This is a genomic window from Prevotella sp. BV3P1 (assembly GCF_000479005.1).
Classification (GTDB): domain Bacteria; phylum Bacteroidota; class Bacteroidia; order Bacteroidales; family Bacteroidaceae; genus Prevotella.
The window spans coordinates 1-57,671 of the sequence record NZ_AWXC01000041.1 but is presented as its reverse complement, the minus strand read 5'-3'; the positions used below and the strand labels follow the sequence as shown (position 1 = coordinate 57,671).

General features: G+C 48.7%; 38 protein-coding genes (1 of these 38 running past the window's edge). 18 read left to right on the top strand and 20 right to left on the bottom strand.

Translation table 11 applies throughout. The features are described 5' to 3' along the window. The 6 genes in view from HMPREF1254_RS07310 to HMPREF1254_RS07285 are tightly spaced (at most 49 nt apart) and all read right to left on the bottom strand, a layout consistent with a single transcriptional unit that may run on beyond the window. On the bottom strand, positions 1-626 hold the start of the coding sequence (locus HMPREF1254_RS07310) for an ABC transporter permease (RefSeq protein WP_023058036.1). It extends 1,777 nt beyond the left edge of the window; 626 of the gene's 2,403 nt are visible here — the first part of the coding sequence; the start codon lies at positions 624-626; the stop codon falls past the left edge of the window. 11 nt (positions 627-637) lie between these two features. Next, positions 638-1,369: a head GIN domain-containing protein gene (locus HMPREF1254_RS07305; RefSeq protein WP_023058111.1), complete on the bottom strand. Its 732-nt coding sequence runs from the start codon at positions 1,367-1,369 to the stop codon at positions 638-640. Between the two features lie 2 nt (positions 1,370-1,371). Then, the gene (locus HMPREF1254_RS07300; protein ID WP_023058033.1) at positions 1,372-3,759 is read right to left on the bottom strand and encodes an ABC transporter permease; all 2,388 of its coding nucleotides are present in this window, start codon (positions 3,757-3,759) and stop codon (positions 1,372-1,374) included. Between the two features lie 49 nt (positions 3,760-3,808). Then, positions 3,809-6,154 (bottom strand): ABC transporter permease, encoded by a 2,346-nt coding sequence (locus HMPREF1254_RS07295; RefSeq protein WP_023058093.1) that lies wholly within the window; start codon positions 6,152-6,154, stop codon positions 3,809-3,811. Between the two features lie 13 nt (positions 6,155-6,167). Then, entirely contained in the window at positions 6,168-7,421 is a 1,254-nt protein-coding gene (locus HMPREF1254_RS07290) for an efflux RND transporter periplasmic adaptor subunit (protein WP_023058029.1), read from the bottom strand. Continuing rightward, positions 7,406-8,731, bottom strand: coding sequence for a TolC family protein (locus HMPREF1254_RS07285; RefSeq protein ID WP_023058059.1), 1,326 nt, complete (start codon positions 8,729-8,731; stop codon positions 7,406-7,408). The genes HMPREF1254_RS07290 and HMPREF1254_RS07285 overlap by 16 nt, the downstream gene beginning before the upstream one ends. Positions 8,732-9,026: 295 nt before the next feature. On the opposite strand from HMPREF1254_RS07285, the gene HMPREF1254_RS07280 reads away from it, so the two are divergent. After that, entirely contained in the window at positions 9,027-10,355 is a 1,329-nt protein-coding gene (locus tag HMPREF1254_RS07280) for a sigma-54-dependent transcriptional regulator (protein WP_023058073.1), read from the top strand. A 3-nt stretch (positions 10,356-10,358) separates the two neighbouring features. Continuing rightward, a complete protein-coding gene (locus HMPREF1254_RS07275) occupies positions 10,359-11,498 on the top strand; it encodes a sensor histidine kinase (RefSeq protein ID WP_023058010.1) in 1,140 nt (379 codons plus the stop codon). Positions 11,499-12,180: 682 nt separating this feature from the next. On the opposite strand, the gene HMPREF1254_RS07270 is transcribed toward HMPREF1254_RS07275, so the two are convergent. After that, positions 12,181-15,147: a PEP/pyruvate-binding domain-containing protein gene (locus tag HMPREF1254_RS07270; protein WP_023058044.1), complete on the bottom strand. Its 2,967-nt coding sequence runs from the start codon at positions 15,145-15,147 to the stop codon at positions 12,181-12,183. Positions 15,148-15,460: 313 nt separating this feature from the next. Between HMPREF1254_RS07270 and gdhA the strand changes: the two genes are divergently transcribed. From gdhA to HMPREF1254_RS07255, 3 genes are all read left to right on the top strand, one after another. Next, positions 15,461-16,798 carry an NADP-specific glutamate dehydrogenase gene (gdhA, locus tag HMPREF1254_RS07265; protein ID WP_023058058.1) on the top strand — a complete coding sequence of 446 codons (1,338 nt, stop codon included), beginning with the start codon at positions 15,461-15,463 and terminating at the stop codon, positions 16,796-16,798. Between the two features lie 17 nt (positions 16,799-16,815). Continuing rightward, on the top strand, positions 16,816-17,400 hold the full coding sequence (locus HMPREF1254_RS07260) for a septal ring lytic transglycosylase RlpA family protein (protein WP_023058115.1): 585 nt from the start codon (positions 16,816-16,818) through the stop codon (positions 17,398-17,400). 79 nt (positions 17,401-17,479) lie between these two features. Continuing rightward, positions 17,480-18,337: an enoyl-ACP reductase FabI gene (locus HMPREF1254_RS07255; protein ID WP_023058027.1), complete on the top strand. Its 858-nt coding sequence runs from the start codon at positions 17,480-17,482 to the stop codon at positions 18,335-18,337. Between the two features lie 103 nt (positions 18,338-18,440). Here HMPREF1254_RS07255 and HMPREF1254_RS07250 read toward each other — a convergent pair whose 3' ends face one another. The 6 genes from HMPREF1254_RS07250 to ruvA form a co-directional block, all read right to left on the bottom strand. Then, the gene (locus HMPREF1254_RS07250) at positions 18,441-19,682 is read right to left on the bottom strand and encodes a serpin family protein (RefSeq protein ID WP_023058076.1); all 1,242 of its coding nucleotides are present in this window, start codon (positions 19,680-19,682) and stop codon (positions 18,441-18,443) included. An 82-nt stretch (positions 19,683-19,764) separates the two neighbouring features. After that, positions 19,765-20,976, bottom strand: a complete 1,212-nt coding sequence (locus tag HMPREF1254_RS07245) for a mechanosensitive ion channel family protein (protein WP_023058066.1) — start codon at positions 20,974-20,976, stop codon at positions 19,765-19,767. Positions 20,977-21,021: 45 nt separating this feature from the next. Beyond that, positions 21,022-22,284, bottom strand: a complete 1,263-nt coding sequence (dacB, locus tag HMPREF1254_RS07240) for a D-alanyl-D-alanine carboxypeptidase/D-alanyl-D-alanine endopeptidase (protein WP_023058002.1) — start codon at positions 22,282-22,284, stop codon at positions 21,022-21,024. Further along, the gene (locus HMPREF1254_RS07235) at positions 22,281-22,724 is read right to left on the bottom strand and encodes a PH domain-containing protein (protein ID WP_036874153.1); all 444 of its coding nucleotides are present in this window, start codon (positions 22,722-22,724) and stop codon (positions 22,281-22,283) included. Before HMPREF1254_RS07235 ends, dacB begins: the two co-directional genes overlap by 4 nt. A gap of 227 nt (positions 22,725-22,951) precedes the next feature. Next, positions 22,952-30,532: a T9SS outer membrane translocon Sov/SprA gene (gene sprA / locus HMPREF1254_RS07230; RefSeq protein WP_023058062.1), complete on the bottom strand. Its 7,581-nt coding sequence runs from the start codon at positions 30,530-30,532 to the stop codon at positions 22,952-22,954. 89 nt (positions 30,533-30,621) lie between these two features. Continuing rightward, positions 30,622-31,236, bottom strand: coding sequence for a Holliday junction branch migration protein RuvA (gene ruvA, locus HMPREF1254_RS07225; RefSeq protein ID WP_023058048.1), 615 nt, complete (start codon positions 31,234-31,236; stop codon positions 30,622-30,624). A gap of 436 nt (positions 31,237-31,672) precedes the next feature. Here ruvA and HMPREF1254_RS07220 point away from each other — a divergent pair, with 436 nt between their 5' ends. Continuing rightward, a complete protein-coding gene (locus HMPREF1254_RS07220; RefSeq protein ID WP_036878265.1) occupies positions 31,673-32,572 on the top strand; it encodes a diaminopimelate dehydrogenase in 900 nt (299 codons plus the stop codon). Positions 32,573-32,624: 52 nt separating this feature from the next. On the opposite strand, the gene HMPREF1254_RS07215 is transcribed toward HMPREF1254_RS07220, so the two are convergent. Next, positions 32,625-35,075: a S9 family peptidase gene (locus HMPREF1254_RS07215; RefSeq protein ID WP_023058065.1), complete on the bottom strand. Its 2,451-nt coding sequence runs from the start codon at positions 35,073-35,075 to the stop codon at positions 32,625-32,627. A gap of 57 nt (positions 35,076-35,132) precedes the next feature. After that, entirely contained in the window at positions 35,133-36,539 is a 1,407-nt protein-coding gene (locus HMPREF1254_RS07210; protein WP_023057993.1) for an aminopeptidase C, read from the bottom strand. Positions 36,540-37,293: 754 nt separating this feature from the next. Here HMPREF1254_RS07210 and dxs point away from each other — a divergent pair. From dxs to HMPREF1254_RS07185, 4 genes are read left to right on the top strand one after another with little or no spacing between them, the layout of a single operon-like run. Continuing rightward, entirely contained in the window at positions 37,294-39,201 is a 1,908-nt protein-coding gene (gene dxs, locus HMPREF1254_RS07200; protein ID WP_023058004.1) for a 1-deoxy-D-xylulose-5-phosphate synthase, read from the top strand. A gap of 42 nt (positions 39,202-39,243) precedes the next feature. Further along, positions 39,244-40,587, top strand: coding sequence for a Trk system potassium transporter TrkA (gene trkA / locus HMPREF1254_RS07195; RefSeq protein WP_023058069.1), 1,344 nt, complete (start codon positions 39,244-39,246; stop codon positions 40,585-40,587). Between the two features lie 20 nt (positions 40,588-40,607). Further along, positions 40,608-42,065 carry a TrkH family potassium uptake protein gene (locus tag HMPREF1254_RS07190; protein WP_023057994.1) on the top strand — a complete coding sequence of 486 codons (1,458 nt, stop codon included), beginning with the start codon at positions 40,608-40,610 and terminating at the stop codon, positions 42,063-42,065. Between the two features lie 40 nt (positions 42,066-42,105). Then, on the top strand, positions 42,106-43,068 hold the full coding sequence (locus HMPREF1254_RS07185; protein ID WP_023058082.1) for a type I phosphomannose isomerase catalytic subunit: 963 nt from the start codon (positions 42,106-42,108) through the stop codon (positions 43,066-43,068). 237 nt (positions 43,069-43,305) lie between these two features. On the opposite strand, the gene HMPREF1254_RS07180 is transcribed toward HMPREF1254_RS07185, so the two are convergent. From HMPREF1254_RS07180 to HMPREF1254_RS07170, 3 genes are read right to left on the bottom strand one after another with little or no spacing between them, the layout of a single operon-like run. Next, entirely contained in the window at positions 43,306-43,536 is a 231-nt protein-coding gene (locus tag HMPREF1254_RS07180) for a hypothetical protein (protein WP_023058046.1), read from the bottom strand. Between the two features lie 35 nt (positions 43,537-43,571). Beyond that, on the bottom strand, positions 43,572-44,606 hold the full coding sequence (locus HMPREF1254_RS07175) for a DUF4435 domain-containing protein (RefSeq protein ID WP_023058020.1): 1,035 nt from the start codon (positions 44,604-44,606) through the stop codon (positions 43,572-43,574). Positions 44,607-44,639: 33 nt separating this feature from the next. Beyond that, positions 44,640-45,461 carry an AAA family ATPase gene (locus tag HMPREF1254_RS07170; protein ID WP_023058092.1) on the bottom strand — a complete coding sequence of 274 codons (822 nt, stop codon included), beginning with the start codon at positions 45,459-45,461 and terminating at the stop codon, positions 44,640-44,642. 423 nt (positions 45,462-45,884) lie between these two features. Between HMPREF1254_RS07170 and cysK the strand changes: the two genes are divergently transcribed. The 4 genes from cysK (at position 45,885) to HMPREF1254_RS07145 (ending at position 49,818) form a co-directional block, all read left to right on the top strand. Continuing rightward, positions 45,885-46,832: a cysteine synthase A gene (gene cysK / locus HMPREF1254_RS07160; RefSeq protein WP_023058086.1), complete on the top strand. Its 948-nt coding sequence runs from the start codon at positions 45,885-45,887 to the stop codon at positions 46,830-46,832. A gap of 300 nt (positions 46,833-47,132) precedes the next feature. After that, the gene (locus tag HMPREF1254_RS07155; RefSeq protein ID WP_023058101.1) at positions 47,133-47,828 is read left to right on the top strand and encodes a response regulator; all 696 of its coding nucleotides are present in this window, start codon (positions 47,133-47,135) and stop codon (positions 47,826-47,828) included. Then, entirely contained in the window at positions 47,825-49,240 is a 1,416-nt protein-coding gene (locus HMPREF1254_RS07150; protein ID WP_023058088.1) for a sensor histidine kinase, read from the top strand. The genes HMPREF1254_RS07155 and HMPREF1254_RS07150 overlap by 4 nt, the downstream gene beginning before the upstream one ends. Beyond that, positions 49,237-49,818 carry a GNAT family N-acetyltransferase gene (locus HMPREF1254_RS07145; protein ID WP_023057998.1) on the top strand — a complete coding sequence of 194 codons (582 nt, stop codon included), beginning with the start codon at positions 49,237-49,239 and terminating at the stop codon, positions 49,816-49,818. Before HMPREF1254_RS07150 ends, HMPREF1254_RS07145 begins: the two co-directional genes overlap by 4 nt. Positions 49,819-50,198: 380 nt before the next feature. On the opposite strand, the gene nhaD is transcribed toward HMPREF1254_RS07145, so the two are convergent. After that, positions 50,199-51,548, bottom strand: a complete 1,350-nt coding sequence (gene nhaD, locus HMPREF1254_RS07140; RefSeq protein ID WP_023058068.1) for a sodium:proton antiporter NhaD — start codon at positions 51,546-51,548, stop codon at positions 50,199-50,201. Between the two features lie 469 nt (positions 51,549-52,017). On the opposite strand from nhaD, the gene HMPREF1254_RS07135 reads away from it, so the two are divergent. From HMPREF1254_RS07135 to HMPREF1254_RS07120, 4 genes are all read left to right on the top strand, one after another. After that, positions 52,018-52,617 (top strand): DUF6621 family protein, encoded by a 600-nt coding sequence (locus tag HMPREF1254_RS07135; protein ID WP_036878287.1) that lies wholly within the window; start codon positions 52,018-52,020, stop codon positions 52,615-52,617. Between the two features lie 88 nt (positions 52,618-52,705). Next, entirely contained in the window at positions 52,706-53,923 is a 1,218-nt protein-coding gene (locus tag HMPREF1254_RS07130; RefSeq protein WP_023058079.1) for a saccharopine dehydrogenase family protein, read from the top strand. A gap of 369 nt (positions 53,924-54,292) precedes the next feature. Next, positions 54,293-55,318, top strand: coding sequence for a recombinase RecA (gene recA / locus HMPREF1254_RS07125; protein WP_023057996.1), 1,026 nt, complete (start codon positions 54,293-54,295; stop codon positions 55,316-55,318). A gap of 175 nt (positions 55,319-55,493) precedes the next feature. After that, positions 55,494-56,012, top strand: a complete 519-nt coding sequence (locus HMPREF1254_RS07120) for an outer membrane beta-barrel protein (protein WP_023058100.1) — start codon at positions 55,494-55,496, stop codon at positions 56,010-56,012. 168 nt (positions 56,013-56,180) lie between these two features. On the opposite strand, the gene HMPREF1254_RS12015 is transcribed toward HMPREF1254_RS07120, so the two are convergent. Beyond that, positions 56,181-57,659: a hypothetical protein gene (locus HMPREF1254_RS12015; protein ID WP_023058013.1), complete on the bottom strand. Its 1,479-nt coding sequence runs from the start codon at positions 57,657-57,659 to the stop codon at positions 56,181-56,183. Between the last annotated feature and the right edge of the window lie 12 nt (positions 57,660-57,671).

Here is a 57,671-nt window from a genome sequence, read left to right as displayed (position 1 = left end):
TTCTGCGTATTCATTGATCCGATCACATCATAGGTGTGGAATGTTGAATTGTGAGGATAATCCTCATAGACACCTACGATGGTCAACTTCAGGCCCGGCATTTCCTTCGACTCGATGTGCCGACCCACAACGTTGCCGCCCAAGCGCTCTGCCGTCGAACGATTCACCACACAACAGAACGGTTCCGTGAGTGCCCGGTCGGCATCACCCTCGAGAATGCGGGCCGGAAACATGCGGAAGAAGCAGCTGTCGGCAAAGTAGACATCGGCACGGACACGTGTTTTGTCATCAGTTTCCACCTCTCCATCGGTCACGATTGGATTGGTGCGTGTAGCCAGCTCCACCTGCGGAATGGTTCGTTTCATCATCGGTACCACGCCGCCCGACGTATTCGAACCCTCCGTGAACTCCTGTGCTTTCATCTTGAAGCCTTCGGTCACACGGCAAATACGGTCGTAATCGGGATAACACTGGTCGAAAGTCTGTTCGTAATAAATCTCGGCAATGATGACCGCACTGACACTCAGTCCCAGTGCCAAACAGAGAATCTTGGCCACATTGTGCTGCCTGGGGCGAAAGAGATTGCGCCAAGCCATGCGGCAAGACTGTTGGATAAGATGCAACATAGTATAGATGATTAATGTAATATGTGAATATCCGAAGACCCTGATTTGTCCAATTGTCGCTGGACGGGGTTGCCCTTGATGCGGATGTCGCTTGAGCCAGAGGCTTTGGCACTGACGGAACGGGTGACGAAGCAATAGACATCCGACGAGCCAGAGCATGTGGCCGACACCTCTTTCGCCTTGAGATCGTAGGCTCTCACATCAGAAGAACCAGAACAGGTATATACGGCTTTCGACACTTTCCCTGCCAGACGAGCATCAGAAGAACCCTGCAAGCGAACTTCCAAGCTGTTGGCCGCCAGCCGATTGACCTTGATATCACTCGAACCGCGTGCCTCCAACCGCACTGCCGAGGCATTGAGCGACCGAATCAGCACATCACACGCACCGGAAGCCGTGACCGACTGCAAGTTGGGTGCCTGTACATAAACCGTGAGGTGATTATTGCCTGAATGAAAGCCAGGGTCAGACTTTTGCTTGATGGTCAGCACTTGATTGCGCACTTCCATCTGCAACTTCGGCAATATGTCGGGCGAACCTACCGCCTTTACACGGTAGCTTTGATTGTTACTCTGCACAAACTCTACATTGATGGCTCCGGAGACTTCGATTGCCGAGAAATCTCTCAGCGTGTAAGCTCTGCTTTCGTCATTGGCAGCCTCGTATGAGTTGGCTTGTACAACGATACATGATGACAGCAAAACAAGGACAGCTGTCATGCAAAAAAAGATTTTCTTTTTCATATTTATTCTTGTTTAATGTTCTTGACGGGGTTCTCGTTGCTGGCCATGTAGCTTTGGATAGCCACAGCGCAGAACGAGATAAGCATCACGAGGATGCCGGCAACGATAATCCAAGGCCACCACACGATACGATAACTGTATTGGCTAATCCATTCGCTGATAGTATACCAGATGACGGGCACGCTGATAATGAAAGCGACGCCCACGTATTGGAGGAAGGTGCGGATGAGGTCACGGCGGATTCGGTTGCTCGTGGAGCCGAACACTTTGCGAATGGCAATCTCCTTGCTGCGCTGCTGAATGAAGTAAGTAGACATGGCGACAAGTCCCAACAGCGAGATGACGATGGCGATGAAAGCGAAGAGGGCGATGATCTTTGAAAGTCTCAACTCCGACTCAAACACCGATTCAATGCTCTTGTCAACGAACGGATGTGCCTGGTTTAGCTCCTCATGGAACACCTCTTTATATATGCGCTGTATCTCCTTGTAGGTTTTAGCGGGATTTCCCTCAAACTGAATCGTAACGTTCCATGGGTTCTCCACCTTGTCCTTGATGCAGAGCAACAGCGGATATACTTTGGTCTCCGTGATGTTGCGCAGGCGGAAATCATTGAGAATGCCGCCAAACGCCGCATCATCCGGGAAGAGAAAGAATTTTGTTTGTTTGTAGAAATCACTCATGTGACTGTCCGTGGGCTTCATCTTCAAATCACCTACTGCCTGGTCGTTGAGATAAATGACGGGGCGATGTCCCACGTGATTGTCATGTTTTAGCGACAGTCCATACACCTTCAGATAGTTGGGATCGCCGATGAGCATTTGGAAAGAATAGACCTTGTCCTTTCCCGTCACTGTATTGTTGTTGCCGCCGTCCTGCGGGGTACCATCAGAACAGGACACTAATTTCACTCCCGAAACCTGTTTCACCTTGTTGAGGAATACCGGGAAGTCCGTGCTGCTGAAAGCATCTCCTTGATAGAGGCAAATCAGGTTCTTCGTGTTGAAACCCAATGGCGCGTTCACAAGGTGCAGCATTTGCAACGACATGATGGTGGCACAGGCGAGCATCACGATGGTGATGATGTTCTGAACCACGATGAACACCCTGCCCAGCACCATCTTCGTGCGGTGCCTGAAGGTTCCCCTCACCACCTCGATGGGCTTTGCTTTCGACAAGACGTAGGCGGGGAAGATGCCCGAGATGAAGCCAACGAGCAGCGTGAAGGCAAGCAACAGACCGATGACGGCAGGCGTTGCGAGCACACGCATGTCCATGGTGGTGCTGAGCAAGCGACCAGTCATTGGGGCGAAAGCCAACGCAAGCGACACTGCTAACAGCAGGGAGATGAAACAGAGCGTTGAGCTTTCTATCATCAGCCGAAGGATGATGTGCTTGCGTTTTGCACCAAAGAGACGCCGTGCCGCCATCTCTCGCGCACGATAGCCCGATTGTGCCAACGTGAGGTTGATATAGTTCATGATGGCAAAGAGCAGCACCACCAAGCCTACAATGAAAAGCAGGTTGACCAGTCGGCTGTTTCCGGTGCGCAAGTTGTCGTTGTAGCTCTCGTAACCAGAGAAATATATTTTGTTCAGCGGCACCAAGAACGGTCTGCAATAGAAGGGCGCCTTGTCGAAATAAGGCCAGAACGAGTGAATGAATTTGCCGAACTCTTTCTCTCGCCCCATCATCTTTGCGCCCTTTCTCACTTGCAGGAAGATGCTTGCACCCGAAAAATTCACTGCCTTGGGGAAATACTCGTCCATGTTTGCCGTGTTGTGATACCATTCCCAGGAGAAGTCGATAATCATTTCCACGTTCTTGTTGATAATCGTATTGTCGAAATCCTCCACCACGCCGGTGACATGATACCGAATGCCGTCGTTCCATGTAATCTCGCGACCGAGCACCTCCTCCGTGCCAAACCATTTGTTGGCAAACCGCTTGGTGACAACCACGTTGTTCCGGTCGTTCAGACAGGTCTGCCTGTCGCCCTGCAGCAGCTTGAAATCGAACATGGAGAAGAAGGTGGAATCGGTCTCCAACACCGTTGCCTTGTAGTACTCATCTCCCTTTTGCAGCCGCATGTCCGAGACGACAAAGCCACAGGTGTTTTCTATTTCCGGATAATTCTTGCGGAAACGACTCAGTATGGCATGGTGGAACCCAAGTTCCTTTTCATGGTCTTCATAGAAGTCGATCCCCATCGCATAGATGCGGTCGCCCTTGCTGTGCTGGCGATCGACACTCTTCTCCTGCCAGGTATAGACGCCGATGAGCAGCACGAACATGAGCGAGATGCTCAGTCCGAACACATTGATGGCGGTGTACACCTTGTTCCGCGACAGGAAGGTGAAATAAGATTTGAGATTGAATAGCTGTTTCATAATTGCGTCTTTTTTTGATAATAGACCTGATACCTCATTCGGCGTTACTCTACTCTTGTTTGATATTCTTTACCGGGTTCTCATTACTTGCCATATAGCTCTGAACGGCCACTGCGCAGAACGAGATAAGCAGCACGAGGATGCCAGCAACGATAATCCAAGGCCACCACACGATGCGGTAACTGTACCGGCTGATCCATTCGCCTGCGAAATACCAGATGACAGGCACGCTGATAATGAAAGCGACGGCCACATATTGGAGGAAGGTGCGGATAAGGTCTCGGCGAATCCGGTTGCTCGTGGAGCCAAACACCTTGCGGATGGCAATCTCCTTGCTGCGCTGCTGAATGAAGTAGGTGGACATGGCGACAAGTCCCAACAGCGAGATAAGAACGGCAAGGAACGAGAAGATGGTGAGGATGCGCACGATGCGGGTCTGCTCCTTATACACCTCGGCTATCTTCTGACTGAGGTAGGGCGACTCCTGCGCCAAGTCCTCATGATAAACTTTCTTGTAAGTTTCCTGCACCAGTCGGTAGGCTTCTTGCTCGTCGCCTTCCACCTTGATGAGTACATTACTCACAAAGTTGTCGTGCGTGATTTGGTCGAACAGGTAAACCACTGTCACCAGATCGTCAGCTTTGTCCATATCAATGGTGTAAAGGTGGAAATCATTCAGAATGCCGTTGATTTGCTCCCGCTCGTAAGTCTCATTATAGCGGAATGCCCTTTCTTCAGGTTTCAACTGCATTACCGAGTGGAAGTTGGGCGACACAAAGAGCTTGGCGGAATCGCCCTGCGCAAATTGTTTCTTCACCTCGATGCCCAGCAATGGCAGGTAATCCTTGTCCGCAAAAAAGCGCTGGCAGCGCACCTCCTTCTTGCCGATGTAAACCATCTGGTTGAATCCGCCCAAGAGAGGCGAGCACAAGCAGACGGAAACCTTCTTGACTGGTGTCAGTTGTTGCAAGTTTTTCTTAAACAGATTGGCTTTGCGGGCATCCTGCGGAACACCGATTTCCATCACGCCTCGGGTGTCATAGCCCAACGGGGCATTGATGAGGTGCCGAATCTGTCGACTGCCAATGAGCGCTATGGCAATGAAAATGATGGTGATGGCGTTTTGCACCACGATGAACACCTTGCTGAATAGCATCTTGGTCTGGCGGCGGAAGGTGCCGCGAACCACGTCGATGGGTTTCACGCGCGACTGGATAACCGCCGGCAGAACACCCGCCAATATACCTACTGCCAGCACAATGCCTACCAATGACAACAGGTTGATGGGGCTGAACAGCTCGGCGATGGTGATGTGGGTATCCAACAACTGACAGGTATAAGGAATGGAAGCCCATGCCAACAACACGGAAAGAACTACCGAGCAGCAGCAAAGGCACACACTTTCGATGACCAACCGCCAGAGAATGTCGCTCTTCCGGCTGCCCAACAGTCTTCTTGTCGCCATTTCCTTGGAGCGGTTGCCCGACAGGGCGACCGTCAGGTTAATGTAGTTCATCACCGAAAACACCAAGATGATGAGGCCGATAATGAAAATGAGATAAACCAAGCCGCTCTTTCCGCGCTGGCATACGTTGGAAGAGTATTCGGAAAAATAGCTCTCGCTGAATGGTATCAGGCGGAACTTGCAGTCAATCTTGAAATTTTCTTTGTATATCTTTGTCAGGATTCGGTTAACATTATTTTCCAATGCGCCGATATCTGTGCCTGGTCTCAAGCTCAACACCACATCCGGACTGCCGAAATTACCGTCAATCTTAAAGAGCCAAGGTATACGCTCGCGCAGTAGTTCGTACCGCCCAATAATGTCACAGTTGGGGAAAGAGGTCCCGCTCATGTTCTCAAAGATGCCCCTTACATACACTTTCTGGTTCTTCACCGTCAGCACCTTGCCCATCGCATCGCCGTTACGGAACAGCGTCTGCGCCAACTTCCGGGAAATAACCACGTCGGTCAGTTCGTTCAAAGCCGTTGCGACATCTCCTTCCACAAGCGGTTGATTGAACATGGAGTAGAACGTGGAGTCGGTGTACATCATGGTCACTTTCACATTGTCCTCGTCGGCGGTCGTTACATGCTGCTCGTCATCGGCATAAAACGCACATCCTTTCTCAATCTGCGGCAGTTGCTTCTGCAGAAGCTTGACAATCTCGCGCGACGTGCCGCTGATCTGACTAGATTCAAAATCACAGCCCAACAGATAGAGCCTATCCACGTTCGTGATGTTTTTGTCGATGCTCGTTTCGTGCTGATAGTACAGACCAATGAGGATAACGAACGAAAAGCTGATACTCAGTCCGAACACATTAATGGCGGTATACACCTTGTTCCTCGACAGGAAGGTGAAATAGGATTTGAGATTGAACAGTTGTTTCATATTTCATTTCTTGTTATTCCAAAACCAAAATTTCGTTGTCTTTGTAGCTTTCGTACCCGCTCACGATGACTCGCTCGCCGGGCTGAAGACCTTCAAGCACCTCGTAATACTGCGGATTCTGCCGTCCGATGCGGATGTTGCGACGGTAGGCTTTCTTGCCATCCTTGTCGAGTACGAAGATCCATTGCCCGCCCGTCACGCTGTAAAACGTTCCCTTGGGGATGAGCACCGCCCGCTTCGACTCGCCCAACTGCAGGTCGACATAATAGGTCTGACCCGTTCGGATGTTGGCCGGACGCTTGCCACTGAACACGAAATCTATTTTGAATCTGCCGTCTTTCACCTCGGGGTACACCTTGCGCACGGTGAGCGAATAGTGCTTGCCGTTCTGCTCGAAAGTCGCCGTAAGCCCTTGGTGCACCCGGTCGATGTAATGTTCGTCGACCTGCGCCTCTACTTTATAGTCGCTGAGGTCGTTGATGACACCAATCTTCTGTCCCGGAGAGATGCTCTGTCCTAATTCGATGTTGAGCTGTCCCACCTCGCCGTCGATTTGCGAGCGCACGTTGAGATGCTCCTTGCGCTGGCGTACCAGCTCCACGTTGCGCCTCATCGACGAGAGATTGTCGTTCATCTGATCCATCTGTGCGCGACGAAGCTGCGCATCTTTCTTGAGTCGTTGCGCAATCAGCTCGTTCTTTTTCACGGCCAGCTCATAGTCTTCCTTTGCCTTAAGATATTCCTCGCGGCTGTTGAGCTGTTCCTGCTGCAATGCGGTCTGATGGCTGTAGGTTCGCTTCTTGGCCTGTACGTCCATTGACAGCTGTGCCGCCTCGTTCTGATTATTGAGCCTGTCCTGTTCCATCGTAATCTGCGTGTTGCGGAGCATGTTCTGCTTCTCCGCCAGTTCGCTCTCGGCATTGAGGATTTCAAGGTCGAGATTGCTGTTGTTCAGCCTCACGATGACATCGCCCTTCCTGACATGGGAGCCTTCCTCCGCTACTCTCTCCATGACGACACCGCCTTCTTCTGGCGAGATCTGCACCACCTGGATGGGCACCACATTGCCGTCTACGCTCACATAGTCGTCAAACTGCGCTTGCTTCACATCGCCAATACTCAGCCCCCGACTGTCGACTTTCAGTGTCGATGAGAAATTTCCCAGAGCCAACCACAGCAGAGCCGCCACCACAATAACGCCTCCCCCTATCCAAGTCCAATACTTTCGGGGTATCCAAAACTTCTTTTGTTTTATTTCAATGTCCATGTTCGTATTCCTTTATAATAGTTGACTAATCGTTGTTTCATCTCAAGCATCAACCGCATTTGCAGTAGTTTGATGCGACTGTCGAGCAAGGTTTGCGCCGCTGTATGCAAGTCGAAAGTTGAAAGCATGCCCTCCTCATACTTGCGCGACGCCAGATGCCAGGCTATGGAGTCGGCCGCTGTCTTCCGTTCCATCTTCATGAGCTCGCGCGAATAGCCGTCACGATCGAGCACCGCCTGCGCAATGTCATCGTGCAGTTTGCGGCGCGCGTCTTCCAAGTCGAGCTTACTTGCCTCCCACTCGGCTTTCGCCCTGCGTGCGGCACGCCAGCGCGAAGGCATGAAAATGGGGATGGACAGGGAAAGGTAGACATATTCGCCCATGTTGTTGTTGAACTGTTTGCCGAAGTTGTCGGTCTTGCCGCTGCCCTGGGAAAGATTGCGGTAATAGTTGGTGTTGATTCCTCCGCCCAACGCCAGGACGGGCAGCAGCTGTCCGCGTTGTATAAGATAATGGTAGCGGGCGTTCTTGACATTGAACGCCGCCGTCTTCACTTCCGGTGATTCAGCTTGGAAAGCGGCATAAAGGTTCTCGGCATCGTCGGCAGCAGACAGGCTCGCGGTCAACAAAGTGTCGAGGGCAAGCGTATCGCCTACGGGGAAATTCATCTCCGATTTCAAGGCCATCAACGCCAATCTGGCTGCGTTCTGTTGGTGCAGCAAGTTGTAATCGTCCTCCGCCACCTGGCTTTCCATCTGCGCCACGTCGGGTCGCGACTTCTCCCCAAGGTCGAACATCGCGCGGGTCTTGCGAAGCAACGCCTCACTGTCGGCCAATTTGCGGCGTGCCAAGCCAATGCTCTGCCGACTGTACACCGCCTCCACGAATTTCGCCATCACGGCTATGGCCTTGTCATCGGCTGTCTTTTGCAGGGCCGTCATACTCTTGGCACGAGCCAGTCGAGCTTGCTGAAAGGCATTCCAGGTACGGCCACCGTCAAACAATGGCACCTCTGCCCCAATGCTGTAATAATTGTTGAAGGTGGTGATGGTGTTGTAGGTGTTCGTCTCTGGGTTGATGTTACGGCCCCAGGCATACTGCGCCGTGGTCTGTGCCGACACCGTGGGCAGAAGGTCAAGTCTCGCCGTGCGCTCGTCAACCTTGCTCTGTCGCACCTCCAATCGCTGTTTGCGCACTCCGTTGTTGTGCTCCACCGCATACTGAATGCAGCGGTTCATGGTCCATGTTTCTTGCGCCAATAGCGGAAGAGCGGCCAAATCTAATAATATTATCGTAATTGCTGTTCTCATACGCTTAAACAATTGCCAATGCCGTGCCAGAAACATAACATCCTATCTATCTGTACGTTGCGTAAAAAGCGTGATTACAAGCCTGTCCAACAATTAGACACTGCTGCCCAATTATTTGACAGTGAGACCCACAGTTCCCACGATGTCCTCTCATGCAGCACACCTTTTTTTATGATATGATTTTTAGACAACGGCTTGATACTAAAGAGAAAAAAGAATATCTTTGCAAAAACAACAACCTTTCCGCCATTTTCGTGAAAGGATGTGCAACTGGTAGACAGACATTAGACAATAGATGAAACAAGGTAGCATACTGATAGTTGACGACAACCGAAACATCCTTACCACGGTGAAGATGCTGATAGAAAATGTATTCGAGCATGTCGCGGCGATAGCCAAACCAGAGAATATCCCCACCCGCCTACGCGAGGACAAACCCGACGTGGTGCTGCTCGACATGAATTTTCGCAGCGGTATCAACAATGGCAACGAGGGTCTCTTCTGGCTTCGCGAGATCAAGAAACTGAATCCCTGCACACAGGTGGTGCTCTTCACGGCATACGCCGACATTGAATTAGCGGTGACGGGCATCAAGGAGGGCGCTACCGACTTCGTGGTAAAGCCTTTCGACAATGCCAAACTCATCGATACGCTCACCAATGCCTACCGAAAAACCAAGAAAAATATCCGGAACGCCACCACCCATGAGGGAGAAATGTACTGGGGCGTGTCGCCGACCATGCAAGATCTGCGCCTGATGGTGGAGAAAGTGGCGGCCACCGATGCCAACATCCTCATCACAGGCGAGAACGGAACCGGCAAGGAAGTGCTGGCCAAAGAGATTCACCGCCTATCGAAACGGCACGGACACCAGATGATGCCCATCGACATGGGAGCCATCACAGAGACACTTTTTGAAAGCGAACTCTTTGGACACACGAAAGGTGCTTTCACGGATGCCAAGACAGACAAGCCGGGAAAGTTTGAACTGGCGGAGGGAGGCACCTTGTTTCTTGATGAGATAGGCAATCTGAGTTATGCGCTACAGGCAAAGCTGCTCACGGCTTTGCAGCGCAGAAGTATCGTGCGTGTAGGAGGCAGCGAGCAAATTCCCATCGATGTGCGACTGATTTGCGCCACCAACCGAGACCTGCCTGCAATGGTAGCCAACGGCGAGTTTCGTGAAGACTTGCTCTACCGTGTCAACACCATTCACCTGCATCTGCCACCCTTGCGCGAGCGCAGGGAAGACATCACGGCCTTGGCCGGCATCTTCCTCAAACGCTATGCGACGATGTACAACAAGCCGGAGACAAAATTCTCGGCCGGTGCCATGACCAAACTCGAAGAGCAACCTTGGTACGGTAACATTCGCGAACTGCAACATGCCATGGAGAAAGCGGTTATCCTGTGCAGCGGCACTACTATTGCTGAGGACGACATAGAGAGTGGACCCGCCCGACAGGAGAAACCAATTGAAGACGTGCGCACACTCGACGAGATGGAACGCAGGCTCATCGAGAAAACCATACGCGAATGCGACGGCAACCTCTCGCAGGTGGCGTTCAGGTTAGGCATCTCCCGACAGACTTTATACAACAAGATTAAACGTTACGGACTATAGGCCATGAACGTAATTGTCATCATACTCTGCCTGGCACTACTTACCGCCCTCGTTGCCTATCTGCAACTGTGGCGACGGTATCGGCGCGACCTTGGCAAAGTGACGTTCATGTTCAACGCCATAGATATCGGCGACTATACTTTCCAGTTTCCCGTCAATAAGAAGTACGGCAGCGAGCTTTTGCTCAACGAGTCGCTCAACCGCGTGAAGGAAATCCTACAACACGCCCGGGATGAACAGATAGAACGGGAAAAATACTTTGAGCTCATACTCGATTCGGTGGATACGGGCATCTTGGTGGTTGACGTGGAGCGGGGCATTGTGCTCCGCAGCAACCGTGCTGCGCTCAACCTGCTGCAGGTGGAGACCATCACCCACATCAATCAGATCAAGGAAAAGATGGCGGGATTCTCTCTGCGCGAGACCCACACAACGCTCAAGAGCCGTCGGGTGCGCATCATCGGATTCAGCGACATCAAAGGCGAGCTGGCCAACCAAGAGATAGACAGCTGGGTAAAGCTCATCCGCGTGCTCACCCATGAAATCATGAACACCGTCACACCCATCATATCCCTCAGCGATACCCTACTACAAAACTCACAGGGCGAACAACGTCAGGGTTTAGAGGTCATCAGCAGAACTGGCAAGGAATTGATGCGCTTTGTGGAGAATTATCGCAAGTTCACACATGTGCCCACGCCCACACCCACATTATTCTATGTCAGACCGTTCCTCGAGCGCATGGTGAGCCTCATTCGTCCGATGTTAAAGTCCGACGTGAACATGAGCTACGAGGTAGAACCCGGCGACTTGCTGGTGTATGCCGACGAGAGCCTCGTCAGCAGGGTGGTCAACAACCTGCTGAAAAACGCTTCCGAGGCCATCGGAGAGGAAGGACAAATCACACTGCGCGCATACACCAACGCGCAGGAATCCGTCATCATCGACATCACCGACAACGGAGCATTGATTCCCGATGACGTGGCAAGCCACATCTTCGTGCCCTTCTTCACCACCAAGCCGCAGGGAAGCGGCATTGGTCTGTCCATTTCACGACAAATCATGCAGGCTTGCAATGGCTCCATCGACCTTATCACCGACAAGACCGACGGACTGACCACCTTCCGACTGACATTTTATTAACCCAACTCAAGTCTCGGATTTAGATATTAGGCTGTCATGGCGTAGGTTCCAAGGGCTGACAAGCTGTTGTCGTTCTCAATCATCCGCATGACTAAACCGTCAGATTCCACTCCGATTTTTCTTTACAAAGTGCCTCTCATAACTCGCGTGTAAATCACCAACATCAAAGTTGGTCGCAAATACGCGAGAAATGAGCGATGTTTGTAATTTATTGACATTAAAGATGTTACGTTTGATACAACTCTTTTCATTCCTATTTTTACCATTTTTTGGCGACTAACCCATTGAGATAAGCCTGCAATTTGCATGCTTTAATGCTGCTGAAGCATGTGAATAACGCCCCTAATACATGTTTACAAGACCATTAAATCAATGTTTCAACATGAAAAGGCATTTATTTTGATAAAATCAGCCCATTTTTGCAGTTCGTTTGCCTATTGATTTTTTCTATTTTGAAGATTTTGAATGGCCGTTTTTTGGTAAAATAATAAGACAAAAACAACGGGTTGGTTGACCAAAAATGACATGGCTTAAAAGACGCAGCTCTTTCATTGAAGGAGAATTGTTGCACAACAATTGATGCAAAAGATCAAAGATTGTTTTTCCAACAAAATACCTTTCGTCAATGAAAGAGCTGTGATGAACATAGGGATTCATTCCCCACGAGCCGCCAAACCGTTCTCTATGTTGTAGGAAAGAGTACCACTCCCTCTTGCTTCTGACCGTCCATCAAAATACGCAATGGGACGTCAAACCGAACATGGCGAACATAAGTGGTTTCTTCGACAGCTGGCATAGCATCCAAAACATCTTGTCTGAACAAGCCACTGCCACCCACCTCATCAATCGTAAAATAGCCCACACCAAAACTGGTGAGGTTTTGGAAGAAGTGCGTGCCTTGACTTGGGTCGATACGGTAGTTGTTTAATGTGGTTTCGACAATGATCTTTGCACCGCTGATTTGTGGCCACTTTACTGGAATGCCCAACCAAGAATCACTCGAGCCCCAACGTCCCGGACCTATCAACACATAACCTTGACTTCGTGACAAGAACTGCTCATTGAGCTTTTCTATCTCCCCTACAATCGCAGGATTATTCTTCGCTGTGAAAGAAGCGTTGGTTTTTACGTAAACAACGTCACAAACATCGTCCATGATGCCATGCCCTAACGAGTTGTGCGAACGCAACAGACACCGTTCATCGGCGATGGCGACAACGTCCTCGTCGAGCCTTTGCTTGGAATCGACAATGGGACGGATTTGCAATAAGTAGAATTCCCCGGTCCTATCGGCATTGATATCACAGGCAAACTCTATTTCTACGGGACACCGCATGCTCTCCGCACCATAATTCATCGCCATTTGCATGATGGGTGCCAAAGGGAACACATCGTGTTGTAGCACATTGCAGAAAGATATCACCTTGCGCCCTCCGTCGTACAGTCCATCCCTCATGATCTGATTGTATGGGTCGTAAGTTGACGCAATATATTGCAGGGAGCCATCTGTCTCGGCAGACTTGACACCTAACTTAAGAATATTGAAACCGTCGTCTACCTGAAAATCCTGTCCCACGTGAGCCGTGTCGAGGGCATAGAATTGCGTTTGGGTCTCGCGCAACGCCTTTTCCAGTTCACTGGTCTGCAAGACATGGTGAGGATGATAAGGGGATACACGCAAAGTTTGACCGCCATCGACGATGTATTTGCCCAACCCCAATGCCAACGAGGCAATGCCCTCCTCGGCTTTTTCGTTGCCAATTGGATAATAATTCAGCGAGCGCAACACCCCACTTATCTTGGGATAATAGTGCGTACCATACTGCTTACCCACCACTTCTTGCAGGATGACCGCCATTTTTTCTTGATCGATAAGATTGCGGGTAGCCGTCATGTAAGCCTTGGAATCATGATAGAACACCGATGCATACACGCCCTTGATGGCACAAGCCAACATTTGGAGCATCACTTGCTTGTCATCAAGCGAGGGAATCATGTAAGTGGAATAGATTCCGGCAAAGGGTTGATAATGCGAGTCTTCTAACAACGAACTGGAACGAATGGCTATCGGACTCTTGGTGGCATCGAAAAACGTGATAAAGTCGTCGCGCAGACGCTCTGGCAACTTGGCTTTCAAGAAGCAGTGCAGAATCTCTTCGTCCGTCGCATCGCTCAAAGCAACGTCATAAAGATTGTTCTCGTCCATGAATTGGTCGAACAAATCTGTACAAAGCACCAGCGTTTTTGGGATTTGCACTTTCACTCCTTCGTACTGATTAAAGTCGGGGTGCATCTTGATGATATGGTCTAAGAAAGCAAGGCCACGTCCTTTCCCGCCCAACGAGCCTTCGCCAATACGTGCGAAGTGGGCATATTGATCGAATTTCAATCGGTCGAACACCGCTACCACGCCTATGTTTTTCATCTTACGATACTGCAAAATGGCATCGAAGATGATTTGCCGATGCGCTTGCAAGTCTTGCAACTTGTCCCAAGTGATGTTTTTAAGAAACTCGGAGATGGGGAAAATTGAGCGTGCGCTAAGCCAACGGCTCATGTGATTGCGTGAGACATGAAAGCGAAACGAATCATCCGGTATCTTAAAAATATTGTCTTGCAGCTCCTTGAGCGAATGCACACGCATGATTTCCTGACGAGTATGCGGGTCTCTAAAGATGAAATCGCCAAAGCCCATGTGTTCTTCAAAGATATGACGGAGGTCTATTCCCATCATCTTCGAGTTCTTGTCAACAAAGCGAAAGCCCTCCCTTTCGGTCTTTTCTCGATTGCTCGACTCTGAACTTTCCACCACTAAAGGCAGATAAGGGTTGCGCTTGCGAATCTCACGCAACAGCTTCAAGCCCGCTTCGGGGTCTTTCACTCCGCCCTTAGGATAACGGGCATCGCTGATAACGCCTAATATATTGTCCGCAAAACGATTGTAATAATCCATCGCTTCCTCATAAGTTCGTGCCAAAACCACCTTTGGACGACCACGCATGCGCAACGTAGCGGCATGTCGATTCAATGCCTCAAAGGACAAATGCTTGTTCTGCACCAATATGTAACTGTACAGATTCGGCAATATAGAACTGTAAAAACGAATGCTGTCCTCTACCAACAATATCATTTGCACGCCCCCTTCGGTGATGTCGTGTTCCAAGTTCATCTTGTCTTCCATCAGCTTGATGATAGACATAATGAGATTGGTGTTTCCCAACCAACAAAACACATAATCGAAAATGCTCAGGTCTTCGTTCTCCATCCTATGCGTAATTCCGTGAGAAAAAGGCGTGAGAACAATGCAATGAATGTCGGGAAAGGCGTCTTTAATATTGCGTGCCACGGTAAAAGCGTCATCGTCAGCGGTACCTGGCATACATATCACCAAATCTATCGGTGTGGACTGAAGTATGCGGGTAGCCTCTTCCGTGGTGCTCACCTGTGTAAAGGTGGGCGGATAGCGTAAACCCAACTCCATATATTCGTTGAAAATTTTCTCCTCTACCCTGCCGTCATCTTCCAACATGAAAGCGTCATAGGGGTTGGCAACGATTAAGACATTATAAATACGTCTCATCATGAGGTTGACAAAAGTCACATCCTTCAATAAAAAATTACGCCATTGAGAAGGCACAGAATCGCTCATAAATGTTTATTTCAAGAAGTAAGAACTAACCAAACGAAAGAGGTTTCCAAAATGAAGGTCCGTCTTTGATTGGACAATATCGACACGACAAATGTAGGAAATACAATGTATATGTACAAATTTCCAATGAACTTTCATCTATCCAAACGCCAACTATTATATAAGGTGTATTTCCATCAGTTTTCACATTTATAAACATTGAAACTAGAATTTATCCTTTTATATTTGGTGGGTATTTATAAAAAAACTATATTTGCCACGTCTTGGATACTATCCATGACATGTATAACCAACTAATTAAATAAATTCTACTATGGAAATTGAAAAAATCATGCAAGACCTGGAGAAGAAGCATCCAGGCGAATCTGAGTATTTACAAGCTGTCAAAGAGGTGCTTATATCCGTAAAGGACGTGTACAACGAGCATCCTGAGTTTGAGAAAGCTAAAATCATAGAGCGCATTGTTGAGCCAGAGCGCGTCATCATGTTCCGCGTACCTTGGGTAGACGACCAGGGAGAGGTTCATGTTAACATCGGCTATCGCGTACAATTCAACGGCGCCATTGGTCCGTACAAAGGCGGATTGCGTTTCCACCCATCTGTTAACTTATCTATTATGAAGTTCTTGGGCTTTGAACAAACCTTCAAAAACGCATTGACAACCTTACCTATGGGTGGTGCTAAAGGTGGTTCTGACTTCTCCATTCGTGGAAGAAGTGATGCCGAAGTCATGAGATTCTGCCAATCGTTCATGTCTGAACTCTACAAATATATTGGCCCGAGCACTGACGTTCCCGCTGGAGATATTGGTGTTGGTGGTCGTGAAATTGGTTATTTGTTCGGTCAATACAAGAAGTTGGTAGGTCGCTGGGAAGGCGTTCTCACCGGTAAGGGTTTGGAATATGGCGGCTCTCGCATTCGTCCAGAAGCAACAGGATTCGGTGCTTTGTACTTTGTGAATCAAATGTTGCAGACACGCAATATTGACATCAAGGGTAAAACATTTGCCATCAGCGGTTTCGGTAACGTAGCATGGGGCGCTGCTCTCAAAGCCACAGAGCTGGGAGGAAAGGTGATTACCATTAGTGGTCCTGACGGTTACATCTACGATCCCAATGGCATCAGCGGCGAAAAGATTGCTTACATGCTCGAATTACGCAGCAGCGGCAATGACGTTTGCAAACCATACGCCGACAAATTCGCAGGCTCTGAATTCCATGAAGGCAAGAAACCTTGGGAACAGAAAGCCGATATTTACTTGACATGTGCTACTCAAAACGAATTGAACGGTGAAGATGCTGACCGCATTTTGGCCAACAAACCTCTCTGTGTAGCAGAAGTAAGTAACATGGGATGTACAGCTGAAGCTGTTGATAAGTTCGTTGCAGCTGGACAACTCTTTGCTCCTGGCAAGGCAGTGAATGCAGGTGGTGTGGCAACATCGGGTCTTGAGATGACTCAAAACTCTATCCGACTCACTTGGAGCGAGGCAGAAGTAGACGAAAAGTTGCACTACATCATGCACTCTATCCACGAACAATGCGTGAAATACGGCACACAACCCGACGGATACATCAACTATGTGAAGGGTGCTAACGTGGCCGGATTCATGAAAGTAGCCCATGCCATGATGGAACAGGGTGTGGTATAAACCCAAAATAACGTAGGGTGAAGTTTCAAAAAATAAGTATTTTATTTTTAATTCTACTGACAGGCTTTACCTTTCTGCTGGCTCAAAAGCAGAAGGGTAAAGCCACTTATTATTCTAAAAAAGCGACTGGAACACGCACAGCCAGCGGTGAAAGACTGCATCATGATAGCATGACGTGCGCCCATCGCACCTATCCATTTGGAACATTGTTAAAGGTAACCAATCCTTCTAACAAGCAAGAGGTCATTGTCAAGGTAACTGATAGGGGACCATTCACGCGAGGAAGGATTATTGACCTGTCGTGGAGAGCAGCCAAAGAGTTGGGAATACTCGCCGACGGCGTTGCCATGGTGACGGTAGAACGCATCGAGTCGGCGGATATCATCAAGGTTCCATACCGCTCCAAGGAAAGAAGAGAATTGCCTGAGCTTGACTTTGGCGTTTCTACCGAAGGGGGTCGCTTCATTGATGCATGGGCGGACCAACAGAAACAAAATGCACATCAAACGAAAGCACAGCTCACTAAATTCAAGAAGGACAATGCTTTAGAAAACAAAAAGAAAACGCCAACACCGAAAGATAAAAAGCCTAAGAAGAAATAGGGAACAACTTCTAAGGAGGGCAGAACAGCTATTTCATTATTTTTACGTACCTTTGTTGCCAAACTCTTAATATATAAATATGAGCAACAACTTATTATTAGGAAAAAGAGGCATCGTCTTTGGTGCCCTTAATGAGCGATCTATCGCTTGGAAAGTAGCTGAAAGAGCTGTTGAAGAAGGTGCTAAAATCACATTATCAAACACGCCCGTAGCAGTGAGAATGGGTACTGTAAGTGCCTTATCCGAAAAGCTTCACTGCGAAGTAATACCCGCTGATGCTACCAGCGTGGAGGACTTGGAGAATGTGTTCAAGCAGTCTATGGAGATTCTTGGTGGCAAAATCGACTTCGTGTTGCATGCCATCGGCATGTCACCCAACGTTCGTAAGCATCGTACTTACGACGATTTGGACTACAAAATGTTAGACACGACGCTCGATATTTCGGCTGTTTCTTTCCATAAGATGATACAAAGCGCCAAGAAATTGGATGCCATTAACGAATATGGGTCTATCGTTGCGCTCAGTTATGTAGCCGCACAACGCACTTTCTTCGGCTATAACGACATGGCAGATGCCAAAGCTTTGTTGGAAAGCATCGCGCGTAGCTTTGGATATATCTATGGCCGAGAGAAACATGTGCGCATCAACACCATCTCTCAATCGCCTACCATGACCACGGCCGGTGAGGGAATTAAAGGCATGGACAAGCTCTTCGACTTTGCCAACCGCATGTCTCCACTGGGCAACGCATCGGCAGAAGAGTGTGCAGACTATTGCATCGTGATGTTCTCTGATCTCACCAAGAAGGTCACCATGCAGAACCTTTATCACGATGGCGGTTTCTCTAACGTGGGAATGAGCCTGCGCGCCATGGCCACTTACGAGAAAGGATTGGATGAATATAAAGACGAAAACGGAAAAATTATCTACGGATAAACACGTCATAACAATCAATTGTAAGGGCGACGCTACTGATGTAACGTCGCCCCTTTTTATTTCTTCCACTGAAAGAGCAATCTGCCAACGGTCTAAGAACCATTTACTTGCCTTGATAAGTACCCATGAAAAAGATGGTACCCGTACTGTGTTCAACAATGGCATACATGAAAGGACGGTTGGCATGGAACATAATGGGCTTAGAAGGAGGTACAGCTGCATCAAGTGTCTCAACCACCGTGACAGCTGCTGCCTTTGAGCCTTCCTCATCAACCTCGATCTTTGCCTTCTGTAAAACCATGGAAACGAAAGCTTTTGCCATTGACATTTTTGTCAAATCGGCCTTGCCACGCTCAAACATTGTGTTCATCCCTAACAGCTTCAACACGTCGTTCAACTCACGGGTGTACGCAGATGTAAAGCGTGGAAGCTTCAAATCAACCTCGCTGCTATGCGTGCTCTTCAGGTTGTCTTTCCACTTTTTGGCATCCATGGTCTGCAACAAGCTCGACAAATCCTTTCCCTCACGAGGCAAGAGCACCACCATTTCGTACGATCCATTGCCGTATGGAAGCACCACGGTCTGATAGTTGTCGTTCTCAGCAGCAAAGAATCGCTCTTTCTGATGCATCATTTTCACCGTCAACTTCTTGCCATCCGCCTGCGTAAACGATTCTTGCTGTGTACGTTTTTTATCAAACTTGTGATACCAAAGGCCTTTGAAATACAACGCATTGAGTAGATATGTAACCGCATCTGGATGGACACGATCCAACAATTTCGGCACCATACCGTGCGTTTGTTCACTCGCCCACAGGTTGATCAATGACAAGGTGGCCGGCGAACTGAAATCTTGATTGGTTACAAGCGCTTGATATTGTTTTTCAACCACGTTCTTAAAGTCGGGCTGCAGCGGTTTGTTTTTGTTCGCAACTACTGCATTCGCCATCGAAACCTTGGTCGACTTGTCCAACTTTGGCGATTCTATCATGAGTTGATGACAAAGAGAATTGATGTCTTGCACCTTGCCTGAACGGAACTCAAGACCCTCCAAGATTTCTTTCTGCGTATCTCCTACCGCCCCATTGGCAAGCATGCCGAGCGCATAAGTCACGCTCAGCGGCGAAACAAACACGTCTTGCTGCTCACCTTTCGACACCTCTTTAAAGAACTTCCACGCAAACTCATTGCTGTTTTCTACTTGCGCTTGCTGTGCTGTTGTCAGCTTGATGGTTCCCGGATTATACTTAATGTTAGGTGCAACAGGATCGTCTTCACTACACGATGCCAGCATACCAACCGACAAACAACATGCACCGATTAAAGGAAAAAAATGTTTCATCATATCTATTCTGTTTTAGTTATCTACTGATAGAATGACGAAAACATTGAAATCTTGCACCGATTTACAATTTATTTTTTATTTTTTATCTCGACAGCAGCTTGCCTTGAGGCATTACAGAAGGACGTTCGTAGATGTGCAAGCCAAACACTGGCGCCATGGTGTACGCCCACTCCATGATTTCGGCCATGTTATGTTCGTAGACAATCCATTCCTTGTTGCTCAGGAAGAAGTAAAACTGGATGGGCAAACCCGTATTCGTAGCCTCTAATTGGCGTACCATGCAAGTGAGTTCTGTATTCACCTCGGGCGATTGTTTGAGCCAGTTTTCCATGTACTTTCGATACAAACCCAAGTTTGTGAGGTCGCCTTTCAGCTCTTGCACCGTCAAAAATCCCTTTTCCTGGCACATATCCTTCAGCTCTTGCGTTGCCGGTTTGATAGATAAAAAGTCGAAATAAACCAGTCGTTGCACACGTCTTCCGCCACTTTCCTGCATGCCTTTCCAGTTTTGGAACGACCCTTCGACCAACGTCTTGGGCGACACCGTCACAATGGTGTTGTCAAAATTCTGCACCTTCACGGTGGTAAGCGTCATCTCCATCACCTCACCATCCACGGGTGTCGACGGCACCGTAATCCAGTCACCACGCCGAATCATGTCGTTACTGGTGAGACGGATGCCGGCCACCAGACCCTCGATGGTGTCCTTGAACACCAACATCAACACGGCAGAGGTAGCACCCAGACCGGCAAACAGCTTCATCGGACTCTTGTCTATCACCAAGGCTACCACCACGATGACACCGATGAAAATGGCAACTATCTTCAATACGCCGCAGAACGACTGCAAATACTGCTGCCTACTCGAGTTCTGTGTGTTCTCAAGATGGCGGAACGAGTTGATTACGGCAATGCCTAACTGCACCGAGGTCACCGTGATGTAGATGCTGGTGAGCCGGTTGAGCATCTCTTGCACAAAAGGTGCTTCATAGAACACCAACGGCAAGAGTTTGTAAATGACTACCGCTGGAACGATGGCACAAACCTTGAGCAGCACATCGTGGTTGAGCAACACCTCGTCCCACGTGGCATTCGTCCGTGCAGTGAGCTTCTCAATGACAGGAATCAGCAGTTTTTTGGCGATAATATAGCTGAGCCAAGAAAAGAAAATGGCTGCCAACGACATCGACACATAGCGTACAACGGGTACTGCCGCACCTGTAATTCCACACATCTGAATCAGATCTTCCACAACACTTCGTATCTGCTCCATTGTTTCTGTAATATCCCACATAATCTTTTATTGTTTATTCATGAATAATTTATCTTAACCTATACGTCATGGCAAGCACAACGCATGGCAAACTCTGTCTTGAAAAGCGCGTCCGTTTTTTCCGTACATCACCCCTTGGTTGATGATGGCAAAGCACAGCAGGTGCCCGTTTGAAGCCTCACAATAGCCCGCCAGACTGGTCACACCCGTCACGGTGCCCGTCTTGGCCCACACCTTTCCGCGGGTATAAGTATCTCTCAGGCGTTTCTTCAACGTACCATCCACACCCGCAGTTGGCATCGATGGCAGCAGATGGTTGTAGATATTTTGGTGTTGATAGCCATATTTGAGCAACTTCACTAACAGTTCTACACTGACATAATTGTACAATGACAGTCCGCTGCCGTCAGCAATTTTATACCGAGAGGCATCCAGTCCCACCTTATTTATTAGTCGGCGTACCACCGACCGCGCCTCTTTGGCCGTCACCGTTCGACCGTTTTCACGCGATACCAGCTGATAGAACAGCGCCTCAGCGTACAGATTGTCGCTCTTTTTCATCATCGGCAGCAAGATTTGGTCAATGCTGTGCGTCCGTTCACAGATGCGAATGGCTTCGGCAGGGCACTTTGCTACCGAACTGAAAGCTTCCACTTGGATGCCGGCCTCACGCAGCTCTTTCTCAAACTCGGTCATGAAATGGTCTTTACGGCGATACACCAAGGGTGACAACACGGGATTGTCGTCGTCCCAACACCATCCTTCACCCAACACGTCAAGGTCTTTCATACTTTTGTCGGCATACAGATTACCGCGTATGGTGTCCACGCCAAGCGTTTTCATACAATCGGTAAAGGCACGCATGTCATCCCTACCGAACTGCGGATCGAAGCCCCCAACGCAGTAGAGATCACCCATGAGGGTGCGATTTTGTATCGTTCCGGTGTAATAAAGTGCGGTTTTGAACTGATAACTGCCTCCCAACTTGTCGAGTGCGGTGATGGCTGTGACCACTTTCATGGTGCTGGCGGGGCGCATCAGTTGACGCTCGTTGTGGGCGTAGATGACACTGTCGGCCGTGAGGTCGTACACCATCAGTCCCAACTGCGAGGTTTCAAACATCTTGTGCGTAAGCAATTTGTCAATTCGTGCTTGCGCATTTTGTGGCCAAGGCAGTGCCACGCTATCGTCCGAGAGCGTGTCCATCAAGGCCACGTCGGTCACTTCCGAACTGTCGTTATCCGCTATGTCTTCGTAAACCACCTGCGCCTGCAGAGGCATATACATGCCCAGAACAAGCAAACAGGAAAGAAATCTTAATTTATTCATGTGTTTTGTAATGCGGAAGACGCATCCTCCGCCTGCTGACGCTTTGTTAATTCTTCGACAAACGCCCGTTCGTCCTTGGGTTGAACCGCCACCAAATGATGGGCACCATACTCGATAAGCAAATAATGAGATAGTCCAAAATTGGTGTGCATCACCCTACATTGTATGACATCGCGAAGAGGGACGCTCTGACTTCGCGAAAAACGCCCTTTGTCTATCAACAGAAATTCCATCTCCTCATCACGGTCAATGGGTTTGACACACGCAAAAGTATAGGTGGTGTGCAGCACACGTTCAATCATGCCCACGATGATGATAACGACCAACAGCCCAAATATAGCTTGCTTAATCCAAAAAAGATAGACGACAAGCATCGTAAAGAGTGCTAAGCCACACTTAAATCCCAAGGTGAGTCGTTGATGAAAAACACGTTGTGCCATGTATAAATATTAGCCCTTTTGGACAAACGAACATCGTTTGTAACTGCAAAAATACGAAATTATTCACGTTTTCCCCGCTCACATGCAGATATTTACATTCTTTTACAATCGGGTTATACGCCGTAAGGTTTGCCCCTCAACAGTTCATCGGCATACCAAAAGGCTGCCACGGGTCATCGCCATGAATACCAGGGAGCGATGATTTTGTCAAGAAAAATGGTCAGATTTTATCGGGTGAGACTGAACTTCAGACTGACGCCAAAATCATGAGTGGTTGTTGGGAAACTGCTGCTGGAGAGTAGCGGTGTGTTGGTTTGCTGGTCGTAATAAAGGGTCATGGTGAGCAGGCGCGACAGCGTATAATCGGCCGAGAACTGGAGCCGAAAGGCTGTATTGCCACTACTTGCGGCACTGGTCATGGTGGCAATGTCCCTACTGATGGCTGCCTGCCGGCGGTAACTTAGGTCGAGACGCATGTTCAGGTCACGGTTCGACCTGGTACTGTTGCGGTTGCTGGTGCTGCTGTTTTGCTGTTGTTGCTGCTGCTGGTCATTGCCCTTCGTACGTCGAGCCACACGTCGTTTGTTGCCGCCAAATAGCTCCAGGTTGTTAATCTTATACGCCATGCCCAGCACCCAGTCGCGACTGACGGCCTCATTGATTTGCACACTCGTGGTACTGAGGTTCAACACGCGCGTTGACCGATATTCCAGTCGGGTGGTCAAGTTGTTGTTAAACGTGACATCCAGTCCCAGTAAAGGCGAGAAGGCCTCGTTGATGCTCACCGCAGAAACGTTGTACATGCTGCTTGGGACGGGCATTCCGGTGGTGGCATTGGTGACGAATCCCAAGCCGTTCATAAACTCTTGGAAGGTGCTGTAGCTGCTGTACGACCCAATGGCGAAGATGCTTTTGTAGGAATGGTTGAGGGTAACGCTCTTGAACACATCCCTGAACCAAGGCAGTTTGCCCAGACCGCTGTACCGAATGGTCCAGTTAGGCAGCAGTCTTGCCAACGAAGGGAAGATGTTGAGCGAATGACCACCCATGCTGGTGTAGGTGGAGAGGAAGGCGGGTATCATGACATCCGAGCTGTAGCGGTCTACGCCACCATTGGCAGCCTCGAAAGGTTGGCCGGCCAGCGGTGTGCCCTTGGGGTAGACAAAGCCCGCATATTGCGCCTCAACCCGCTGACGGAAGCCGTCAAGCGACCGGCAGAAATCATCAAACGACTTACTGCGGAAACCGTTGCCAGCGTCACCTATCCCCTCAAAGGCGCTGCGAAGCGAGAGGGTGGTCATGGTGAAATTGCCGGTTTGGGTCATCGGGTTGCCCTGATACATGTATTGCACGCTCCTTGAAGTGGTTTGCGTGCGACTGGCATTCAAATCGATTTTGAAGTTACGCACAGGCTCCAAAGTCATGCGCAGCTGCAGGTCTTGCGTGTGATTAGACGTGGCCGGCGTGGCTATGGAGTCGGAAATCAACAGCCAATTGTTTGCCCTGGCTCGCTCAATGTACGAGTCACCCACCATACCAAAGGCGAAGTCGAGGCCTGGCGAGAGCGCGCTTGGTGCCTTGGTCTGCCCGAAAGCATCGCCCACCGTCGGCAAGAATCCCGGTAACGCCATGGCGTAGTCGTCGCGATAACTCACACTGACGTTGCGCACCATCATCAACAGGCGCGCCACCGACTGTGCCGTTCGGTACCAACCTTTATTCTCCAGCGGCTCTTTCGGTAAGACGGTAATCTTGAGTTTCAGGGCCGAATCGACCTTATTCTTGATGCGGATGGCGTTTGGATCAATCTTCTTGTACTTCAACTGATAGGTCTTGCCATCCTCCGTGCGGGCCGAAACGATGAGCCGCTTGCTCTTTTTGCCGTGGCTCACGGTGATGGTGGTGTCGGGCAGGAGCGTGATTTGCTGCTCAAATCCTTTCTTGTTCTTGGGTAATTGTTTCTTTTGCGCCTCGGCTCGGGCATCTTGTGCCGAACGCCTGGCTGCGTTCCGAGCATTCTTGTTTTGGGTGTTTCGGTTACCATCGTTGCCAACGATTCTCGATGACCGTGAGCGGTTGGTGGCGTTGCGCTGCGGATCGCGGTTGAATCGGTCGTTCGTTGCTTTCAGGAAGGGAATGTGATTGTACAAGCGTTGCAGGTCAAAACGGCCATTGACATTCACCCTTCGGTTGGTTGTGACGATGTTGCCGAGCGACGTACCGTCCTCTAAATGGGTTCCACGAACCCACGAATAGTTGGACGAGTAGTTGGCATCGGCGGTCACCCAGTCGAAAATAGGAATGAGGTTGAGCGGCAATTGATACGACAAGGAGAACTGTTGACGGTAATCCAGCGGCGTGCCAAAGTTGCGAATGCTGGTTCGCACCGAGTCTTTCCAGGCCGAATAGCGGTCGGGATACAGGTCTTTGTTAACGGGGGTATAAGGCTCTTCAATCTCTGCCTGGGTGGTACTTTGGAAGTTCATGTGGATGTTTTTGGTGAGATCCCAACGCAACGTGAAGTCTCTGTTCCACATAAACTGCTGATTGAAGGTCAATGGGAGTTGTGAACCGCCAAGGTCTTGCATGTCACGCTCTTGCAATTCGTAGTAGTTGCGCATCATGTCGGTGTTGAAGGCGATGTTCTGCGGCAGCCAATTCAGGCCGAATCGCTTCAGAATGTCAAACCATTTACTCTTGTTCTTGATTTTCTTGAATGGCTCCAAAGGCTTGAACACGGGCGTCCAACTGTATGAAAGGCTACCGTTCCAACTGTCTTCTTTCTCGTAAACCGTGGTTTCTCCGCTGGTGTTTCGATGCGAATGACTGTACGAGAACGAGAAGTTGGCTGGGTCGTAAGGCATGGGGTGACGCTTGGTTTGGATGCCCACGCGCACGTTGGACAACGAGAAATTGGTGTTGGTGGTCTTGGTCACGGCGATGCTCTCTATCGAATCTCGCTCCTGACGGTTAGAGGCAGCGTCCAAAGCATCTTTCAATCGCATGTCTGTGTCCAGCGGATTGTACTTCGGACTGAGCTGTTCTTGCTGCACACTGTAATACAAAGGTGCGCTTACATGAGCTTTTTCGGGGAAGAATTTGCCCAGTTCAAAGTTGGCTGTCACGCTGTAATTCTGGTAATCATCGGTAGATCTTTGGGCCACACCCTCTTCCAATCCACCAAAACCTTCACTCATATAGCGGCCTTGGAGATTGACTGTTCCGAAATCAGACATCTGTACATTCAGGTTACCTTGTGCCGCCCAACCGCCTTCGTTGTTGTATTCCAGCAAACGAAGCTCATTGACCCACACCTCACCCGACTTCACTTCGCCCGCTTTGTTGCGCACACCAATCATCATAGTCTTCACCTCACCCAGCGTAGGGTTACCCATCACGCTGACTTTGTTGTTGGGTTTGTCGGGATCGTAGCTTGTGTAAACCCGATTATACGATGCTTGTCCTTGCGCTTTGTCTTTGTTTCTCTGCCGTTTCAGATCGGTGAATAGCTTCAAAGGAATGTCCAACATGTTCTCTTCGGGCCACACTTCACGCACATCCGACAACGAGTAGCGGTTGTATTCCTTGGGTGCCGTCAGCTTCAGGGGTATCTCATACTCGTAGTAGTTGCTCTTGTAATCATTGCCCAAACGTACGAAAACAGCCAACTGACCATCCTGCAAATTGGTCGTGTTCTGCTCCATGGCGTTGGCATGCACGAACATTTGCAGGCGTTTATACTGACGCAGATCGACTGAAGCGTTCTTATAAACCGCCTTGGCATCACCCGTAGCGAGATTTGAAACCACGATATCCAACGCCTGTTCGTTGGCTTCAACCAGCTGACGTTGTGTGGGATCTTGCGCTCTTCTAATGCCAGGAGGCAACACATAGTTGACAGGTGTCTTGTCATTGTTCTCCTCTATATTGACTGAACTCACTGACATGGTGCCCGAATTGGAACCCGCAGGATCGAGTTGTTGTTCGTATATGCGCCAATCTCCACGCACCAAATCCAGGCTACCGAATCGCAATACGATGGGTTTTTCAAACCCTGTGAGGAACATTCGCATGAAACGGATGCTGGTGAAGTCGGAGATTGAGCCGAAACGGCGTTCGAATTCGCGTATCGGAATGCGGAACTGATACCAGGTAACTGGCTCCTTTTTCTTGTTTCTTAGGGGCGCTATGGCATCACGTTTGTCGACAATGAAGTTCTTTCCAACAACCAAGTCTTCCGGACGGATGGACACATGATACTGAAAATACTTTTCGTATTCGTTCAAAGTGTAGTCTTGATTGATGTCTTCCACGTCGGGTGTACCCTTGTACGACGTGTCATAACGCTCGCCGCGCGTATCGGTATCGGGCGAGTTTCCTTGCGGATTATTGATGTATTTGTACCGTCTTAAAATGGAAGCCTGCATCTCATCGTAGTCGCGGCCACGGAAATAATGATAGTTATCGTTAGCCACGTCGTTCAAAATGGAATTGAACACGTCCGGACTTACCTTGCCCTGAATCTGCTTCAAGAAGTCTTGATAAGCCTCAAAGTTTTTCTCTTCCTCGTCTGTCAACCCGTTGAAGCCCAAATCCTGCAATGCTCTTGCTCCTTTGTTCGTGGCAAAAGCATACGTCACAGTGGCCGGAGTGGGAATCTTTCCCCATTGGGTTGTGATATAAGTTTGCGTTCCATCGACGGGAAGTCCACTCTCATAAAACTTCTTTCCGTCATGAAGAATGTCCTCGCTAACCTCACCCAGGTTGATATAGAAGTCGCCTCCGTACTCGCTGGCCGTACCTTCTTGGCGGGTATAGATGAACGGGTCGAGCATCCAGAACTCGATATATTCGATGTTGGACGATTCAAAATCGCTGTAATCCAGCTTCCGCATCATGCCACCCCACTTCTGTTTGGGATTGTTGAGCAACCCCTTTGCCGTCAAATCAGGGTTGAAGTTGTACGGTCCACGCTCGCTTGGATAGTACGCAAGGTTCAAGATTGGGAGAGTTGCGGTGGCTCCACTGTAGCTACTTTGGTCGCGCTTGGGGTACAACTCCCTGACATACACCTCGCGGACGTAATGGTTGGACAGCTGTTCCAAGTCGCTCTTGATGTGCTTTGGCGTCAAAGAACTGCTGCGACGGGTGAACAATGGGTCGATGGTATACCAAGCCAAGAGCGACCGATTGTAGCCACTGCGCAGGGTGGTCTTGTCACTATACTCGGGAAACATCGATGGCACACTCGACATAATCCATGATGTTGGCGTTGAAACATCTATCTTGTTGGTCGTATTCTCAAAGTCATCGAGATACGAAGCGTTGTCTTGCGTACCATGACTTTGCCCTGCAATGAGCTGTGCAAACTCGGCATTGAGCGAGATGTTCGATGGTTGCGTCAGGTGTAAGAATGGAATTTTGTTCAACACATTGGTGAGCCACTGACTTTCCTTCTTCCAGTTTAGGTTGACTCCCCACAGGGTATTGTTCAACGGCTCTGACCCCATGTTCACTTTGTTGGTTAAGGCTTGTTCGGAAAGATGTTGCAACGTACCACTCAGTTGCAGGTCTTTGCTGAAATCGTACTCCCAGTTCACGCCGAACATCGTCTTTCGTTCCTGCGCAAAGTCGGTGTTACTCTCCAACGAAACGTTGACGTTTGTCCCCGCATTGATAATACTTTGGTTCAAAATAGTCACCTCACCAGCCGCATAGTCAACCGAGTAATCGGCATTCTCGGTCAACCTAACACCGCCAGCCGTCACCACAACCGACCCTTGCGGCACGTTGTAGGCTCCCAAGGAGATGACGTTGGCCGCCGAACCCCTGAACTGTCCCATCAGCACATACTTGTTTTTCTCAGCGATTTGCTTGGCCACGGTCTTGGTAGAATCGTACAACTCGGTGAAAGCATACCGCTTGGCTTTCTCCTCATTCACGCCTTTGCTCACCAAATAGCGATGGATATACGACCCAAAAGGCTCTGCCACGGGGAAGAACACACGGCCATCGCTCACCGTATAACCCTCCACAAAGTCAAAATAACCGTTGCTATGCGGTTTGTTGTTGTTATCCAATCGGTCGGCACCCAGCAGTCGTATGATGGGTTGGTCTTTCACTTGAGGCTCGGGAATATAGGTAAGATAAACGCCGGCAGTATCACTTTGGAACTTCACATCCAAGCGAAACTTCTCACGCTCCACCCTACTGGCCAACTCGTACACGTTCTTCATCATCAGCCTCCAGTTGCCCTGCCGTGGGTTGTTACTGGTATTTTTGAGCGACTTGACGAACAACGCCGCGTTCACGTCGGTCACGTCACTGGCGAACTCGCCCACCTGATAGGTGGCGCCACCGTAGGTATACTCGTACGCCACGGCCAACACCTGGTCGGTTTGCAATCCCATACGCAGCGAAACATACCCCAATGCCGTGTTGACCGTGTATTCAGAGGGGTTCAACAGGCGCGCGCGTTCCAGCTTCTCATAGTCTACACCGCCCACAAGTCCACCCCCATCGAGCACCGTTGTCGACTGGTCGATGTTGCGTGCCGACGCAAGTTGCCCCACCAACGTGCCGTATTCGGTATTCGCATTGTTAGAGGGAACCATCTGTCCCGTGGCGTTCCACAGGCCATTGGAGATGTATTTGTTCTCGCCCAGGTCGGTCAATGCGATGATGTTACGGGTATTTGTGGTGACACCCGAATTGTTGGTGACCCAGATTTCCACCCGGTTGATTTTCACACCCGATGTCAAATTGGGCAGCGACCTCATGTTGTCGTCGTACGTCTGACGGAAATATTGTGACAAAAAGAAATGCCGATTCTCTTCATAATTGGCCACATCAATCTCGAACGGCGTAAACTGTGCGCCACCGCGCGATGACACACTCTTGTCGGCCGACTTCTTCTGAGAGGCCACCATCTGCAACTTAAGCTTGCCAAACTGCATGTCTGTGCGCAGACCGAACAGCGAACTGGCGCCCTTGATCAACGAAGAGTTGGACGGAAACGATATGTTGCCCCCCTCAACCAGCTTGATAATCTCATCCTCCTTGCCGTCGTATTTCAGTTTAAGGTTCTGCGCATCAAAGTCAAACGTGGCGTCGGTGTTGTAGTTAAGGTTCATGTTCACCTTGTCACCCACCCGACCATTGACGTTGAGATTAATCTTCTCGTCAAAGTTCATCGTGGTCATCTTGCGGTTGCGGATAGGTAACGAGGGATTGTCTATCTTCTTCACCGTGCCGCCAAACTTCAGTTCGGCCGTTCCCTGCGTCTTGATGCGCACGCCGCCCGGGCCGAATATCTTCTCAGCGGGCCCCAGTTCAAAGTGCATGTCGGTGAAGTCGAACTTCTCTTTCCCTTTGTTTTCAAATATTTCTGCGTTCTTCGAGCGGAAATATTGGTCGAAAAGTCGTTTCTCACTCCATGCCCGATACTCCTCCGGCGTCATCATGATGGGTGCGTTGAGCCACGCCGCACCGATTTTCGAGCCGATGATATACCGGTCAAGCGTATCGTTGTAAATCACATCTTGCTGTAGGTTTTGGGGACGTTTCAAGTCTAATGGACTCTGATTCAGGTCGTCAATCGTCACCGGGAGCGTGCGCTGAATCTTCCAACGTGGATGCAACAACGAATCGGGGATGTTGAGTTCATCGTCCAACTGGGGCTGCGCCTTGATGTTGATGGTGTCTTTCCGCTGCGGTTTTGTCTGCTTCTGAGGCTGTTGCCTGGTGGTTTTCCGCGTGCGGTTGTCTTGCCAAAAGGGCATACGCATGGCATAACTCGCCATACTCATGACGAGCAATGTCACAACAAAACCATATATGCGCCTTTTATTTCGCATGCTGACCTAACGCGATTGACACGTACTTCACCACGGCACGCTTACTTGATTTGCTTCAAAGCCAACTTCACCACCTGCTCTACCGGCAGCGATGGGTCGGCTTTCAAGATGCCCTCCACCACTTTGGCACTGGGAGCGGGCGAGAAACCCAGCATGGTGAGCGCACTCACCGCCTCGTCACGGATGCTGGCATCCACCGCCGTTGCAGGCTCACTGCTTACATGCAGCTCGGTGGCAATGCCGCTGCTCACGATTTTATCGCGCAGATCTACGATGATGCGCTGTGCCGTTTTCAGTCCAATACCTTTGACGGCCTTTAACATCCGCTCGTCACCATTGGCGATAACGTTGCACAACTCGGCGGGCGAGAGGGTGGACAAAAACATCCGCGCCGTGTTGGCACCCACGCCAGACACGGTGATAAGCAGGCGATACAACTCGCGTTCCTGCTTCGAGAAGAAGCCGTAGAGCGTGAAATTGTCATCACGTCCGCCCGTCACCAGCGATTCATGCACATACAACTTCACCTCTTTCTTACCCTGAATGGCGCTGTAGGTGTTCAGCGAGATGTTCAATCCATACCCCACACCTGCGGCTTCGAGCACAGCCAGTGCGGGAGTTAATTCGGTCAATTCACCCCTGATGTATTCTATCATATGTTATAATGTGTATATATACGATAGAGATAACGCAGCAACCGCCCGCTTATTGCGTGGCGCATGGAAAGAATGAACACACCATGCAGCCGCCATCCAACCGCTCACGCATACGGGCGACATTTTCAACACATGGCATTGGGGGTTTTAGAGCATTGAGTTTGGGTGGCAAAAGCATTGGGTTTAAAGGCCAAAGTCTATGGGTTTGCACACCAAACTCAATGACTTGTTTTTATAACCAAAAAGGGTTTGCAACATTCAAAGAAATGTAAAAAATGCGATTATCCTTTTAAATCATCTTTGTTTGTCTGGAGAAATTTATAATTTTGCGAACGATTATCATATTTACAAACATAAAAAAGATTGTTTAACGGGTTCGGCAAGGGCATGGATAATCACCCCCAGCCGGGCGCAATACATGAAAAGAAAATCAATTATGACGAAAATCAGAGCCGCCGTAGTAGGCTACGGCAACATAGGTCACTATGCCGTTCAGGCATTGGAGGCCGCAGAAGATTTTGAGATAGCTGGCATCGTACGCCGCCAGGGTGCTGAGAACAAACCAGCCGAGTTGGCCGCTTACAAGGTTGTGAAGGATATAAAAGAGCTGACAGACGTGGACGTGGCCATCCTGGCGACACCCACACGCAGCTGTCTGGAGCACGCCCAGCAGATTTTACCCCTTGGCATCAACACCGTGGACAGCTTTGATATCCACACAGACATCGTTGATTACCGCGCTGCCTTAATGCCCTTGTGCAAGCAGCACCATGCGGTGAGCGTCATTAGTGCGGGATGGGATCCGGGATCCGACTCCATTGTGCGCACGCTGATGCAGAGCTTGGCACCCAAAGGTCTTAGCTACACCAACTTCGGGCCAGGCATGTCGATGGGACACAGCGTGTGCGCCCGCAGCAAGAAGGGTGTGAAGAATGCGCTGTCGATGACCATTCCATTGGGCGAGGGCATCCACCGACGCATGGTATACGTGGAGTTGGAAGACGGTGCCACACTCGATGAGGTGACCAAGGAAATCAAGGCCGACCCCTATTTCGCACACGACGAAACGCATGTCATGGCCGTTGAGTCGGTCGACGCGGTGCGTGACATGGGACATGGCGTACACTTGGTGCGCAAGGGAGTGAGCGGTACCACGCAAAACCAGCGCATGGAGTTCAGCATGAGCATCAACAACCCTGCGCTCACCGCACAAGTATTGGTCAACGTGGCACGCGCCAGCATGCGCCAACAGCCAGGATGTTACACAATGGTGGAGCTTCCTGTCATCGACATGCTGCCCGGTGAGCGGGAAGACCTCATCAAACATTTGGTATAACAGCTTTAACCTTCCCTCCTTGAGAGGGAAGGAAAGCTAATGAAAAGCAGGTCTACAGCTTCGGCTCTCCGTACAGATTGTCCCACCAAGTGGAATCGTCTTTGAGCCATTTGGCGAACCATGCAAAGATGGTATTCTGCCATTTCAGGCGCTTGTTGTAATCGGTGATGTGGTGATTCTCACCATCTACCACCACAAAGGCCGTGGGTCGTCCCAAGAGTTTCAGTGCCGTGAACATCTGGATGCTCTCGCCTATCGGCACATTGGTATCGGCACTGCCATGCAAAAACAACAACGGCGTGTGAATTTTGTCGGCATTGAACAGCGGACTTTGGTCCACATATAGTTTCTTGTCCGTCCAAGGATAACGGTTGGCCATGCTCACTTCGCTGTAACTATAGCCCCAATAACCTTCGCCCCAGTAACTGGTATGGTCGCTGATGCCCGCATGCGATATGGCAGCCGCAAAGAGATTGGTCTGCGTTTGCAGGTATTGTGTCATGAAACCGCCATACGATGCGCCGATGCATCCAATCTTCTTGCCATTGATAAACGTATGGTCGGCCACAAATTTCTTCGTTCCTTCAATGATATCTTCAGCCACTCCTTGCCCCGCTGTGTTGACATGACGGGAAGAAAACTCTTGTCCAAATCCCACGGCACCACTGGGTTGGATGACCAACACGACGTATCCCAACGCAGCATAAGCATGGTGAGGATAGCGTGTTTCAAAGTTACGGCTCGTTGGAGAGCATCCTCCATAATAATTAACGATGAGCGGATAACGCTTTGATGGGTCGAAATGGGGCGGCAAATAATAGCGCGTGCAGATGGTGTCTCCATGCGAATTGACGAAATTCCAAGCCTTGCATTCCCCCAAGCGAATACCTTCAAGGGTTTGAAGGTTGGTGTCTTCCACCACTTTTGGACGCTTGGCAGACAGGTTCATGGTGTACACACGGTCGGCATTGGACGCACTTTCGCCCGTCCATGCCATGATAGGAGCCGAATGGGCGAACGACATGCGTTTGACAACCTCTTCGGGTTGATGGATTTTCACTATCTTCTTCGACTTCGTATCACAGTAGTAAAGGCTCACGCTGTCACGGTTCATGGCAGAAAAATACAGCTTACCATCGGCGTGGTTCCATGCGTATTGACTGATGCCGGGATTGAATGTCTTGGTTAGCGGCGTGACCTGTCGGTCTGAGAGTCGCAACGTAAACAACTGATAGTCGTACATACTCGGCACTCTTCCTTTGGGAACGTTGGCTCCGATGCCGTTGAAAGCCTCGGGAGAACCCATCACTACAATCTCTTTTCCATTGGGTGAAAAGGCCGCACTGGCAATGAATCCATCGTCACAGACCAGCGTATCGGCTTTCAGGGTACGCACATCCAGGCAGAAAATAGAGAATAAAGTGGTGGGACGATGAGTAAGTCGGGTGCGAGTGGTCATGAAGAGCACCTTGGAACCATCGTTATTAATGTCCAAGAGCGACACATCGTGATAGCCGAAGGTAAGCGGTTGGGCCAGTCCGGTGCGCAAATCAAACTTCAACAGACTTGTTCTGTTGCGCCAACCCGGTTGCCTATCCTCGGGTTCTGTAATCTCATAGACATCACGATCCTTCTTCTTTCCCTCGTTTTTCTGCATCACCACCAGGTAATCAGCAGTGGGTGACAGCACGAAAGAACCCTCCGGCAGATTCGTGGCGATGACTTTTTCGACGCCTGTCACTACGTCTGACGTGACCAACTCCCTACTGTTTTTGCCCTGACGAGCCCAATATAGCTCGTGAGAATGCGGCATCCAGTGAACGACTTCGTTACGAGTTGCCACGATATGACCTGTCTTGAGTTCCTTCACCTGCCAACAATATGACGCTTTGCCACCATGAGCCACGTCCCGAAAAGCCGTGATGAGGTATTTACCATCAGGCGAAAGCTCCACACCAGTCACGAACCTACGGTCGGTCAGGCTGCGCAATGTGAACGTTTTCTCGCCCTCACCAACCGAGAATTTGACTCCCTTCTGGGGCTCAACCTGTATGTCCAGCGTGTCCGATCGGCCGCGTTTAGAAAGATATTTCACCACCACATCGTGGGAACCCGGCTCTAACGTCAGCTTACCATCACGACTTTGCTGTCCGTCTACATACAAATTGAAATCGGAGAGCTTGCCCACTCTGACCGTAGCCTGACCATATCCGTGGGCTTGAATGCGAAAACCCAGCAAATGAAGGGCGTATGGCGCATCGGAAATGGGCAAAACTTCGCCAGAAACTTCTCGTCCCTGGCGCACTTGTTGCAGCGACAAAGGCGTGTCCAGCAGCGACTTGGCGTTGAACGTATGGCCCTTTACATCGACACTATCAATCATCAGGGGACGCTGTACCACAAAAGGACCGGCATAACGAACCGTCTTCACGGGGATGACAGAGCTGTAAACAAAATCAGCTGTCAACAAGACAGCTGATAAAAGGATATAAAACTTATTCATTATTTTCAATGGTTAGAAATGGTAAAATGGAAGGATAGCCCGCCATGACCTCAGTCCTTACTCATCACACCCAAAGAGAGGATCCTCGGGCATGACCATCGTTGGGGTCTTGCCGTATTCCTTGAGCAACTTCGCAGGTACGTATTTCTTATCAACAACTAAGCGGAACATATACTCATTGAACCACTGATTGGTCATAATGAGGCAGCCTTTCTGCCCGTAGGTGGGTCCCCAACTGTTCTCAACCTTCCACTTCAGCGGCTTGCCCTGTGCGTCCAAGTCGACAGCTGTCAATGTCATGGCATGCGTAGAGCCGCTGTCAAACGTGGCAATGCGGTCGGCCTTGCCCATGTTGAACGTTGTTCCCAGCAGGCTACTGTAATCATAGTTGTCCACATCCATATAGCCTCGCTTGCGATCCAGCTGCTTGCCAACATCGTAAGAGCTGTACATCTTGTGCCCATCTTTCAAGCTGGCGATGGCCAACTTCGCAATCTCGTCCATCGGAAGATTGAGGTATTTCCAGTTGTGTCCATCGTAACTGTGGCGATCATACTCCACTTCGTAAGTTTCATGATAGGCCCGTCGCGGGTCATTCATCACCATGATGAACGTTCCGTTGAGTCCATGTCCCACCGTTTCGTCATAAAATTCGCGGGGCGTATAGCGCTTTTGTGGTGTAACAGCCTTGCCATCTTTGTTTTTGAAAGCGTAGGTAAAGCTCTGAACAGGCTCGCCAATGGTTAGCGACAAGATACGATAAACAGTGGCAAGCATTTCGGTTTTCCGTTTTTCCACCTCAGCTTTTTTCTTTTTAGCGTTCACCATGCGTCGCAATTCCAGCCCATATTCGCGCAATTTGGATGACAACAAACGAGCCATCACCCTGGTGTTGTCAGACGAATAGGTCTCGGGCATCACGCTCATAGGTACCAAACCATACTTCTCGGCCAAGTCGGCAACCCCGCAAAAGGTACCGCCATCATTGACAGGATTCTTGAAGAAGAACTGCATTCGCTTATCATCCAATGGCTTCGACGCATTATCTATGACACCTTGCAGCATGAGATTGGCCTTCTCCAGCTGGTCATAAAAGAACAAGTAAGCATGTGAGAACTCCACGGCGAGCGTATCTTGGTGCCGTTTGGCAAAGTTCGCGCGCAGCACGTTGAAGCCCGAGAACATCCAACAGCGGCCACTTTTCTGCTGGTCGTGTATGCTCTGCTTGGGTGTCTCGATGCTGAAATACGTGTCTACCGCACCCTGATTGGCATGATTTTTAACCAAATCGTCAATGTTGTTCGATGCCACAGCATTGATGATAGCCTTATCGGCCGGTGAAGATGGTTGTGCCTGCTGTATCTTTTTCAACAGGTCAGCAGAAAGTCCACCAGGCTTTTGCGCTCCTACAGTCAAGCACGAGAACAGCAGGACGGCAGCCAAGAAGAAAGATTTTTGTCTCATGATAGATTTGTTTGTATAATTGATTTGTTGACAAAAATAAGCATTTTTCATGAAAAAATTCAGCATTTAAGGTTAAAACTCATTTTAACAGACCACATTACAAATGTTCCTCACAAGATATTCGGTACGGAGAAGATATTTTCTTTACCAACGGAATCCCTTTTGTTTACTTACGGATGACAACGAAAACCGTCTGCGTTAATAAACCTTTCGTTTGTTAAATCGATTCGTTTTCTTTGACAAAACAAAATCGCGAAATAGAGAAAATAAGTTGTAAACGCATCTTCTTTTAGCCCATTCGAATGGAACAATTTGCCAATTGTCATGCTTTTATCATCCAATATCAATGCTTTTGCATCGCAATATACATGCTATTGATGACCAATTGACATCCTATTGAAGGCCGTTTTGACACAAAAAGATGGGATTTTGGCTCTAAACACATTACTTTTTAATGGGCTTCAAAGTAAGAAAATCATCTAACTAATTCATCATCAAGTAGATAACAAAACCATTGAATCCTTGGTTTATTTTCAACACGTCAACCAGTTGGTTGAAAAAACGCCCAGCATTTGTGTTAAAAAGACGTTGCAAAGGCGGGGATTTATCTAATAAATGCACTGCTTGACGTAATAAACACAATGCGTCAATGTTACATGAAAGCGCCGTATGTCTGCCTGCAAAATTCAGCACAAAGGGCACATTGTTCATATAAATTTATTATCTTTGCATGGTTATAGTAGAGAGCTTATTGATGGACAAGACGAATTTAAGGCTTTTAACCCAAATAAATTACCCCGAAGACTTACGAAAACTCAGCGCTGAAGAGTTGCCAGAGGTGTGTCGTGAACTTCGCGAAGACATCATCCAAGAGGTTTCCGTAAATCCCGGACACTTTGCATCTTCACTGGGAGCCATTGAGATTACCGTGGCCTTGCACTATGTGTTTGACACACCGAGCGACAAACTTGTATGGGATGTGGGGCATCAAGCCTATGGACACAAGATACTCACAGGGCGCCGGGAGCTGTTCTCCACCAACCGAAAGCTGCATGGTCTGCGCCCATTTCCCACGCCTTTGGAGAGCCAGTACGACACCTTCACCTGTGGACATGCCTCCAATTCCATCTCGGCGGCATTGGGTATGGCCGTCGCAGCCAAGAAAAGTGGCGAGAATGACAAGAAGATTGTAGCCATCATCGGCGATGGTGCCATGAGTGGTGGATTGGCATTCGAGGGACTGAACAACGTTTCGTCGACCCCGAACGACCTTCTCATCATCCTCAACGACAACGACATGAGCATCGATCACGCAGTGGGGGGCATGGAAAAATATCTCTTAACCCTCGATACGAATGCCACCTACAACAAGCTGAGATTTAAGGCTTCGCAATGGCTCCATCAACGTGGCTACCTTAGTGAGAACAGAAAGAAAGGTATCTTGCGGCTCAACAACGCCATCAAGTCGGCCATCAGCCGCCAACAGAACATCTTCGAGGGCATGAACATCCGATATTTCGGACCTTTTGATGGACACGACGTTACTGAAATCGTGCGCATCTTGCGGCAGCTGAAGGACATGAAAGGCCCCAAACTGCTGCATCTGCATACCACCAAAGGCAAGGGATACAAGCCTGCAGAGGAGTCACAAACCGAATGGCATGCACCAGGTAGATTCAACGCAGAGACGGGTGAACGCATCGTTAAAGACTGTTCTGAAGAGCCACCACGTTACCAAGACGTTTTTGGCGACACGCTGGTAGAGCTCGCTTTGCAGAATCCAAAAATTGTAGGTGTCACTCCTGCCATGCCAACCGGCTGCTCGATGAACAAGCTGATGAAAGCCATGCCCGACCGAGCGTTTGACGTTGGCATTGCCGAAGGACATGCGGTGACCTTTTCCGGCGGCATGGCGAAAGAAGGCTTGCAGCCATTTTGCAACATTTACAGCTCGTTTGCGCAACGTGCTTACGACAATATCATCCACGACTTGGCCATCCTCAACCTACCCGTGGTACTGTGTTTGGACCGTGCAGGACTTGTTGGTGAGGACGGACCCACGCACCATGGCGTGTTCGACTTGGCCGCCTTGCGCCCCATCCCCAACCTGACCATCGCCGCACCGATGGACGAAAAGGAACTGAGACGGTTGATGTACACGGCTCAACTGCCCGACAAGGGCATGTTTGTCATCCGTTATCCACGCGGCAGAGGGGTGAACAAAGATTGGAAATGTCCACTGGAAGAAATCAAAGTGGGCACGGGTCGCAAGTTGAAAGACGGCGACCAGGTGGCCATCCTCACAGTGGGCCCCATCGGAAATGATGTGCAGAAGGCCATTGAAGCATTGCCTCAGCAGGACAACGTGGCGCATTACGACATGCGGTTCATCAAACCTTTGGACGGAGATCTGTTGGAGGAGATCGGGAAAAAGTTCAAGAAAGTCATCACAATTGAAGACGGCGTGCGCAACGGAGGCTTCGGTTCGGCCGTTTTGGAGTGGTTCAACGACCATGGATATGCCCCAAGCGTGCAGCGAATGGGATTGCCCGACGAGTTTGTGACGCATGGTTCAGTGGACGAATTGAGGAGAATCGTAGGATTAGACGCATCCCACATCAAGCAAAACATCGAAGCCATACTGGCTTCAAACCAAGTCTGAAAAACTTGAAACAACAAAGGATTTTCTAAAAATCACATAGACATGAAGATTATCATCTGTGGCGCTTACGGCATCGGCACACATCTGGCCAAGATGCTTTCACGCAACCATGAAGACATTACGCTGATTGATGAAGACGACGAACGGCTGGCTCAGATAGGAAGCGACTTTGACCTACTGACCGTACAAGCCTCGCCCAGCAGCATTAAGGCATTGCGCGAAGCGGGCGCTGAACATGCGGATCTGTTCATTGCCGTTACCCCTGAAGAGAGTCTGAACATCACTTCGTGCGTTCTGGCCAAAGCTTTAGGAGCTAAGAAGACCGTTGCCAAAATCAGCAACAGCGAATACACAGCGCCCGAACTACAGGATTTCTTTACCGGACTGGGTGTCAGTTCGCTGATTTACCCAGAGAAGTTGGCCGCCGTAGACATCATCAATGGACTCAAAATGTCGTGGGTTCGTCAGCGATGGGATGTCCACAATGGCGCATTAGTGATGTTGGCCATCAAGCTAAGGGAAACCTGTGAGATACTCAACAACCCGCTGAAGAACCTCTGCGGACCCGATGATCCGTATCATGTGGTGGCCATCAAGCGTTTGAATGAAACCATCATCCCCGGTGGTAACGACGAATTGAAGCTCTACGACTTGGCTTACTTCATGACAACTACGCAATATATCCCCTACATCCGCAAGATAGTGGGCAAAGAACTGTATGTAGACGTGAAGAATGTGATGATCATGGGCGGCGGTGCAACGGCCGTCAGAGCCATCAACACCATGCCTGATTACCTGGATACCAAGCTCATTGAAATCAACGAGGAGCGATGTGAAGAGCTGAATAACCTGTTGGACGACGACAAAGCGCTTATCATCAACGGCGACGGTCGTGACACTCAGCTGCTGCAAGAGGAAGGCATTAAGAACACACAAGCCTTCGTTGCCCTGACCAACAATGCCGAAACCAACATTCTGGCCTGCCTAACAGCCAAACGATTGGGCGTGAGAAAGACCGTTGCTATGGTCGAAAACGTTGACTATGTGAGCATGGCTGAGAGCCTGGACATCGGCACTATCATCAATAAAAAGGCCATTGCAGCCAGTCACATCTATCAAATCATGCTCGATGCCGAAGTCATGAACATGCGATTCATCATGTCTGCGAATGCCGATGTGGCCGAGTTTGTGGCCCAAGAAGGCTCTCGTGTCACCAAAAAGCCTGTGAAAGATTTGGGGTTACCCAAAGAGGCAACCATCGGAGGACTGGTCAGAGGAGATGAAGGAATGCTCGTTTCGGGATATACACAGATACAGGCTGGCGACATTGTCATGGTGTTCTGCCACAACATCAACCTCAAGACGATAGAAAGACTCTTCATTTAGCAACGTCAAAACAGCAAGCAATGATCAACCTCAGAACCATATATAAAGTGATAGGCTCCCTACTTTTCATCGAAGCCTTCATCCTTTTCGCCTGTTTCGGTATGGCTCTTTTCTACGGTGAAGATGATGCCATGGCTTTTCTTCTGTCGGTATTCATCAGCCTCTTCACAGCCTTTATCCTGAGATACCTGGGCCGTAACTCCAATAACACCTTGTCCAGGCGCGACGCTTACTTGGTGGTAACGCTCTCATGGATAGTCTTCAGCTTCTTCGGCACTTTCCCCTTCACCCTCAGTGGCTACATTCACAGCTTCACGGATGCCTACTTTGAAACGATGTCGGGATTCACCACCACCGGTGCCACCATCATAGATGACGTAGAAGTATTACCCCACGCCCTACTCTTTTGGCGTTCATTGACCCAATGGATTGGCGGCTTGGGCATCGTATTCTTCACCGTTGCCCTGCTTCCCTCCATGGTAGGAGGTTCTGTTCAGGTGTTTGCAGCCGAAGCAACCGGCCCCATCAAGTCGAAATTGCATCCAAGACTTTCCACCAGTGCCAAGTGGATTCTCACCGTGTACCTCGTGCTTACCATCGCTTGCATAGGCTGTTTCATCCTTTATGGAATGAACTGGTTCGATGCCGTCAATTATTCAATGACCACAACGGCTACGGGAGGCTTTTCCACACACAACAGCAGCACCGAGTTTTTCCACTCTCCAGCGTTGGAATACATCTGCACCATTTTTTGTTTTCTATCGGGAGTGAACTTCACTTTGCTGTACACAGCGGTGGTGAAACGGCGCTTCAAAGCATTATTCAAAAGCTCTGAGTTCAAGTTTTACCTAAGTGTTGTCATCCTCTTCAGCTTGTTTATCATGCTCGAACTGATGATTAATCGGGGCTACGACTTAGAACTAGCATTCCGTTCGGGCATCTTCCAAGTTGTTTCGTTCATCACCACCACTGGTCTGTTCAACGATGATGCCGGCCAATGGCCACACGTCACCTGGGTGATCTTGGCCACCTGCATGTTCATCGGAGCCTGTTCGGGATCGACGAGTGGTGGCTTCAAGTGCGTCAGGGTGGTGATGTTGCTCAAAACTATCCGCAATGAATTTAAACAAATACTGCACCCCAACGCCGTACTTCCCTTGAAGGTCAACGACACCAACATACCTTACCAGAAGCGAGGAACCCTACTGGCCTTCCTCACCATGTACCTCATCTTGTGCCTGCTGGCCTCGTTCGTACTGATGATGGCCCACATCGACAGCACCAACTCCATCACCATCATCCTCAGCTGCATCGGCAATGTGGGGCCAACGCTGGGACTTGAAATCGGACCGACGATGAGTTGGAGCATGCTGCCCGGCTTTGTAAAATGGGTATGTGCACTGCTCATGCTCATCGGGCGTTTGGAAATATTCAGCGTGTTGGTCATCCTGTCACCGGCGTTCTGGAAAGATAATTAAACAAGAAGACAACAAATCAGTCAACATAAAATAAAAAAATATGAAACCACTCAAGTTTAAACCCCTGCTCAAACAAACCATTTGGGGGGGCAACAAGATTATTCCATTCAAGAAACTCGACGAACAACTGGAAAACGTTGGCGAGAGTTGGGAAATATCCGGCGTGAAAGACAACGAGACCCTCGTCAGTGAAGGCGAGTATGAAGGCCGCGCCTTGAACGACGTCGTGCGCGAATTGAAAGGCAAACTCATCGGAGAAGAAAACTATGAGCGTTTTGGTGACGAGTTTCCCCTGCTCATCAAGTTCATCGATGCCCGCCAAGATCTTTCTATCCAGGTACATCCTACAGACGAGATTGCCAAGAAACAAGGGAAGAGCCGCGGCAAAACGGAGATGTGGTACATCATGGACAGCGACAAAGACGCACACCTGCGGAGCGGACTGAAGAAGGAGATCACGCCCGAAGAGTACAAGCAGATGGTGGAGAACGATACTATTCTCGATGCCATTGCCGACTACTCAGTGAAAGAAGGCGACTGCTTCTTCCTGCCGGCCGGCCGCATTCACAGCATCGGAACCGGATGCTTCCTGGCCGAGATTCAGCAAACATCCGACGTAACCTACCGCATCTACGACTTCAAGCGTAAGGACAAGAATGGCAACTATCGCGAACTGCACACCGCGCAGGCCGCCGAATGCATCAACTACAACGTGGAAAAAGACTACCGCACCGATTATACATCGACCAAGAACCAAGGTGTGAGCCTCGTTCACTGTCCCTACTTCAACACGGCCGTATACGACCTTGACGAGCCAATGACACTCGACTACAGCGAGTTGGACAGCTTCGTCATCCTCATTGGCGTGAAGGGTGAGGGCAAAATCACGGACAACGAGGGGAACGAAACCTCACTCTGCGCCGGCGAAACCATCTTGATTCCCGCCACAACCCGGGAGTTAAAGGTGGAAGGAACCGTGAAGTTCCTCGAAACCTACGTTTAAAAAAGAGTAGCAAAGAAACCCACAATCAGGAGAGGTCTGCATCATGGACACACATCATGGTGCAGACCTTTCTTGTAATGGCTAATCGCTTGGTTGACAAGAAGATATAGATATCATCCCAATAGCATTGAGTTTGGCCTCCAAAGTCAATGCTATTAATGCCCAAACTCAAAGACATTGGAACGCAAACTCAATGACATTGGAATCCATGCCCAATGCCCCGTTCGTGACATTGCATCAATGCAGGTATGCGGCGATGGTGTCAAAGGCGTGGAACACGCCAATAGACTTGAATAAAAGGATGCACAGCACCAGCACGACCACAAAAAACAGCGTGTTGAAAAAGGCGTTCTTAGCATCCTTCTCCCGTACATTCTTCCTCATCGACTTCACATAATTGTATACGCCAGGCACCACGATGACCAGCACCAAGCAAATTCCCAATACGGCAAAAATCAAATCTAACATAATCAAATGGTTTTAAATATTTATATAGGCACAGGCTACTCACGGTCTGTGTCGTTGTTTGTGTGGTTTTGTTTTGTCAGCTCTAAATATCGTTGAAGATCGGCCTGAATGCGCACCACCGGTTCAGATTGCTTGTAACGAGTATTCTTTTTGAGCATAGACGGAATGGCTTCGATGCTGTTGCGGTAACAGGACAGTTCGTTACGCTGCTGTGTGCCGTGAACACTTTGCTGAGAAATCTCTACTTCTCGTTCACGAATAAGCTGCATGCAAACCTTGTTGAGCATGGGCACCACTACCTTATCGAAGAGATGATGACCCTGTATATATAAATAGGTGGTATCGGGGGTTACGCCAAGTCGCTTGATGTCCTCCTTTACTTGCAGATAATTTTCCTTGTTGTTTGGATATTTTTGTTGCAGTTGGTTGATGCGCTTGCCCACCTTTCTGCGCACTCTGGCCACCACGTCCTCGGCCTTCGCCATGGTAAAGCGTCCCGGTTCGATGACGCGCAGAAAGTCCATGATGGTGAACTCGCCGTAATTGGGCGTTCGATAGAACCAGATGCTCCATACGAAAAGCGGGAAGATGGCTTGCGAATAGTCGCGCAGGTAGGCCTCCATATCAAAGATGTGGTGGTCGTTGAGCGCAACCATAACACTGGTTTCGTACAACGATGGTGCATAGCATTGCAAGTTTTCAATGGCGTAAGCGTAGGTGTGGAAGACGTAAGGATTGGTTGTTACCTGCTTCGACATCTCGGTGGCACCCTGCATGAGATAGTCGTAATCGGCGTCCACGCAAGCAATCATGTCACGTCCCACCTTGTCCATGAGGAGGTTCATAAGCACCGCCTTTTTGCCTCTCTCAAGATGTTCCAAGCGAGAGGGCAACATCACCTGGAAATACCGGGTGTCGTCTTCGAAGTCGCTCAAGACAGATCGCCAGAAAAATATGTCGTCATAACTCTCCACATAGGCTGCGATGCGGCGTCTGGCGTGCTGCGACTTCATCTTGTTAGCCGCCTCGAAATAGCGTGATGAGAGGTTGTCTTTCAGTTTTTTGCCCATGGTTCATGTGTCTTTTTCACATCCAGACCATTCCTATCTATGAACATCCGTTATGTCACTAACCTCGGTGACATGCCCCATCCACCCATTCATGATGACGGCAGGCGAATGCGTGGTGAGGATAATCTGCACATTGGGATTGAGTTGCAGAATCAGGTCGATGAGTTGTTCCTGCCAATCCACGTGCAAACTCACCTCTGGTTCGTCCATGAGCAGCACATAAGGCAGACCATCTTCTACCAGCACGGTGAGCAAGATGGCCAATATTTGCTTCTCGCCACTTGACAATTGGTAGGGCAAGAGTTTCTCTCCCATCTGCATGAAACGTATCTCATTCTCGGTTCTGACGATGGTCTTGCCAGTTTCGGCAAACAGTTTGTCCACCATATCCTGAAACATCAACTTGCTGGCAGATATGCGTTGTGCCTCAGCTGCTGCATCTTCGCCCCCTTTCTGCAACACCTCGATGATGCGGTTGCCGATGTTTACCTGATAATCCAAATACTTGCGCTGCAACTGAAAGAGCTGCCAATCCAGCTCGGTGGCCAGACTAATGTCTACCTTGGCAACCATCTCCGAACTCATTAACGGCCGGTCGAACGACCGGATGATATCATAGCGGATGGCCGTAGCATCGGCCGGTGACACCGTGATGTGCACTCCTTTGGGCAAATGCGAGTTGAAGTCGCCACCCTCTGACAAGCCTTTGATCACCCGGTTCAAGATGGTGCTCTTGCCAACACCATTGACACCACTCAGCACGTTAACCTGTCTGTCAAGATTCCAGACCACATGCTTGCGACCACTCCATAGCGAGTCAATCTCTACCCTTTCGATGTAATCAGCGTATTTCATGAGCTTTGTGCGTTATGTACCTGAGGTTGGCATGAAACAATGTGAGCCAATCATGACGCATCAGGCACTGTTAGTAGGGCAAATATAAGCATTTATCACCAATGCGGCAAGCACAATGGCCTTTTAATGTCATCAATTTTAGAAGTCAGCACGTTCTATTCATCAAAGAAAGGAGGATTCACAAAGGCACGAAATACCACAATCGTGGTAGGCTAAATACCGTTATCGTGCGATTGCAGGCCAGCGTTTTTTAGTGTATCTTTGCAATATCATTCATGGGGAGCAACGCCACAAGGCAAATCTTCCACATTCATCGTCGAGAAAACGGCACGCTGAACGAGAACAAGCGACAAGCAAGCGGACGGAAGAACATGATGAGGCGAGCACCCAGAAACTATTCATTCATTAAAAACGACAGACAATATGAGCAAGATTGCAAAACAAATGACAGACCTGATTGGTAATACCCCTTTGGTAGAGTTGAACAAATATTCAGCCTTTCGCGGACTTAAAACGCCCCTTGTAGCCAAGGTAGAGTTCTTCAACCCAGGCGGCAGCGTGAAAGACCGCATCGCCTTAGGAATGGTGGAAGCCGCAGAGAAGGATGGAACCCTGAAGCCCGGTGCCACCATCATCGAGCCTACCAGCGGCAATACGGGCGTAGGTTTGGCATTGGTGGCGGCCGTAAAAGGCTACAAACTGATACTCACCATGCCTGAAACCATGAGTGTTGAACGCCGAAACCTTGTCAAAGCCTACGGTGCGAAGGTTGAGTTGACCCCTGGTAAGGATGGGATGAATGGAGCCATCAAGGCGGCTAAGAAACTGAGAGACAGCATAGAAGGTGCGGTAATTCTGGGACAATTCACCAATCCAGCTAATCCCCAGAAACATTATGACACCACGGCTGTTGAATTATGGAACGACACCGACGGCGACATTGATATCTTCGTAGCTGGCGTGGGGACTGGTGGTACGCTCTCTGGCATCGGCAAATACCTCAAAGAGAAGAACCCCAACATCAAAATTGTGGCCGTGGAACCATCGACTTCACCGGTTTTGAGCGGCGGAAAATCGGGACCTCATAAAATTCAGGGCATTGGAGCCGGCTTTATTCCTCAAACCTATCATGCTGAGGTGGTAGACGAAATACTGACCGTAGACAACGATGACGCCATCCGAACAGGTCGACAGTTGGCTCAACAGGAGGGACTGTTGGTAGGTATCTCGTCTGGGGCAGCAGCCTTTGCAGCAACAGAATTGGCCCTACGACCAGAGCATAAGGACAAGAAGATTGTGGTGTTACTGCCCGATACCGGCGAACGTTATCTCTCAACGGCACTCTACGCATTCGACGAATACCCACTCTAAAAAGCCGCAACAACACATCTACGCACAGAGAGAGCATAGCGGGAGGCCATCACAAAGAGGTTTCCCGCTATTGTATATCGATCTACCTTATTAAATAATTACCATCAAGACTTGACAAAATGCTTTTTATTGCTTAACTTTGTAGCATTATGCAAGTAGATATCGGCCTGCCACCAGATGCATACTTCAAGCACGCCCAGCTGGAATTATGTCTAAAAGTAATACGATTGTAACACGTTTGACATGCTTATGAAGAGCCAACGTGCTAACTTTGTCAACTGAAAATAGATAACAAACACTATGAAAGAGAACAAATATCGTATTCTCGTTGTAGACGACGAACAGGACTTATGTGAAATTCTGAAGTTTAATTTGGAAACAGAAGGCTATGTGGTAGAAACGGCAAACTCTGCCGAAGAGGCCATGACGATGGACATTTCATCGTTCAACCTCCTGCTGTTAGACGTGATGATGGGTGAGATGTCGGGATTTGCCATGGCCAAAAAGCTGAAAGAGAATCCCATGACAGCTAATATTCCCATCATCTTTCTGACCGCTCGCGATACCGAGAACGATACGGTAACCGGCTTCAATCTTGGTGCTGACGACTATATCAGCAAGCCTTTCTCCATCCGTGAGGTGCTGGTTCGCATTCGTGCCGTCATCCGAAGAACAAACGAAACCGACGATCACACTGAGCCGAAGACGCTGAAATACCAAGGTTTGGAAATGGATTTGGACAGAAAGAAGGTGCTTATCGATGGTGAAAATGTTCCTTTTACCAAGACAGAGTTCGAGTTACTGCACCTATTTCTTTCTGAAAAAGGACGCGTGTTCTCGCGTCAGGAGCTTATAGACAGGATATGGCCAAAGGACGTTTTGGTGCTCGACCGCACGGTAGACGTGAACATTACACGACTAAGAAAGAAGATTGGGCGATTCGCTAAGTGCATTGTCACCCGGCTTGGCTTTGGATACTACTTTGATGCTCTATGAGAAAAGTTTCGGTAGGCAGCAAACTATACATCAGTATTTTGGCGGTATTCTTGCTTTTTGCCATCTCGTTCATCGTCTTTCAACAGACAAGAGAAAAGCAATACAAGCGGGAACTGCTGAACATGAGGCTGCAAGGCTATAACACCAGGATGGCAGATGCCATTCAATACCTGAGCAAGAGAGACGAACAAACGCTGAGCTCCTATGTAAAGACGCACAGCATACCTAACCTGCGGGTAACATTAATCGATGACCAAGGACAGGTTATCTTTGACAATTTTCAAAAAGACTACAGTCACTTCAAGAATCATGCCAACCGTCCAGAGATTATTGAAGCACGGAAAACGGGAACTGGGTCAAGCGTAGAACGAAACAGTAAGACCCTGAAACAAGAGTTTTTCTATTCGGCAACCTATTTCAAGGATGACAAGATGACCATTCGGAGTGCCTTGCCGTACAACAATGGCTTAGCCAAATCGCTGCAAGCCGACCAACATTTCATTTGGTTTGCACTCACAGCGATTGTCATCTTGACGCTGGTGTTGTGGCGATTCTTAAGAAGACTGTCGTCCAACATCACCAAATTGAAGCTGTTTGCCAGTCGTGCCGACCACAATGAGAGCCTCGATACCGAAGACTTGATTGCCTTTCCAGACGACGAGTTGGGTGAAATTGCCGAACGAATCATCAAGATATACAAGCGTCTTCAGAGCACCAGACAGGAACAAGACATACTGAAAAGACAGCTTACTCAAAACATTGCGCACGAATTAAAAACGCCAGTGACCAGCATTCAAGGCTATTTGGAAACCATCTTGGATAACCCTCACATCAATGAAGCAACGCGACAACAATTCTTGCAACACAGCTATGCACAGAGTCAACGGCTCACTTCCTTGCTACAAGACATCTCTACGCTGAACAGAATTGATGACGCTCCCGACTTGATGGAATACTCACCCGTAAACATCTCGAAGATGATTGAAAACATCTGCAAGGAAACGGGACTGCAAATGCAAAATCATCACATGGCTTTTGTCAACAACTTACCAGAAAACGTCATCATTCAAGGCAATCAAAGTTTGCTGTACAGCGTATTCAGAAACTTGACTGACAATGCCATTACATACGCTGGTGACGGGACAACCATCACTCTTGACGGAAAAGAAGATGAGCAAGAATGGAGATTTACCTTCCAAGATAACGGCATAGGCGTATCAAATCAGCACCTGGCCAGACTGTTCGAACGATTCTATCGCGTAGACAAAGGTAGGAGTAGAAAGCTCGGTGGCACCGGACTTGGGCTGGCTATCGTCAAGAATGCCATTATGTTGCACGGAGGAAGCATACAAGTACACAATATCGAAACAGGTGGACTCTGTTTCGAGTTTAATTTAAAAAAGAAGAAATGAAGATAACACAAGCAAGTAAACATCAGGCCAGAGAGATTGCCAAGTACATCATGCTGGCCATGAACTATGAATGTTGTCAAAATTTAGCGGGACCTCATCACACGTTAATCGATTTTGAAGACCTGCTGACAGAGCTCGTTGCGCTGGAAAAATCACAGTATAGTTATACCAATACCTTGGTTGCATTGAACGATGAAGATGAGGTCATCGGCGTTTGCGTAAGCTATGACGGTGCCCAACTGCATGACCTTCGGCAGCCATTCATTGATGCTGCACTCAAAAAATTCGATATAGACTATCAGAACCAGATTGATGAAGCCGATGAAGATGAACTGTACATCGACAGCTTGGCCGTCAATCCAAACTATCGAAGACAAGGAATTGCGAAACGACTCATCATGGAATCGATTAGAAAGGCCCAATCAATGGGCATTCACAAGATTGGTTTATTGGTAGACAAAGATAACCCTTTGGCCGAAAAACTGTACGTAGCCCAAGGATTCAGGTATGTCGACGACACCACATGGGGTGGTCATTCCATGAAACACTTGCAATACCATACTACCTTTTTCTCGTAGGATAGGATAGCATATTCACCGCAGCAGGCTTGTCATCCAGCAAGGTTTCGATATTCACATTCATGTAAGTGGCATTGTGACCGTTGCAATAACCAACGGTGGCACAACCATTTTCATCAGGTTTTAATCGCGGATTCCAATACAACGCCTGCGGCTGTTATCTTTCATCGTATCGTCAAATTCGTTCTTAGGATACAGCGGAGGTTAACAAATGCAGTAACATTGGCGAGGTATTGCTCAAAAACAGAACCTGTCTGTGCCATCACCGATATCATTATCAGTAATAACACAGACAGGACTGTCGTACGCTTGTTCACTATTATTTCATGTTTCAATCAGGCCAGCCGTACCATTTTGTAAAGCGTTGTTCAGTGAAATTATTAGGGCATAGGTATGATGAACGATCTGATAACCCAGTAACTCAAGATACCGGCAAGGTAACCAACGAAAGCTAACCAGCTGACATGCTTCATATACCAACCGAAGGTAATCTTCTCCAGGCCCATCACAACCACTCCGGCCGCGCTACCCACAATGAGAATAGACCCACCAACACCGGCACAGTAAGCCAGCAACTGCCAGAAAATTCCATCAATAGCCATATCGCCAACAGCCTCCAAGGGGTACATACCCATGCATCCGGCCACCAAGGGAACATTGTCTACTATACTGGAAATCACACCAATCACACCTGTTACCACATAGTGGTTGCCGTTAGACACGTCGTTGAGCCATACGCCCAGGCCTCCCAGCACGCCAATCTCTTCCAAACAAGCCACAGCCATGAGGATACCAAGGAAGAACAGGATCGTAGACATATCGATGTTAGACAACAGTTTGCTCACACGCTTGCCCATTCCATCTTTTTTATGATCCAACCCACGGTAGAACACCTCGGTAACTGTCCAAAGCACACCCAGCACCAACAAGATGCCAACAAACGGCGGCAGGTGGGTCAAGCTCTTGAAAACCGGCACGAACATCAAGCCACCTACACCGATTATGAATATCACTTTGCGCTGTCGCTCTGAAAAGTCAAGCACATGATAGTCGGACTTCATGTTGACTTCCGCCATCTCTAAATCGCCTTTTAATGAATATTGCATGATGAATGCCGGCACAACCATGGCCACAACCGATGGCAGGAAGATTTCTTCCATCACGCCCAATGCCGTGATAACACCCTTGTTCCACAGCATGATGGTCGTCACATCGCCGATAGGCGAGAACGCTCCACCGGCATTAGCCGAGATGATGACCAAAGAAGCATATATCAAACGGTCCTCGTGACTATGTACCAACTTGCGTAAAATCATAATCATCACGATACTGGTAGTCAGGTTGTCCAAGATGGCAGAGAGGAAGAAAGTCATAAAAGCGATACGCCACAACAGGGTTCGCTTGCCCTTTGTCTTCATGACATCACGCACGAAGTTGAATCCACCATTCTGGTCAACCACCTCAACAATGGTCATGGCGCCCATCAAGAAGAACAAAGTGGTAGACGTACTACCCAAATGTTTTTCAATGACATGGCTCACCTGGTTAATCAAGTCTTGCCCCGCAAACCCTGGCATATACATATTCGGGTCGAGCATGAACAGTGTCCAGCAGAACACGAACATCAATAAGGCAACAGCGGCCTTATTCACCTTAGTAACACTCTCAATGGCTATACACAGATAACCAATGATGAAAACGACTACAATCGCTAACGTTAAAGATGTCATATAATTTATTTATAATTATTTTCGTTGACTTCAGCTGACATCATACTATAGAGTGATGAAAAAAGTCTTTGATGGCCTTGGCTGAAAAATCTCTGCAAAGATAGTCGTTGCCAACTGAATAACCAAACAAAAACACATCTTTATTATTATTCTTTCGTTCACATGAAATTTCACAGTCACAGCATGAAAAATCGCACTCGTAATCGCCCTGAAAAACAGGCCAAAGACACGGATTTCTAAAAGCAATGAGATTGGCCTCCAAAGTCATTGAGTTTGACCTCCAATGTCATTGAGTTTGGCCCCCAAACTCATAGAGATTGATTTCGATGGAAATAGGAGATGTATTGTTTGTTTTTATATGACACATTTCTGTCTCATAAGCCAAAATAAATGATGATTCTGACATTAGAAAATAAAAAGAATGACATTCATCAGCTTTTTCTTACTTTTTTCACTAACTTTGCAAGGTATGGATACACAAATCAACAGCGAAGCGCAATGGAGCGAAAACATCATCATCGCAGATGCTGACTATGTTGACAGCGTAACTTTCGACCTCATCGTCAACTTCGAGCGGATGATTGGGCGACGTATTCCCGCTGCTGACCTGGCCAGGTGGATAGACTGTGTGGCGCTTGACGGCGGCATCAGGGAGGGTGAACACCAAACTCAGGTGGTGCTGATTCATCGAAAAGACAAAAAAGGCATGGAGAATTTCATGCCATCTGATTATGAAAGAGACCTAAACGGGAAGGCTTTCAAAGACCATTTGGGTGAATTCATGCTCAGTTCGCTGCCCATCGAGGAGATTGTTGATGAGACAGACTTCCTGATGGAGATTGTGCAAGCGGCATGCGAGCAGCCTAACGTGAAGCGGGTGATGATTATCCCAAACATCGAGAAAGATGGCCTGTACGACCGTATGCGCCATGTGCTGCGACAGGTAGACGACGACAAGCGCATCACCGTGTTTGCCATGCAACCCTTATCAGGAGGGAATTTCAGGCAAGAAATATTAGGCTACTCGCTGATGAACGCCTTGGGAATCAAGAGTGAAGAAATAAAATAACGTATAACAACCAACAGAAAGTGCCGCTAAAAGCGTACCCTGCGAGGCACTCTCCCCTACATACTGGGGGTGACGGGGAATCTTTATCATGTCAAAAGTTTTAATGATTGGCGCCGGTGGCGTGGCTACAGTTGCCGCATTTAAGATTGCACAAAACCCAGAGGTTTTCACTGACTTCATGATAGCAAGCCGGCGAAAGGAAAAATGTGATGAGATTGTGAAAGCAATTGGTAAGCCAAGCATCAAAACAGCTCAGGTAGATGCTGACGATGTGGAGCAACTAAAAGCTTTGATGAACGACTACAAGCCAGAATTGGTGATTAACTTAGCATTGCCTTATCAAGACCTCACCATCATGGAGGCTTGTCTGGCCTGTGGATGTAACTACTTAGACACGGCCAACTATGAGCCCAGGGACGAGGCGCACTTTGAATATTCATGGCAATGGGCATACAAAGAAAAGTTTGAGCAGGCTGGGCTTACGGCCATCCTGGGTTGTGGTTTCGACCCAGGCGTGAGTGGTATTTTCACCGCCTACGCAGCCAAGCATTATTTTGACGAGATACATTATTTGGATATTGTGGATTGCAATGCGGGCAATCACCATAAGGCTTTCGCCACGAACTTCAATCCAGAAATCAACATTCGGGAGATTACGCAGAAGGGTCTTTATTATAAAGACGGCAAATGGATAGAAACCGAACCGTTGGAGATTCATAAACCCATTACCTACCCAAACATTGGGCCGCGTGAGAGCTACCTGATGCACCACGAAGAGCTGGAAAGTTTGGTGAAAAACTATCCTACTATCAAGCAGGCCCGCTTTTGGATGACTTTCGGAGAGCAATACCTTAATTATCTGGATGTCATTCAAAACTTGGGAATGTCGCGCATTGACGAGATTGAATACGAAGCTGAGTTGGCAGATGGTTCGGGCAAAAAGGTGAAGGTGAACATTGTTCCTCTGCAATTCTTGAAAGCCGTTTTGCCCAATCCACAAGACCTTGGTGAGAACTATGACGGCGAGACCAGCATTGGATGTCACATTCGTGGCGTGAAAGATGGCAAAGAACTTACCTATTACGTTTACAACAACTGCAAGCACCAGGATGCCTACAAGGAAACAGGCATGCAGGGCGTGAGCTACACCACGGGCGTTCCGGCCATGATTGGCGCCATGATGTTCCTGAAAGGTCTTTGGAAGAAGCCCGGCGTTTGGAACGTAGAAGACTTCGACCCAGATCCCTTCATGGAACAACTCAACAAGCAAGGTTTGCCTTGGCACGAAGTGTTTGGAGAGGAATGAAAAGGAGCCTCTCCCCCTGCCCCTCCCCGAAAGGGAGGGGAGTGATTAGACTTTTTGCTGAAAGCATCATTGCTCACCAATAGAGGTAAAGGATAAATGACAATTCATTTAATCAACAGTGAGAAATAACATTACTAAACAACAATAATAAAAAAGAAGCTATCTACGCCCTGCCTCTCCCCGAAAGGGAGGGGGGTGATTAGACTTTTTGCTGAAAGCATCATCGCTTAGCAATAGAGGTAAAGAATAAATGACAGTTCATTTAATCAACAGTGAGAAATAACATTACTAAACAACAATAATAAAAAAAGAAGCTATCTACGCCCATCCCCTTTGGGGAGGGGACGGGGGTGAGGCTTCCATTTAATTATGGCAAAAGAACAAACAAACACTCCTACATCCGGCGAGGGAAAATTGAAAGCCCTACAAGCTGCGATGGCTAAAATAGAAAAAGACTTTGGTAAAGGCGCCATCATGCGCATGGGCGACGAACAAATAGCCGATGTGGAAGTAATTCCCACTGGCAGCATCGCCTTAGACGTGGCTTTGGGCGTAGGTGGATATCCACGAGGAAGAATCATAGAGATATTCGGACCAGAGTCGTCGGGTAAAACGACATTGGCTATCCATGCCATTGCCGAAGCACAAAAAGCTGGTGGCATTGCTGCTTTCATCGATGCCGAACACGCTTTCGACCGCTTTTATGCAGCTAAGTTAGGTGTGGATGTCGACAATCTGTGGATTTCACAACCCGATAACGGGGAGCAAGCGTTGGAAATAGCCGACCAACTCATCCGCTCGTCGGCTATAGACATCTTGGTTGTCGACTCTGTGGCTGCACTGACTCCCAAGAAAGAAATAGAAGGTGACATGGGCGACAGCAACGTTGGCCTGCAAGCCCGATTGATGAGTCAGGCTTTGCGAAAACTAACTTCCACCATCAGCAAAACCAATACCACGTGTATCTTCATCAACCAACTGCGCGAAAAGATAGGTGTACTGTTCGGAAGTCCTGAAACAACGACAGGTGGTAATGCGTTGAAGTTTTACGCTTCGGTACGTCTTGACATCCGCAAGAAAGGGAGTGTGAAGGATGGCGACGAGGTTCTTGGAAACCAGGTGCGCGTGAAAGTGGTCAAAAACAAGGTGGCGCCTCCCTTCCGCAGGGCTGAATTTGAAATAACCTTCGGCGAAGGTATCTCAAAAATTGGCGAGATTGTTGACCTTGGTGTTGAGTATGACATCATCAAGAAAAGCGGTTCATGGTATTCGTATCAAGATTCTAAGTTGGCACAGGGACGCGATGCGACCAAAAACTTGCTCAAAGACAATCCTGAACTGTGCGAAGAGTTGGAAGTAAAGATCAAGCAGGCCATCGCTGATAAGATGGAATAAAAAAAACATAAAAAAAAAGATGATACATTCATCCTTAAATAATAAACATTTTCTATCTTTGTAACAACATATTCTTAACCCATAAGTCAAGGCTGGTGGTACCGGTCAAAGTTGGTTCTCACTAAGCATCAATGACTAAGGAATAGGATACATTATTCATTTAATCATCGTAATTATGAAGAAATTATTTTTAACAGCAGTCATTGCATTGCTCAGTATTGGCGCTTATGCGCAAAAGGGACAAACCTACTTAGGGGGACAACTGGCGTATCCAACAGACAGCGAAACATTGGGTATTGGTGTAAAGGGTGGCTATGGAATCACTGACGCTATCCGCGCACAGGCAACATTCGACTACTTCCTAAAAAAGAACAACATTTCTTGGTGGGATCTCAATCTGGATGTACATTATCTCTTCCCACTTGGAAACAATATCAAGGTATACCCTCTGGCAGGACTTACCTATCTTCACTCTTCTGTTGATGGCTTCACTCAAACAGTCAACACGGCAGGTGGTAGTGTCACAGTAGGAAGTAACAAATCATACAGTGACGGCTACCTTGGTCTTAACCTTGGTGGTGGTTTCCAATATGACCTCACAGACAAGCTTGCCCTGAATGCAGAGGTTAAATTCCAGATTATTAAAAACACCAACCAAGGCGTCATCTCTGCTGGTCTTGCCTATAAATTCTGATAAGACTGAGCAGCTTGACCTTGTCAAGATATGAACAGCCTTAGCAGGCTAAGGTATTTCATGTCATTCAACCATATCATCCCGTCATGAGGCGGAATGATATGGTTTTTCTTATTTATCATTCTCTTGACATACAACTGAACTTCCATCCATCAAACCTACCTACTGCTAATCTGATGGATTTGAACGCATTCTGGCAAATATTTTTCGAATGTCCATTTCTTGTTGTATACCGCTGTGCATGGGAAGCTGCCCTGTCAGCTGCTTTTCTACCTCACTGAAATGCCCGGCAATGCCCTCATCCACCAACCCGGTATCATACAGGTTCTTCAATTCTGGCAACAACTCCTTGACTTGTAAGTCCATCACATAAGAAGACATCAGTCCGACCAGCGTAGGAGTGAAGGTGGTATTTTCGGCTAAATGCTCTGCGGCAAACGCAAGAAGCTCTTTGAACAAGCCTACTATTTCGTCCCGCTTATCAGGCAGCAGAACGCCAATTTTTGCCAGAGCTTCTATCGCCTGGCACTTGGCGTAGGTATACAGTCCGGCTTCTTTGCAATAATCCAGCAGTTTGTCGGTTCGATGTTGCCCAAGTTTATACAGCGTAGGAATCAAGATTTCGGCACCAAAATCACCGAAATGATACTCGTAGAAATCGGGCGACTGCCTCATCACCTCCAATACCAAATCCAAACTACTGTCACTGTTCCCCACCTCGCCCAGTAACAGAATGCACGAGCTGACAATGCCGATAAACTCTTCATCATCAGCATCAGTAAAATCCTCATCGCAGGTCAGCCCCAGGTTGAACGCCAAAATTTGCTCTAAGTCTTGCCGCGATTCGTCCTTGGGCAGTGCCAGAATACGGTCAGTCAGCTCGTCTTCCAGTCCAAAGGCATTCTCCTTTTTACTCAGTTCCTGCAACAGCCATTCATGCTTGATGGTACAGGTCGATGGATAAGGCGGGTGCTTGTAGGTATAAGGCATGTCCACAAGCGCATCTATACCGCCGCGTGGCATGTCCCAGTCATCATCCTCCATGTCGTAAAGATCCTCTTCGTCGTCCTCATCGAAGTCATCCCATTCGTCATTAATCATGAAGTCAAAATCATCGCCCAGCGTCTTCCGCAGCGTAGGGAGGTACTTGCTTGCCTCCAGCTCACTGTGTACAAACAAAAAGTGCTGGCCGTCTTTGCCAAATTCATATTCTATCAGCGGCACGTCGTCCGTATCTTCCTCCAGTATATACTTCGTCAAAGCAAAGCTCTTGTCGGGCTTTATGCCACCTTCCTCTGCGAACTCAATGGCGCCATATATCATGTTGTGAGCCTCCTCGTAGCTGCATTCCTCAACACCCTCCCGGTCCAACGGCTCCATGAAGCAGGAAAACTCATACGGGGTCATGCGCAGGTGGTAGAACGAGTCTTTCACACCCAGGCAAAAGGTATCCACCAAATAACATCCCATACTGACATTGCCACCCGTATGTCTACGGGTAACCACGACATGCCCCAATCCCGTTTCCAGAATGGATGGTAACATATAGCATGTCCCAATTTCTACCGACCGCATGCGCTGTTTCAGATAGTCGGTATCAGACAAGAACTGTTGTCCGCCCTGCTTTTTATGTTTCTTCTTTGCCATCAGCTTTTTTTA

Coding starts and splice junctions, on each gene's coding strand:
- HMPREF1254_RS07305 (WP_023058111.1), bottom strand. CDS start 1,369: ATGAAAAAGAAAATCTTTTTTTGCATGACAGCTGTCCTTGTTTTGCTG.
- HMPREF1254_RS07300 (WP_023058033.1), bottom strand. CDS start 3,759: ATGAAACAGCTATTCAATCTCAAATCTTATTTCACCTTCCTGTCGCGG.
- HMPREF1254_RS07295 (WP_023058093.1), bottom strand. CDS start 6,154: ATGAAACAACTGTTCAATCTCAAATCCTATTTCACCTTCCTGTCGAGG.
- HMPREF1254_RS07290 (WP_023058029.1), bottom strand. CDS start 7,421: ATGGACATTGAAATAAAACAAAAGAAGTTTTGGATACCCCGAAAGTAT.
- HMPREF1254_RS07285 (WP_023058059.1), bottom strand. CDS start 8,731: ATGAGAACAGCAATTACGATAATATTATTAGATTTGGCCGCTCTTCCG.
- HMPREF1254_RS07280 (WP_023058073.1), top strand. CDS start 9,027: ATGAAACAAGGTAGCATACTGATAGTTGACGACAACCGAAACATCCTT.
- HMPREF1254_RS07275 (WP_023058010.1), top strand. CDS start 10,359: ATGAACGTAATTGTCATCATACTCTGCCTGGCACTACTTACCGCCCTC.
- HMPREF1254_RS07270 (WP_023058044.1), bottom strand. CDS start 15,147: ATGAGCGATTCTGTGCCTTCTCAATGGCGTAATTTTTTATTGAAGGAT.
- gdhA (WP_023058058.1), top strand. CDS start 15,461: ATGGAAATTGAAAAAATCATGCAAGACCTGGAGAAGAAGCATCCAGGC.
- HMPREF1254_RS07255 (WP_023058027.1), top strand. CDS start 17,480: ATGAGCAACAACTTATTATTAGGAAAAAGAGGCATCGTCTTTGGTGCC.
- HMPREF1254_RS07250 (WP_023058076.1), bottom strand. CDS start 19,682: ATGATGAAACATTTTTTTCCTTTAATCGGTGCATGTTGTTTGTCGGTT.
- HMPREF1254_RS07245 (WP_023058066.1), bottom strand. CDS start 20,976: ATGTGGGATATTACAGAAACAATGGAGCAGATACGAAGTGTTGTGGAA.
- dacB (WP_023058002.1), bottom strand. CDS start 22,284: ATGAATAAATTAAGATTTCTTTCCTGTTTGCTTGTTCTGGGCATGTAT.
- HMPREF1254_RS07235 (WP_036874153.1), bottom strand. CDS start 22,724: ATGGCACAACGTGTTTTTCATCAACGACTCACCTTGGGATTTAAGTGT.
- sprA (WP_023058062.1), bottom strand. CDS start 30,532: ATGAGTATGGCGAGTTATGCCATGCGTATGCCCTTTTGGCAAGACAAC.
- ruvA (WP_023058048.1), bottom strand. CDS start 31,236: ATGATAGAATACATCAGGGGTGAATTGACCGAATTAACTCCCGCACTG.
- HMPREF1254_RS07220 (WP_036878265.1), top strand. CDS start 31,673: ATGACGAAAATCAGAGCCGCCGTAGTAGGCTACGGCAACATAGGTCAC.
- HMPREF1254_RS07215 (WP_023058065.1), bottom strand. CDS start 35,075: ATGAATAAGTTTTATATCCTTTTATCAGCTGTCTTGTTGACAGCTGAT.
- HMPREF1254_RS07210 (WP_023057993.1), bottom strand. CDS start 36,539: ATGAGACAAAAATCTTTCTTCTTGGCTGCCGTCCTGCTGTTCTCGTGC.
- dxs (WP_023058004.1), top strand. CDS start 37,294: ATGGACAAGACGAATTTAAGGCTTTTAACCCAAATAAATTACCCCGAA.
- trkA (WP_023058069.1), top strand. CDS start 39,244: ATGAAGATTATCATCTGTGGCGCTTACGGCATCGGCACACATCTGGCC.
- HMPREF1254_RS07190 (WP_023057994.1), top strand. CDS start 40,608: ATGATCAACCTCAGAACCATATATAAAGTGATAGGCTCCCTACTTTTC.
- HMPREF1254_RS07185 (WP_023058082.1), top strand. CDS start 42,106: ATGAAACCACTCAAGTTTAAACCCCTGCTCAAACAAACCATTTGGGGG.
- HMPREF1254_RS07180 (WP_023058046.1), bottom strand. CDS start 43,536: ATGTTAGATTTGATTTTTGCCGTATTGGGAATTTGCTTGGTGCTGGTC.
- HMPREF1254_RS07175 (WP_023058020.1), bottom strand. CDS start 44,606: ATGGGCAAAAAACTGAAAGACAACCTCTCATCACGCTATTTCGAGGCG.
- HMPREF1254_RS07170 (WP_023058092.1), bottom strand. CDS start 45,461: ATGAAATACGCTGATTACATCGAAAGGGTAGAGATTGACTCGCTATGG.
- cysK (WP_023058086.1), top strand. CDS start 45,885: ATGAGCAAGATTGCAAAACAAATGACAGACCTGATTGGTAATACCCCT.
- HMPREF1254_RS07155 (WP_023058101.1), top strand. CDS start 47,133: ATGAAAGAGAACAAATATCGTATTCTCGTTGTAGACGACGAACAGGAC.
- HMPREF1254_RS07150 (WP_023058088.1), top strand. CDS start 47,825: ATGAGAAAAGTTTCGGTAGGCAGCAAACTATACATCAGTATTTTGGCG.
- HMPREF1254_RS07145 (WP_023057998.1), top strand. CDS start 49,237: ATGAAGATAACACAAGCAAGTAAACATCAGGCCAGAGAGATTGCCAAG.
- nhaD (WP_023058068.1), bottom strand. CDS start 51,548: ATGACATCTTTAACGTTAGCGATTGTAGTCGTTTTCATCATTGGTTAT.
- HMPREF1254_RS07135 (WP_036878287.1), top strand. CDS start 52,018: ATGGATACACAAATCAACAGCGAAGCGCAATGGAGCGAAAACATCATC.
- HMPREF1254_RS07130 (WP_023058079.1), top strand. CDS start 52,706: ATGTCAAAAGTTTTAATGATTGGCGCCGGTGGCGTGGCTACAGTTGCC.
- recA (WP_023057996.1), top strand. CDS start 54,293: ATGGCAAAAGAACAAACAAACACTCCTACATCCGGCGAGGGAAAATTG.
- HMPREF1254_RS07120 (WP_023058100.1), top strand. CDS start 55,494: ATGAAGAAATTATTTTTAACAGCAGTCATTGCATTGCTCAGTATTGGC.
- HMPREF1254_RS12015 (WP_023058013.1), bottom strand. CDS start 57,659: ATGGCAAAGAAGAAACATAAAAAGCAGGGCGGACAACAGTTCTTGTCT.